Genomic DNA, 57,671 nt, shown 5'->3' with positions numbered 1-57,671 from the left:
AGTAAAATTAGCACTTTTTTGCTCCGCCTCCTCACCTATTCCTAAGATTTATAGTTTTTTAATATTTATATATTTGATTAAAAAATATAAATATTAAAAATAAATAAAAAAACACTTGCATTACTAATCAAATTTTATCTATATTTGCACCGCCTTAACAGGAAAAAAGGACGCGTAGCATAACTGGATAGTGCACCACGTTACGGCCGTGGAGGTTGGGGGTTCGACTCCCTCCGTGTTCACAAAAAACTCATCAAATATTTGGTGAGTTTTTTTTTATGCTTAAATTTTAAAAGATTATTTCCAAAATCATATTCTGGTGGAATTCAAAAATAAACTTCTTCGCTCAATTAAATCCTTTATAAAATATTCCTATTTTTTCGTCAAATTGAATTTTGAGTCGAAATAAAATTCTTACTCAACAATTCTTTTATTAGTTTTTCTGTCAATTCACTTTTAAAAACAAATTCGTACCTGATATCCATTACATAAGCTTTTAAACGCATTTTATAACATAGTTTATCATGCTTAATATCACTTACAAAGATTATTGTTATTGGTTTTGCCAAATAAATAAACTGAGAAAGCTTAGCAACTTCGACAGCAATACTTCTTACCTTTTTTGTATCAATTGTAATTGGCAAATATATTTCGGCAACCACCTGGCAGTTGGTTTCTCCCGAATTTGAGTTTGATATTGGCTGATTCATCAATTCTCCATTGGGAAAAGTCACAACCGAATCGTCGGCAGTATGAATTCTGGTAGATCGTAAGGACATATCGAGCACCTCGCCATAGGTACTTCCAACTTCTATTTTATCTCCAACTTTAAAAGGCCTATCGATTAAAATTACAAAACCTCCAAATATATTTTTCAAAATATCCTGAGCCGCAAAGCCAACAGCTACACCAACTGAAGCTCCCAAAGCAATTAAAGATTCTAACGGAGGACGGAATATTCCTCGAATAACCAAGTAAGCCAAAATGGCCCAGCTTATTATTTTAACTATTGGAACAATGGCTTTTCCCTTCACTCTTCTTTCAGGGCTTTTTTCGGACCACAATTCTATAGTTTTAGTAAAAAAGCGAATAATAAAGTAAGCTATTAAAATAAAAATACTTGCCCAAACCACTTTCGAAAAAGAAATAATATTAGAAACACTTGGTGGTTTTAACTTCTGCTCCAACTTATTCACTGTTTGGTCAATCCCAGATGTAATTGTATCAACAGTACTAGTACTAGTATTAATAGTAGTAGAAAGGGTATCTATTGCCCAAACATTAGCCACTTGCAAAACCAACATAATGGCAAGCAGAATTCCTAATTTATTTACGAGTTTTAAATTATTCATTAGTGAATATAATTTAGCGATGTTAAGTGATTTACTACTTGACGATAAACCAATGGATTTATTGAATATTCTTCATTCTTATTTACCAAAATACCATCGTCTACAAATACCATTAATTGTCTTACACTTTCCTGCTCCGATAGTTCAAAAACCTCACAATGATCTTTCACACTCATTCCTCCATGTAATACCATTGCATATAAGGTAGCAATCTGGCTACTATTAAGCGAGTTAACGAAAAGTAAATTTAAGTTTTTAAATTGCATATTAAAAGTATTATCCTCCACATTTACTACCGACCTCATCCAAAACATAAGAGCCAGAGATAAGTTATTCTGAGCATAGTTAAAAAGCCTTTTAAAATAATCTTCCTGAAGCACTTGCTGCTGTTCATTTAATGATAACTTCTTAAAACTTCGTTTCCCTAAATAGTTTTCGGGTGCAATAAAATTTAAATTGTAACCACTGTACTTGTGTCTGTTAAGTATTGTTTCTTTAATCTGATCTTTACTTAATTTATCTAAAATTGCTACATGAGCATAATAATTACTAATTCCGATCGAATACTCGAAGTAGCTAAATGAATAAAACAAACAAGTTGTTACCCAATATACTTTAGAATTGGTTTGAGAAATCAGTTGGAAAAGACTGTTTAAAAGATCAAAGCCACCCATTTTTCGAATATAAAGTCGGTGAATATTCTCAAGAATAATAATTCTTCGACTTTTACTTGTCAACAATACATCTCTTAAATCAATAAAAGTATTCAATTCATCAGTTTCAGATAATTCGCTAAAAAGATCAATAAATTCTTTTTCTGTTTTTATTCTACTTTTAGGATTTATTCTCACCACCGGATATTGATGCCCAAATTTTTCTACAAATTCGTTAATTAAGGAAGTTAACCCACTACCCGTTTCTCCCACAATACATGTTGGGGCAAATTTTGCAGAAGTCCAATTAGAATAAGCTTTCTCTAATTTTTCCCCCACTTTAGGGCGCACAACTCTAAACTTGGCATTGTTAACTGGAGCTATACTAAACAACTTTTGATACATTAAAGGTAGTTTTCCAATAGCCACCTCAGTTTCTGATAAGTAATTAGATAGTTCGCTATTAATGGATGCCTGAGACGCAGATAAACCCAAAACTTCTTTATAAGAAGAATATTTAGACCTTAGTTCTTTAAGTATGTTAACTGCTTTTAAATAATTCTTGCGTCCAAAAATTTTAATTACATCGAAATAAGAATTTAATTTTCTTTTAAAGTCGAGTATCAATCTTTTTTTAAGCATCTGAATATGCCTAATTTTAAGTTGCTCGGGACTTATTGTAAGCGTAATCTCCTGAATTAGTTTTTTATTAATTAAGTTCAAATTATCCTTTAGCCGATTTGCAAATAATATGCTATTAGAACACCTTTCTTCTGCTTTTTGCTGTGCTCTTTGTATGCCTTGCATAAACTCATCAATATGCTTCTCTTTTTCTTCACCAGAACTCGAAAGAAAATATTCATTAGCATACTCTACAATTCCTGAAAGCTCGTTTAGATAGGCAATTGAACGGGTTTGAAAATCATTAAACAGAACAATCTCTTTCTCAAGTGGTATTTTAATCAACTCGTGTGCCCAACCTTCAATAATTTCGTCAAGCTCTAATTTTTTAAGCTGCTTTTCAGACTTTAAATTCTCAAACTTTGTTTTAAGAGGCAAACGATAGACCTGATTTATAGAAGATAAACCCGAAACTAAGAGCTCTGATAAAGAATTTAATTCGGTTTTAACATCAGCCTTCATAATTTTATCCAAATAATTTGGGACAATTCCTTTAACTAAAGCTTGATTCAAATTTTCTTCTACTAATTCTAATCCCTGATTTTCGGTTTTAAAAGCTTCGGTAGTTTGTTTAAGTAATTCGTTTGCTTTTTTATCGTTTACCTGATAATTTTCGTCCAAATGTTTCATTACATGCTTCACCGTAAAACTAAAACTCTCTACAGATTTGAAACAAACCAAACGAACTTTCCGAATTAAATTCCAGTGTTCAGATATGGAAAATAATCTAATTTTATAAACTTCAAATAATTTATTCAGGCTTAGCTCTAATTTACCATACTGCTGCTCGGTACGTAATTTTGAAATATTAGAAACAGGAAATTCAACTGTATTTGTTAACTGCTCTAGTTTTTCATATTCAGTAGTAAGGAGAGCATACATCTCTGAGAAGTACTGTTCTAAATCAAATTTTAGCAAATTATATCTTTCTTTTAGATCGAGTACAGTAGTCTTAAATTCCTCTGTATTAACAATATCACCAGAAAGAATATCAATAGTAATTTTATGATCGAAATTTTTGATCTCCAAAAATAATTTCTCTCGTTCCAATAGAACAGATTCCAGTTTTACCAGAAATTTACTAAAGAACAAATTTACATACACATATTCGGCCAGTTGCTTTGGATACACAACTTGTTTTTTAGTGGTATATTCCAGAGGTGTTTTTTTTCGTATTCTTCTATAAAGATTACTTGCATTAATTTTAAACCAAAATGTTTTTAGACCAATCTTCTTTATTCTTTTCAGAACTTTTATCTTAAAAGTATCATCCGAGTTAACTGTATATCTTTTTATATCCTGATATTTTTCAAGCTTGTCAGAATAACTTAGCAGATACTCCCTTACCGGCTGCAATAAATTAATCATCTCTTCGGTACTAAGTACACGATTACAATCAAAACTCTTTTCTACTGTATTTTCAAGAGAATTAGTATACTCATAAAATTTCTGGTATGAATCGTTTTCTGCTTCTAAATCTGATACCAGTCCAGTCAAATTCTCAATTATACTTTCAAAAGGTAAAAAAAGAGAAATAATTTTTGATGTGAATTTATTATACATTATTAAAATCTATTGGTCGGTGAACAACATTAAATTACTAAAAACTTTAATAAGTTAAGATATTGTACATCTTTTATTACCAATAATTACTATTAACTATAGTAATACGGATAGATGCAGACAGAAAAATAAAGTGATATTGAAGTCCTATTTTTCAGAAATAAACAATACTAAATACATTAGACGTAAAAACCTACATGACATTTAAAATTTTAAATATCTGATAATAAAAACAAAAGGTTTTTTTGTGTGTTTTTTTTCGAAAACACTTGCATACAACAATCAAAATTCCCTATATTTGCAGCGCCTTAACAGGAAAAAAGGACGCGTAGCATAACTGGATAGTGCACCACGTTACGGCCGTGGAGGTTGGGGGTTCGACTCCCTCCGTGTTCACAAAAAACTCATCAAAAAATTGATGAGTTTTTTTTATGTCTATATTCAATTTTCTGCACAGGAAACTGGAATCTAGATCAAAAGTTGAGTCTAATTTAAAAAAGTATAACCTTTAAAATTAGGTGTAATTTAAATGTTTAAAGAAAAGTACGATTTTAATCAATAAAACACTGCAGGACAATACTTAACGAATATATCAGGTAGATTATTTTAATTCGAGTGACTCCATTTGTAAACCACGCCCAAAACCAATCGCCGAGTATCCTGATATCGCTTTATACGCGATGAAAATTGTATATTTTCCACTTCACTCCACTGATCTTTACTATCAAATAAATTCACTCCCTTTAGCGATATTTTTAATTTTTTGTGAAATAAATTTTGACTTATGGCTAGGTCTAAATTATGCAGATCTCCTTTAAAACCATATTGCATAAGACTAGAAGAATTATAACTATAATTTACGTACAACTGAGTTTCTTTGTCTAATTTTATTTGGCTTGCAATTTTACATGTATAGCTCCATAATTTATTTTTAGGTAAAGAAAAGCCTTCTCCTGAATATTTTTGATAAAAACCTGTTCCACTTCCATTTAATCTGCACCAATTGGTAAGTTTATAAGTATAAGTAAGTTCCAGCCCACTCACAAATTGATCTGCAAGATTATCATAAGTACGAAATAACGTATCTCCATTTGAATAATAGTTTTGCATAACAACATCTTTTACAATTCGTTGAAATACGGCTAATCCACCTTGACACTTTTCTTTATGTACCGAATAATCTAAAGAGAATGAATGTTCCTTTTCCGGCTTAAGATCTGGGTTACCGAAATAAATGTTTAAAGGATTTGCATCGTTTCGATAAGAATTTAACTGTGAAGAACGCGGTAATTTCTGACTCTTTTTATAAGAAAAGCTAATATCACTATGCTCAGAAGTGATTCCTGCATTAAACGTTGGCAAAAATGAAAAATAAGAATTGGCCTGTCTATTTTGTAATTCGTTGTGCAAGTTTCGTGTATTCTGATCGATATATCGAATCCTTGTTCCTCCTGAAACAAAATACTTATTCGTTTTCTTATTTAAAATGGTATAAACTGCCAAAGTACTCTTGTGAAATTTATATTTAAATGTTTTTGATGGATTTACACTCCACTCATTTAAAGAATATTTAAATTTTTTCTGCAGAGAAGTCTGATTTTGACTATCATATCCCATATCTCCACCAGCTTCAAAATTTAAGCTTTCAGTAAATCGTTTCTCATAGTCAATATTCATCTGATATTTTTCCTGATCATATTCTAAATCATCATTTCTAAGAAAAGGATTTGAACTGGTAAGAATACCTTCTGAAGAATAATTATTACTCTCCATTTCTCTATCCTCATCTTGTTCTTGATTACGAAATAAAAACCGCAGCTTTAAAGACTGATTTTTCCATTTGCCAATATACTGTGACCGAAGTAAAATTATATCCCTATCTCTATCATTCACTTGTTTCTGCTCCGATATCCTAAGTAAGTTTGCGTCATTATCTAAATACTCTTTATGAGTATAAAAAGTTGGCACAAACAAATTATTTTGCCACTGTCCATCTATCTTTACAATATTATTTTTAGAAAAATTATGATTTAAACCTCCACGAATTTGCTGTTTTTTAGATTCCTGAGTTTGCGCCCTATCTTGAATAATAAAAGGAGTATTCGTACTCAGGTGATTTTCTCTTTTCATATTAATTTCAGAATCAAACTCATTATAACTATAAGTTCCCTGTAAAAATCCCCCCCAATTCTTATACATTTTATTTGTAAAAATTCCCGACTGATGATTCCCAAAATGATCGAGCGAAGCTTTTAATCGAGTAGATGATTTTGAAATAACAGGTGTTTTTAATAAAATATTAATTACACTACCCTCGGCATCGTACTTAGCCGAAGGATTCTGAATGACTTCAATTTTAGCAATAGAAGAAGAAGATATCTGATTTATTACATCAGGATCATCAGCTTTTACACCATCAATTAAAATGGTAACCTCACGTCCACGCACACTTATCTGCTCATCCATATCAACAGAAACTGCAGGCAAAGTATTTAATAGTTCTATGGTAGAATTACTGCCGCCATCGGGAATTTTATCAGGATACATTACCCAATTTCCATTCTCTTTTCCTACCGGCTTTTTTTCGGCTGTTACATAAACCTCCTGAAGACTTTGTGCCGATGGAGAAATATTAATAATTCCCAAATTGACACTTACCGAATCAACAGCAATTTCTTTTTCGTAAGTTTCATAACCTAAATATTGAATTAAAATTTTATAGGATTGATTTCCTTCTACAGGAAGACTAAAATAGCCAAGACTATCGGTAAGAGTTCCATTCAAACAAACATCCGAAGTGACAGCATACAATGCTACCTGAGTAAATGGCAAAGATTCTTTGTACTTTGTTTCGAATACCTGCCCTTTAATAAAAAAAGTTTGAGCCTGGCTAGTTGAAAATAAAAAAACAACAAAAAATAGGAAAATAATAATTCGCATGTATAAGCAGTTTGTCCTTTAAGCAATAAAATAATATTGCGAATTAATAAATTTCTGATAAAATTATAAAGGAAAAATTACACTTAAAAGGTTCCAAATCTTATTGGTATAGTTTTTATAAAGTATAATAGAGACAAACTTCTTGTATTTACCTATAAGCGACTAATAAAAAACCACTACTTTACACTTACAGATTATTCATTTGAATATTCCAGACTCCTAATATACCAATTGGTTCCTAAAGTTTTTATTTGCTGATTTCTCTATTAGCAGAATATTTATAGTAATTAAGTTCATTGTTTTTATCAGATCAGCAGAGTATCTCAAAATAACTAAATATTCACATTAGCAATTCAACATTTTTCATACAAATACAAACTTTATTTAAACAAAAAACTCGCTTTCCAAATGGGAAGCGAGTTTTATATTGATTGCTAATAATTGAACTTGATGTTCAAGTTTTTTGATGTTTTATTGTAAAATTTAGAAACCGATACCTAAAATAAGGTTTGCAGTTTCGGCTTGTGGGTTAATACCAACTTTAGCCCATGCATTTAAAGAAAAGTTATCGTTAATTTTAATTTCTCTTGTAGCACTTGCTCCAATATTTACAAAACCAAAGCTTTCTCCGTAAACCTGATTTTCGAATGGATTAAGACCTGCAAATAAAGAAACTGTTTCGCCACCAATTTTTACTGGGTAACCAAATTCTACATAAGTAGAGTAATTTTGATCTCCGTCTTCATCTAAATCACGACCATAAAGCATAGTACTCCAACTTACACTTAAAGGAAAGTTATCTGTAAAATAGAAATTGAAACTTGCATCAATTAAGTGGTTGGTAGTACTTTTATCTAAATCAAGATAATTATAATCGTCAATAGAAGCTCTGTCGCGATTTGCAAATAAATCCCAAACAGCTACATTAAAATGATCGCTAAACTTATAGCCTACATGGAAATCGAATTCTGAATATGTATTATCGAATGCATATCCACCCCAGGCTCCAAAAGTAAAGTTGTTATTTGTATAAGCTAAATCCATTTCGAAGTTAGCAGTATTGCTTACCATTATACCTCTCCAGTAGTGACGAGTAGTTACCGATGGACTAACTGATACTTTTCCTTGTGCATCTACATTAAGATTAGATGCAAACAATATTATCATGGTAAATAATACCGATAGTTTTAAAACTGATTTTTTCATTAGATTCTAGTTTATAGGCTGTAGAGATCTAGAAGATTTAGAATCTAAATCTCTACAGTAGGTTTAATAATTTAGTAGCTTAATTAAATAATGTCAATAAGTAACAAGATTGTGAAGATAAATACATGAACAGTAAAGCTGCCACAATTGCCCCTACAACTGGTGCAATAACAGGGATTAAAGAATATCCCCAATCACTTGTACCTTTGTTCTTCATAGGAAGAATAGCATGCATAATTCTAGGACCTAAATCCCTAGCTGGATTAATTGCATATCCGGTAGTTCCACCTAATGAAAGACCAATTGCAACAACCAATAAAGCTACTGGCAATGCACCTAAAGTTCCTAATCCTAGTTTCGCATGTTCAATACCTTGTCCTTCTAATGAAGGTCCAACCATATAAAAAATCACAAATACCAATACAAAAGTTCCAATTATTTCGCTAATTGCATTACTGGCAAAGTTACGAATAGCTGGACCTGTAGAATAACAAGCTAGTTTAGCTTCACCATCTTCGGTAGAATTAAAATGATCGCGATACATTAACCATACAAGAAATGCTCCCATAGCTGCACCTAATATTTGAGCTATAATAAAAAGAGCTACTTTCGACCAGGCAAACAATCCAGCTACAGCTAATCCAATAGTTACTGCTGGATTAATATGAGCACCCGAAACAGGACCTGCAACAGCTACTCCCACAAAAACAGCTAATCCCCAACCAAGAGTGATTACGATCCAACCACCATTATTTCCTTTTGTTTTATTTAATACAACGTTTGCAACAACTCCATTACCTAATAAAATTAGCAACATTGTCCCTAAAAATTCTGCAATAATTTCACACATGATAAAATGATTTAATTTAATAATTGTTAGTAAATGAATGCCGGAATTCAATCTCCATCGTTCCTTCTACAACATATTCCGGCATAGGTTTAATTTATATTAAATGTTGAAAATTAAGCTTCTGTATCCCAATCTTTAGAACGATTAAGGGCTTTGTCCCATCCTTTAATCAATTTATCTGAATCATCTTTAGCCATTTCAGGTTCGAACTTACGATCCATAGCCCACTGGCTCTTAATATCATCAACGCTATCCCAATATCCTACTGCTAAACCTGCAAGATATGCAGCACCAAGAGCTGTTGTTTCTAATGTTTTAGGACGGTAAACAGGAGCATTTAACACATCCGATTGGAATTGCATTAACAAGTTGTTAATTGCAGCACCACCATCAACACGTAGTTCTCTAATTTCAATTCCTGCATCTGCTTCCATTGCCTTAAGAACATCTCTCACCTGGAAAGCAATTCCTTCTAAAGCTGCTCTTGCAATATGAGCTGCTGTAGAACCTCTTGTAAGACCAATAATAGTACCTCTTGCGTACTGATCCCAATGCGGAGCTCCTAAACCTGTAAGGGCAGGAACCATAAATACTCCACCATTATCTTCAACAGAAGCAGCTAATTCTTCAACTTCAGGAGAAGACTTAATAATACCTAATCCGTCGCGTAACCACTGAACAATAGCACCACCCATAAATATACTTCCCTCAAGACAGTATGTAGTTTCGCCATTAATTTGCCAACCAATGGTTGTAAGTAAGTTATTATTTGATTTTACTGGTTTGTTTCCTGTATTACAAAGCATGAAACAACCTGTACCGTAAGTATTTTTAACAGAACCTGGTTCAATACACATCTGACCAAAAGTTGCAGCTTGCTGATCACCGGCAATACCTGCAATAGGTACCTCATGCGCAAACAATGTAGTTACCGTATGTCCGTAAACTTCTGAAGAAGATTTTACCTCTGGTAACATACTTGCTGGAATAGTAAGAAGTTCTAACATTTCTTTATCCCACTGTAAGTCTTTAATATTATAAAGTAAAGTTCTACATGCATTAGTTACATCAGTAACATGAACTTGTCCTTGTGTTAATTTCCAGATTAACCAACTATCGATAGTACCAAAAGCCAATTTACCTGCTTCAGCTTTTTCACGAGCTCCTTCAACATTATCAAGAATCCACTTAACTTTTGTTCCTGAGAAATATGAGTCAATAATCAAACCAGTTTTATCCTGAATCATATCAGCATGTCCCTGAGCTTTTAACTCGTCACAATATTTTGATGTTCTTCTATCCTGCCAAACGATTGCATTATAAATTGGTTCACTAGTTTCTCGATCCCAAACAACAGTAGTCTCTCTCTGATTTGTGATACCAATACTTGCAATACTCTTTCCATTTACACCTGCCTGAACAATAGCTTCTGCCGCTACACCTGCCTGAGTTGACCAAATTTCATTTGCGTCGTGCTCTACCCAACCCGGCTGAGGAAATATTTGAGTAAATTCCTTCTGTGCCGTGCTAATCATTTCTCCTTTTTTATTGAAAACGATTGCTCTGGAACTTGTAGTTCCTTGGTCGAAAGCTAAAATAAACTTGTCATTCATAATTCTAAATATTTGGGTTATTGTGTTAATAAAATTATTTCAATACTAAGCTCGCATAACAACGTAATTGTAAACGATTGCATTTTCAAAATAAAAAAATTTAATCTCGATAGATTAACAAATTTTTTCATTCTTCTTAAAAGTAGGTGATCTTAAAGACCACCAACTTTTTGGGAGTAAAGTGTAGAACGATTGAGTAAAAATTATTTCGTGCCAAAACTAACAAATTGATTAATACTATTGTAACAATTAATAAAATCAGTAGTTGTAAATAACAGACTAAGAACTACCTATCAATAAAAACATTACTCAATTCGTTCTACAAAAAATACTATTTCAATATATATCTTAATGCTAAATCATGGTATTCGTTCACCTGATTTTTTTCCCATTCCTTATCATATCCTAACTCTTTTGCCATTATTTCTGCCACTTTAGGAGCCATCTTTATACTCTCTTCCGCATCTAACAATAATGAACGTGTTCTGCGAGATAAAAAGTCTTCAATAGTTCTGGCCATTTCATATCTGACACTCCAAGCTACCTGAGCATTTATTACATTTAATTTCGAACTTACATGCTCATCCATGCCATCTTCTTCTCTGGCAATATTCAAAATCTTATCTTCATCAGAACCATAGAAATACATTGGATTATTTAGATCCGGATTTTTCTTGTATCCATGAATTTTCAGATTTCTTGTAATTGATTTTTTCTGATCGAGCCCTCCTGTTTTCGCTGCAGCATCCACTACATCTTCGGCCATTTGACGATAAGTTGTCCATTTACCACCAGTAATAGTAACCATTCCCGATTCTGAGACAACTATTTTATGGCCTCTCGAAATTTCTTTTGTTTTTTTGCCTTCACCAGTTGGAGCAGCCAAAGGTCGTAAACCAGCAAAAACACTTCTTACATCTGATCTTTTGGGCGGTTTCGCCAAGAATCTCCCTGCAGTTTCTAATATGAAATCAACCTCTTCTTCCAACGCTCTTGGTTCTAATTCTGCTTTTTCTTTCTGTACATCTGTTGTTCCTACCACAACCTTGTTATGCCAAGGCACAGCAAATAAAACTCGACCATCACTTGTTTTAGGAATCATCACAGCATAATCTCCAGGTACGAATTCCTTATCTAACACCAAATGTACTCCTTGGCTTACCTTTACGATATCTTTTGCTTTGGGTTCGTCCATTTTAATAATCTCATCAACAAAAACTCCTGTTGCATTTAAAATGGCTTTCCCTTCTATTGTATATTTACTTCCACTTTCAAGGTCGATTGCCTTAACAGCAGTTATTTTTCCATCTTTTTTCTCAATACCATCAACCTTCATATAATTAATGGCTACCCCTCCATTTTCAACAAAGGTTTGACACAGATTAATTGCTAATCTTGAATCATCAAACTGTCCATCGTGATATACTACTCCGCCACAAAGATTTTCCTGCTTAAGTGTAGGTATGTGTTTTAACGTTCGTTTTTTAGAGAAAGGCAATGAACGTCCATAGCCTAATTTTCCAGCCATTAAATCATACAATGTTAAACCTAAAGTATAATAAGGCGTTCCCCACCAATTGTAATTCGGAATAATAAAGGATTGATCTTTCACAAGATGTGGAGCATTTTGCTTCATCAACCCTCTCTCTCTTAATGCTTCGAGCACCAATGATATATTTCCCTGTGCTAAATAACGAACACCTCCATGAACAAGTTTTGTACTTCTGCTCGAAGTTCCCTTTGCAAAATCATCTTGCTCTAAAAGCAAAGTTTTATATCCTCTTGTTACCGACTCAACAGCAGCACCCAAACCTGATGCTCCACCACCTACGATAATCACATCCCATTTTTGATTTGCCAGTTCAATCTCTCTTAGCATTTTTTCTCTTTTCATATCTATCTGCTCTTAATGCTATAATTCTTTATCCCAATATTCCCAAATACTTCCGCTAGCCTCATCTTCATTTTGGTTTATTTTGTCTTTTTGTTCAACCAACAATTCCAAAAAAAAGGAATAAAGGCGGTTTCCCATTTGCACATCAAATTTTAAATCTTCCATAATAGTAATAAAAAATAAATCTGAATACATAGTACATTGCTTTACTATGTAGCTTTGTCAAAAAAAACGGAAGTATCTCTTCCTAGAGTTCGGCAACCAGATTAAATCTAATTACCTTGACGAACATTACAAAGCTAAATAAAATACTTAGTATTGCAAGGTGCATAGCAAAAGAATGTCTTATTTTAATTTAATCTAAACTCTAAACTTTAACCAAACCCCTTATATTCATTGGTATTTACACAAATACAAACGTTTTATTTTATTTATTTTAGAATAAAAAAGGCCATTTCTAAGAAGAAATGACCCAATTATTAAAACTTAAATATCTTACTCATCATTTGTATCAATCCAATTTTGAGAACGACTAACTGCTTTTTTCCAATATTTTTTTTGGTAATCCACCACTTCTTTATCCATTTTAAGATTAAACTTTTTATCTGGCTTCCAGTAGTCTTTTATTTCCTCAACACTATTCCAAAATCCAACAGCTAAACCTGCTAAATATGCAGCCCCAAGAGCTGTAATCTCTCTTATTTCAGGACGGACAACTTGTAATCCCAGATAATCAGCCTGATATTGTAATAAAGTATCATTTGCCATTAAACCACCACCTCTTAGCTGCTCAACCTTAATTCCAGCATCGGCCTCCATGGCTTTTAAAACATCCGAAGATCTGTGAGCAATACATTCTAAGGATGCACGTGCAATGTGTCCCACACTTGTTCCCATATTTAAGCCCCAAAACGTTCCTCTGGCATATTGATCCCAATAAGGAGCTCCCATTCCGGTAAATGCAGGTACAATATAAACGCCTCCATTATCTTTTTCTGTTAGTGCTAACTCTTCTATTTCTTCAATCGAATGAATCAGATTTAAACTATCTCTTAGCCATTGTACTACCGCACCACCGATAAAAACACTACCCTCTAATGCATAAGTCACTTTATCACCAATACTCCAGGCTATGGTCGTTATTAAATCATTTTTCGATACAACAGGCTTATCACCGGTATTCATTAAAATAAAACAGCCTGTGTTATAGGTATTTTTAACCATTCCCTTTTCAAAACAAGCTTGTCCAAATAAGGCTGCCTGTTGGTCACCACAAATTCCAGAAATTGGAATTTCATCACCAAACATCGATCTACGTGTATATCCGTGAACGGCACTAGAAGAACATACTTTAGGTAATATTGATTCTGGAATATCTAATAAATCCAGCAGTTCCTTATCCCATTGCAACTCCTTGATATTATAAAGCATTGTGCGACTAGCATTGGAAATATCAGTAATATGAAGTTCACCTTTTGTAAGTTTCCAAATTAACCAGGAATCAACTGTACCAAAAGCTAATTTTCCTTTTTCTGCTTTTTCTCTTGCTCCTTCGATATTATCAAGTAACCATTTTATTTTTGTTGCAGAGAAAAAAGCATCTAAGATAAGACCTGTTTTCTCTTTTATCGTATCTGAATATCCTCTGGCTTTTAAATCGTCACAAATGTGAGATGTTCTTCTATCTTGCCAAACAATTGCATTATTTATTGGTTCTCCAGTTTCTCTATCCCAAATAATTGTGGTTTCTCGCTGATTGGTGATTCCAAGACCTGCAATATTCTTTCCAGTTAATCCTGTTTTACGCAATACATCTTCAGCCACCGAAGCCTGTGAATACCAAATTTCTTTAGCATCCTGTTCAATCCATCCAGGTTTTGGGTAGTACTGTTCGTATTCCTTTTGAACCTGTGCAACTATTTCTCCTTTTTTATTAAAAAGAATTGCTTTCGAAATTGAAGTTCCCTGATCTAAGGATAAAATATAATCTTTCATTCCCTGGTTATTAATAGTTTTTACAGCCTTTACACACTCTCATTTATTCTTTTAATAGATAAATTTAGAGAATCAACATATTCACGCATCACCTCCAAATGAGAAATTCCTTCATTAGTAAGCTTGTAGTATTTTCTTGGAATTCCCGTATCCATTTCAGCCCACTCCGAAGTAACTAACTTCTCTTTTTTAAGTCGGTTTAAGAGTGGATAAATGGTTCCCTCAGCTATTTCCAAAGAAGTAAACTGATTCATCTCACTAATCAACTCATACCCGTAACAAGGCTTTGATCTTAACAATAACAAGATAATATATTCCAGAAGTCCTTTTTTAAATTGGGACTTCCATTTAGTTATAAAATATTCGTTTATTCCATTATTCATAATCTAACAAACTTATAAAAAAACACCTAGTTTTACAAGATACTTTATAAAAACAAATTCTAAGGAGAACAAAATCATTTTCTGATTATCATATTCAAATTATTTTAAGGATACCTCTACTCTATACTTAGGCTTTTTTTGTTGATTTGATAAATTTCTTAAATCAGCTGTTTTTAGTTCAAAATTATCTGTAGGTACCTGTAAACTATCTTTTAAGAAGATAGCCACTTCTTTATTTCTTTCAGTTAAGACAGAATCTAGCAAAGTATTTAACTTTAAATTTCCAAACAAATTATAGAACTTCTCTTTTAATGGTAAGGTGATTTGGAAATCATCTTGCTTATTAAATTCCTTAAAATCATTGTTTCCTTCTGCCCAACTAATAAAATCAGCACCAAATATCTCCAGCTTTTGTTGTTCGCTCGAGTTAAAGTATAGTTTGGAGCATTCTGAAATAACCAAAATATCCTTTTCTGCTTCACTATCTGTTTCCTGAGTAAAAGAAAATTTCAATTCTGGTTTTCGGGCAATTATATCCGCAATAGCTCTAAGTGTTTTTATCTCTTTCTCATTTAATTTAGTTTGAGAATATTTAAATGTCATTTCCTGAATACTCTCTGGATTTGTTCCTGTCAAACTTCCTAAAATACCAAAAGGTTTAGTCGCAGTTTTTAGCAAAAAATTCATTACAGTCTTCCAAATTATTTTTCCCAATTTAAAATCTGGATCCTTTGGGTTTCCTGAAACTGGCAAATCAAAATTAATTTGATCATTCTTATCTTTTAACAAATACAAAGCCAAACGAACAGGTGCTTTAATCGTATTTGGATCCTTAGTTTTATCTCCAAAATCAAATTCAGAAATGTTAATTTTATTTGTATTTACCAGTTGCTTTGGCTGCATAACAATACTACAATCGTAATTAAATTCTCCTTGAGTTATTGGTCTGGCTATATAAAATTCGGTATAGGGAGAAAAACTCATCAACTCAAGTCCCTCAACTTTACCATTAAATTTAAAATCATGAGCATTCTGTAAACTAAAGGTCATTTTCCCTTTAGAATGTCCTCCTCTATTTAAGTCAATAGAATAATTCAAAGGAATTTTATTTGCTTGATCTGTTATTTTACCAATATTTAGCTGGATATCATTAATATCATAAACAAATTTTCGATTTAAAGTATAATCGGAAAACTCTACAAACCCTTTATTTACACTAATACTATCGATAGAATAAAATAATTCACTATCGGAATGCATGCTTGTATCTGTTTCCACATTTACCGAATCAGCTTTTAATACCGGTGCAAATATCGATTCAAAATTATTTGTCTCTTTAAATAGTGCGGCATATACTTCTGGCTTTAGAAGACTTATCTTTCCAATTTCGTAATGCGAAGAATTTAGGTTTATTGAATCCAGTTCGACACTTACCGACTGGCTGGCCAAAAACTTTTTCCCATCTGTATCTTTTAAACTAAAATCATTCATTTCGGTATTCCCTTTCAAGAACACATCCATAAAATTAATCATACTTCCATTAATTTTAATCTGTGTATTCAGCTTACCCTGCACTTCAGAAACAAGCATATAATCTTTTAAATAAGCAACAAAAGGACTAACATCAACCGATTTCACACCTAGATTAACAATATATCTCTGCTTTGCATGGTTTACATTTGCATTTATAGAAACGACTCCTTCTTCGCCCAAAGAAAAATTCACTCCCATTTCTGACTTCTTATTATTCCAGGCTATTAGTGGAAGTTCCAAATTTATCTTATTTAGATCAAGATTATTACTTTTCAACTTGTCGTGATAAGTGATATAACCATTTTTAAATTTAATATCGTAGATTGAAAATTTTAAACTCGAATCTTCTTTATTTGAATCTATACTATCTGTTGCGGTAATATCTGTAGCCAGCAAATCATCAAAATTAAAACCATTTGTGTTCTGTTCTACCGATAGTTTTAAGCCATCGAGGTGAATTTGAGAAATGGAATATTCTCCTGAAATCAATTTCCAGGGTGAAATATTAACATACAATTCATTAAATGACAAAAATTCATTTTTACCATTCTGTTCATATAACTTAAATCCATTAACACGTGCCGACACTTTTGCATAGTTAAAATGCAAATCTGCGATTACTAACTTTCTCCCGATTAATTCCATAGAATTTCTTTCTATGTAACACTTTACTATTGAGGATAGAAAAAAGAAAAACAAAACTAATACTGTAATAAGAGAAAGGAATATTACTTTTTTCCTTGACAAATACTTCATAAATAAAAATTAAAATAACTCAGCAAATCTATATATAATAATTACATTATTTTATTTTTATAATGCGAAAAGCATAAAAAAAGGAGGCTTTCGCCTCCTCTATAATTAACCCCAAATTATTAATGATTATAAATATGAACATCTCTTTGTGGGAAAGGAATCCCGATTTCATTTTTATCAAATTCTTTCTTAACAGTTTCCTGCATATAAAAATATACTTCCCAATAATCAGCTGCATTAACCCAAGCTCTAACTGTAAAATTAACTGAACTATCTGCTAACTCGGAAAGAGCTATAAAATGAGCAGGATCTTTCAATACTTTAGGATGATTTGCCAATAATCCTTCTAATATTCCTTTAGCTTTATCAATATCATCGGTATAACCAATACCAAAGGTCATATCAACCCTACGAGTTGGCTGAGTAGAATAATTAACCATCGAGCTGGTTGATAATCCACCGTTAGGAATTATTATTGTTTTATTATCAAGCGAAAGCATAATTGTATTAAACAACTGAATCTCTTTCACAACTCCAAGAAAACCTTGAGCCTCTAGAACATCACCAACTTTAAAAGGTTTAAAAATTAATATCATTACTCCTCCAGCAAAGTTTTGTAAAGTTCCTGATAATGCCATACCTACAGCTAAACCCGCGGCACCTAATATTGCAATAAAAGATGTCATTTGCACACCAATCATTCCAATAACCGAAATAACCAACATAACTTTAAGTAAAGCCGATAGTAAACTAATAATAAATGGCTTTAAAGTGGCATCCATTTCTTTTTTATCCATCAATTTACCAACTCCTTTGGCAATTAACTTAATAACCCACAATCCAATTATTAACGTAATAATAGCTAACAATAATTTTGGAGCATACTCCATTGCCATAGTCCATAATTGATCGGACTTGCTAAAAATCATATCCATATTCATGTTCTTTATATTTAATAGTTTCTATTTAATAAATAATTCAAACTCAACTCTTCTATTTAATGCTCTACCCTCTGCGGTTTTATTATCGGCAATTGGATTTACCTCTCCAAAGCCTTTTGCAGTGATTTTAGATGCCGAAATTCCTTTTGAAATAAGGTAAGCTTTTGTTGCTTGCGCACGCTTATCACTTAATTTCAAATTCATATCATCTTTACCCTGGCTATCGGTATAACCAGATATTTTTAATGAATAAGCAGGATAATCGTTCATTATCTCAACAACTTCGTCTAATCTTTTTTGAGATCTGGCAGTTAATACATCTCTTCCTGAAGAGAAATTAACATTTTTAGCAGCGAATTCTAATTCTTTTTGTACTTCCGCTTTAACTTCAGGACAGCCATAATTACTAGCCGGTCCAGCTATTTCAGGACACTTATCTTCCTCATTAACAACTCCATCTTTGTCGTTATCTAGAGCACAACCAGAAGCGTCTACTTTATAACCTGCTTTGGTGTTTGGACATTTATCCTTGGCATCAGCTACACCATCACCATCAGAATCAGGACAGCCATTTAAGGATTTCAATCCTTTCACATCAGGACATTCGTCTTCAGAATCCTGTACTCCATCTCCATCGGTATCAGGACAGCCATTAAATTGAACCTCTCCTTTTACATCAGGACACTTATCATTTTTATCAGAAACACCATCCCCATCAGAATCAGGACAACCATTCAGCATAGGATCTCCTGCTAACATTGGGCAATCATCCTTATAATCTGCCACACCATCGCCATCGGAATCTAGTGGACATCCATGCTTATCTACTGCAACTCCGTCTGGAGTATTAGGACAATCATCGCGATTATCGGAAACACCATCGCCATCAGCATCGGCAGATTTACCAAAGTTGTAAATTACACCAATGGTGTTATGCATAAATTTATCATTGTAACTTTCGGCATCTCTTTGTTTATTTTTATATCCATCATACTTATCACTAAGCGGATAAAAAATACCTGTTTCAAGAGCAACACTCCATCTATCATCGATACGGATGTTTAAACCAGCTGCATAGTAAAAATTTAAATTATCGTAATTCTCATCGAAATTTCCACCAAAAATTTTCCCTTCGGTATTGGCATAGGTATAACCAAAACCACCAACTAAAAATGGTGATATACGTGCATCTTCTTTTAAGAAATAACCATTATTAAATTTGTATTTCAGGTTTAGGTTGGTGTTAATTAACCAATCATCGAAATTCCCAAGAGCTCCTTCAGATTCCACATTAAAAACACTCAAACGAAATACTGCATCGAAAGAAGGATTTAAGTAACGGCCCAGTGTAGCGGACCCAATCATAGGTTCTGTATTGCCAAAATCCCAGAAATCATTAGCAATATCACCTTTATAGTCATTAAAATTTAAATAGAGACCTACGCCCCATTTCCGATCTGCATTTTGTGCTTTTACAATATAAGCAGACAGCATTACACACAATACGAGCAATGCGGTTCTCATGTAGATTTTTCTCATAGCATATTTTTTAGGTAAAATGTATTCATAACAAATACCTCTTCAGGCATTCACTAGACTAAATTTAAATAAAAATATGCATATAATAAAACCTATACATCATTAATTATATGTAATTTATAAAAACAAACAACATTCGTATTATTATATATTATAAACAGTATAAATAAAATATCAATTTAACAAGTAAAAAAAAGGAAGCTTACGCTTCCTTTCTTTTTCTGTCATAAAATCTTTTCCCATCGCTTTTTCCTCTGCGATCTTTAGAGGAATCTCTTCGGTATCCGCCTCTATCTCTACGATCACCTCTGTCTCGATCGCCACTTCTGGAACGTCCCTTTCGGTGACTACTTTCTGTTGGTCGGTCGCCCGAAACTTCAATTCGAATTTTTCGGCCCCCAATAACAGCACCTGCAAATCCTTTTATAATTTCATCGGTAAATCCTTTTTCAACATCAAAGAATGAAAAAACACCTTTCAAATCTACTCTACCAATGTTCTTTCCTCTAACACCACATTGTTTGTGAATTAAATTTAAAAGACGAGGTACATCGATACCATCTTTTTTACCAACATTAATGAACATACGGTCTTCACCACTTCCATCATCTCTTTTGGCTCTTCTCTGTGTTGTTGATCTAAGATTTAAATCATCAGCATTTTTATAATAATCCCAAAATCGACTAAATTCCAACGATACAAATCTCTTAATAAGATCTTCTCGACTTAAACTTTCCAATTTCTCGTTAATTCCTTCGATAAATGGAGCAATTTCTTCTTCTTCAACTTCAACTTCATTCACACGGTGCATGAATTTCATCAATTGTCTTTCGCAAACATCTTTTCCCTGAGGAATTTTAACTTGCTCGAAATCGGTCTTTAATCTTCTCGAAAGATCTTTTACTTTACGTTCCTCTCTTGGAGTAACCAAAGCAATAGAGATACCTTTTTTACCAGCTCGGGCAGTACGACCACTTCGATGAGTATAGAATTCTAACTCATCTGGCAACATATAATGAATTACGTGTGATAAATCGTCAACATCGATACCACGAGCAGCTACATCGGTAGCAACCAATAATTGTAATGAACGATTTTTAAAATTACGCATTACTCTGTCGCGCTGAACCTGAGTTAAGTCTCCATGTAAAGCATCGGCATTGTATCCATCCTTCATTAATAATTCGGCAACTTCCTGTGTTTCCTTACGGGTTCTACAAAAAATAATACCAAAAATATCAGGATAAAAATCGACAACCCGTTTCAACACATTGTAACGATCTCGATTATTCAATAAATAATATTGATGCTCAATATTTTTATTGGTAGTATTAGCCTTTCCTACTGTTACTTCGGTAGGATCAGTCATGTAATTTTTAGAGATTCGTCGAACTTCTGGTGGCATAGTTGCAGAAAACAACCAAGTCACTTTTTCTTCGGATGTAGAGGCCAGGATATCATCAATATCCTCCTTAAATCCCATGTTCAACATTTCATCCGCTTCATCAAGAATTAAATATTCTACTGCAGATAAATTAACAGCCCTCCGTCTAATAAGATCAAGAAGACGCCCTGGAGTAGCAACAATTACGTGTGCTCCTCTTTTTAATTTTCGAATTTGCTCGTCAATACTCGCACCCCCGTAAACATTAACAACATTCAAGTTTAAGATATTCTTCGAGAATGTCTTAAGATCGTCTGCAATTTGGATTCCCAATTCCCTTGTAGGGGATAGAATCAAAGCTTGCGGTGTTTTTACCTTTGGATCGATAAGCTCGAGCAATGGTAAACCGTAAGCCGCCGTTTTTCCTGTTCCTGTCTGAGCCAAACCCACAAAATCGGATCTTCCGTCTAGAAGAATCGGGATAGCTTTTTCTTGAATAGGAGTTGGGGTTTCGAAGCCTAATTCGGAAATAGCTTCTAGTATGGCCTTCGACAGGCCAAGATTTTCAAATGAATTCATTCTATAAAATTTATGAGCCGCAAAGGTAGTAATTTAAATAGGAAGTATTGCCTATTTATTTATAGAATGATGCAATTAAAATTACATTTTATAAAAAGCTGATTTTGAATTAGCTAAAAACAAAAAAAACCGTTTCAAAATAAGAAACGGTTTATGTTATATTTACTTTACATCATTAGTGTTTTACCAGCATAAATACCAGTTCGGATTTAATAACCGAAGGCATTTCAATTTTTCGTAGATCCAGACTTTTTATCCAGCCTTCAATTTCTTTCTCTTTTAAACTGTACAACACCTCTCGAAACTCATCAATCTGGTCATCATTATAATCATTTTCTTCGAAGTTTTTATAGGCATCTAAATCTTCATCTTCGTAATAAATAATCTCCTCCGACAATTTATTTAATAAATCGGTTTCGCAGATTTCATGAGCACCACAACATTCCTCCAGTGGCTCTGATGATTCTTCTATATCTTCACTTACCCCTTTTTTTGATCTCAGATACTGACCAATCCATGTTACCAGAAATGCTATTACAGCAATTATTACCAGTGATATCAATAAAACTTTCATGAATACAAAGCTAAAAATTCAGATCTAATAAATCAAAATATACAGATGTAAGTTTTATTATTTACTAACATCATCATTAAAACAACTACGATATTCTTTTATAAAGCACAATGCACTTAAAAAATTACAAAGCACTACTTTTTATGGCCAACAAAACGAATTACCATGGCTTTTCCCTGATGTAATTCTCCTTCATCCAAATCTATTTCTATTTCATGCAGGCAAATAGGCTGAAAATCAGTAAAATCTCTTTCAATCTCAGATATATCATAAAGCATATTCTCATTCTGTGGTCCTCCAGAATTTCTTCCCAATTGTTTTTTAGAAAACACCTCCATAATAAGATAACCATTTTCACGAACTGAATCAGATATAAAACGATGTGACTTCAATCTATCTTTCTTAGTCAAATGCAGATAAAATACGCCTACAGCATCAAAAGTCTCAGTCGAAACTGGAAGATTTAAGATATCGGCCTGAAAATAATTTGCTTTTTGTTTATGTAAATCCAAAAATAATTTGGCATTATCTACTGCTTGCTGGCTATAATCAAAGGCATCAACCTGCCAAGATTGTTTAGCTGCAAATACTGCATTTCTACCTTCGCCTTCACCCGGCAATAATATTCTACCCGGTGTAAGCTTAAGCAATTCCTTTTTAAAAAATTCATTAGGCTTAATTCCATAAATATTTTTCGATTCACAATATCTTTCATCCCATTTCTCTTTCATCGATTGACTGCATTAAATTACAAAACCACAAATCGTAAAATTTGTGGTTCTTATATTATGTTTATTCAGATTTACTTTCCTCCAATAGCCTTCTCGTATTCTTTTTTATATAAATTCAACTGGTTGGTTAATCTTTCGATTTCCTCTTCGTTTTTAGATTTTACCTTACGCAACCAACTAAGCTTGCCATCTTTTTCTTCAATTAGCTTTTTAAGCTTACCAATTTCAACATCCTTTTGTGAAACAATGGCAGCTATTTTCTTTTTCTCAGTTTCCATTTTTTTCTTATCCCACTCCGCTTCAACACCTGCTGATTTTAGGTCTTGTGTAAGTTTCGCCGATTCTGATTTTAGATCTTGAATTTGTGCTGTCATATCAGCAATTAAAGCTTCGTTACTGGTATTCTGATTAATAACATTATTGTATTTTTCAAGAGTTTCGTCTAATCGTGTTTTTAACGCAGTCGTATCCGAAGATAATCCCATTAATTCTGTACTTAGCTCATCGATTTCAGTATTTTTCATGGCATTACTTTCAGCCATGCTATTTTTCATTTCATTAAATTCAGCCAATGTAAGATCCAGCTTTGAATTTAATTCACCAAGTTGTTTCTTCTTTTTCGAATTTTCTTTATCGAGAGCAGCAACTTTGGCATCACTTCTGCGCTTAGCATATTCTAACTCTTCATACTTCTTTTTCGATACAACACATGAGGTAAGCATTAAAGATGCCATAGATAAAACGAACAATTTATTTCTCATAGAATATTTTTTTTAATCAATGTATAAGTTCCAGTTCACAATTAGAACTGAAATACAAGCGAAGATATTTCTTATTCAACAAAAAATAAATAAATCGGCTTAAAATTTAACATTTTTTAAAGCAAAAGCCACTCTATTCACTTTTCTTGGAATGATATTAACATATCTTTGTATAGATTAATGTAAATATAATTATCATTTTTATAAAATTATAGTTTGGCAAACAAATTGATAGTTTGAAAACAACGAATCAAAAATAAACTACATATTATGCGAAAAATATCTCTACTAAGTCTGACTCTGCTACTTTTCACGATTGTGGGATTTGCTCAGGAATCAGAGAATAAGGAAGAAAAAGCAAGTATTATTCGAATTATTGGTAAACTTACTAATATACAAAATCAGGAACCTATTGCTTTTGCCAATGTGGGTGTAGTAGGTTCTTATATTGGTGCTGCTTCGAATTTGGATGGAATTTTCGAATTTAAAATTCCTGAAAAATACAGCGACAAATCAATACAGGCCTCGGCTGTGGGCTATTCTACCTTTACAGCTAAAATTAGCGAATGTATAAATACCGACACCTTATACATTGAATTAACTCCTAAAAACTATAATATTGGTGAAGTAGAAATAATGGCAGAATCGCTGGTTCTACAAAAAAGAATAAAAACAGCAAACGAACGCATTCCTCAAAACTATTTACAAACACCGTTTAACTACGATGTATATTATCGTTCGGAGAAATTAGAAAACAATAAACTAAGTCGATTAAGAGAAGCTGCCGTAAGAATTTATGACAATAAAGGTTACCAAAGAGCAGATGCGTATCAAGTATTTAAAGAACGTGGTTATAAATTTCTTCAGGTTCGTAAAAACTTCGAACCAGCATCCCTAGCCGACGGTTCTACCTACTTAGATGAATTACTAGAAATGGATATTGTTCGCAGCCGTGGTAATGTTCTAAATGGAAATCACATTAGTTTTTACGATTTAAAACTAGATCAGATTACTGAATATGAAAACGATTCTATTTGGGTAATTAGCTATAAAAGTAAACGCCCAATACTAAGTAACACTGGAGATTACTATGCTAAAAGTTATTCTGGCAAAATCTATATTAAAATAAAAGACTATGCTGTTATTAAAAATGAAACACATGTAGTAGCCAGCAATTACTCCCCTCAGGGAAGAAGTTTTTACGTAAACGAAGATCGCCAAAAATGGAAGCCATTAAAAATTGAATACGATTTTAGTGTCACCTATAAACAACACTCCGGCAGATACTATCTAAGTTATGTAACCTATAAGCGTCATCACGAACTAAAAGAAAAGGCCAGTGGCACTATAAAAGCATTGGATATTAATACCGAAATGTTGATTACAAAAATTAACACAACAGCTCCGGAAGCAATAGATAAGAGGTCTTATTATGAAAATATGCCTTACGATAAAAACTTTTGGGAATCGTATAACATCATTTTTGACGGCGAGAAATAGAAGAGGCGAAAGCCTCTTTTTTTATGCTTAATTTTAGTCGTGATAATTTAATTGTTGCAATAAAATTAAGCATAAAAAAACCGCCTGATCAGGCGGCTAAATATTTTGTAGATTTAAAATCTATTTTTCAGTGTTTTCAACTTGTTCTTCCTCTTTATCAAGATTTTCCAATAAATTATTTTCCTGTAATAAATTATACCATTGGAAAACTTTCTTCATATCAGAAACATAAACACGATCTTCGTCATAATTCGGAAGAACTTTGGCCATATAAGCTTTAAGTTCATTCCCAGAAGCTTTGTGACTAATTGCTTTTCCACCGTTTTCTTTTTCTTTAATACTCTTAAAAACCTCAGCTAACTGCACATCACCTTCGTCGGTAAAAATTGCAATATCTTCTAAAGCACTTATTTTTGAAGTAGCGTAAGCTGGCATGCGTTTTTTATCAACCAATGATTCTACGATTAATGCATTTTTAGCATTAGACACCATTTTAAAAAGACCTGCATGTCCTGATATAGCTAATATTCCTTTCAACATATTTTCAATTTTTAATTTGGAAGCACAAATTTATAATTCCATTGGATTTTATAAAACTATTTGGTAAAAAATAGTCAAAATAAAAGGTTTATTATGCAAATCCTCTCTCTTTTTTAATTTGTTCGAAAGCCTCGCTAACTTTTTGAAACTTTTCTTTGGCTGCATTTTGAACATCTTCGCCCAAATAACTCACCTTATCTGGATGATATTTAACAGCCATTTTTTTATAGGCTTTTTTCACTTCATCATTACTTACATCTTTGCTTAGACCCAATATCTTGTAGCTGACATCGGTATCTTGAACAAACATCGATTTTATAGAAGAGAAATCTGCTGATTGAATACCCAGATAATATGATATTTTATCAATAAGATTTTGTTCTGCTGTAGAAATAGAACCATCGGCCTGCGCAATTCCAAATAAGAAATGCATTAATTGCAAACGCGATGAATAATCTAAATTGGCTTGTATTTGTCTACAAACATCATCTACCTGAATATTCTGCTTTAAAATATCTTTCAACATTGTTGTTGCATCTGCAGCTCTACCAGGCCCAAAACTTCGAACCAAATAAGTTTTCACATAATCCAATTCAGAACGAAGAACTTTTCCATCGGCTTTCATAACTGCTGCAACAAGCACCAATAAACTCATTACAAAATCACCCTGACGGGTATTTCCTGCTTTTCTTCCAGTCTCAATCTCTACTGTATCAAAAGCAGAACCTACTAAATATCCTAAAACCCCACCTATTGGACCTAAAAAAGCCCATCCTAAACCACCAGCAATCCATTTTCCGTATTTACCCATATTCTGGTACTATATTTTAATTATTTTTTTGATTTTTTTAATCTTTAAAAGAAGGATAAAGATAATTTAATTTTAAAAAACTTCAGATAAATCGTAGAAAGTTAACAAAGTTTAACAGCTTTTAAAGCCATATAGAATCTTACTTTCGCAAGTATTTATCGATCTTAATTATTTGAGGAATTAGAAATTCTGAATTGTTATAGATAACAAAGTCGGATTTCTGAATTTTATCTTTTTCAGGAATCTGATTCTTCATTCTAGCAGTCACCAAATCGGCACTTACATTATCACGTTTCATGACCCGAGAAATTCTAATATTCTCATCGGCAGTAATGCATATAATTTTATCAAAATTTTTATACAATCCTGTGTCAAATAATATTGCCGACTCTTGAATTACATAAGGAAACTCTGCCTTTTGCTTACACCAATCTACAAAATTACTACGCACCACAGGATGCACAATGGCATTTACTTCCTGCAGAGCTTCAGGTTTATGAAAAATAATATTGGCCAGGTACTTTCTATTTAATGTAGAATCTTTAGTATAAACTTCGGCTCCAAATTTTGCAAGTAACTGTTCTCTGATAATAGAATTAGAATTCATTAATTGCCTGGCCTCTAAATCGGAAACATACACAGGAATCCCCAGCATTTTAAAAAACTTAGCAACAATAGACTTGCCTGTCCCAATCCCTCCTGTTAATCCAACTTTAAGCATGATAATAAATTATTGAATAGACTTACGTTTCTCGATAAGAAAAGAAACACTTTGCGGATAGAATCTCACATTCGAAATAAAATCGGGACTTCTTTTTAACTCTATTTTTAATTTGTTAACCTCTCCTTTTGCAGCGGTTTCGTAGTTAACTCTTAAATCAAAATAATCCTCGGTTATGGTTTCATATTTATTCATCCCTACAAAGTACGACATCTTTACATCTCCCGGAAACAATCGTAAAATCATCGAGTCGGGTAAATTATCAACTTTAATAGGTACTATTTTCTGAGCTTCGGTAAATCGCACTACCGGAACCGTAACCTTTACTTTTGCAGGTAAAACTTCAAGCCCATCTGTTATCAAAATATCAATATTTTGTTGGGTTGTTTTTTTCAAATTGGTAAGCACCATATTCTCTGTTTCGGCAACAAAAACAGAATCTAAAATTGCTCCGGCTCCTTTAACCAATACACTATCGGGTTCTATAAAAATCGATTCTTTTTGCATAAATTGCTGAGCATAATCGATAGAAGAATTTAATTTTACAGGAATTTTTTTCTTTACAATTGGCGAAAAATGAAAATGTATGGTATCGGGACTAATGCTAAGCAGTTGAATTCCCGACGACAGCTCTCTTTCCAAACGTTTTGTTATTCCAGATGTAACTAAAGGGTATGCATTAAGAGAATGATTAATTCTAGATTTAGTATACTTATTAACATCAAAAGGGTTTGATAAAAAAGCCGTGCTTAATTTATATCTCAACAAATCAAAACCATAAGCTTGCACACGCAAATCGAGTTGAGCAGGAAGCTCATCAACTAAAACCTTCTCTTTAGGTAGGTTAATATAATTTACAGGATAATTAATACTTGTAGTATATTCTTTACTAAGAGCATTTAAAAACCAAAAAATTGTAGATAATGCAACAAAGAATAAGTATGCTAACAATTTCTTGTTCGATTTAATTTTCTCTTTATCGAAAAATTCTTTTAGTTTCTGAAAATCAAAATTATCCAAAATTAAAGTATTTAAAAGAAACTGTGCCCCAAAGGACACAGTTAAGTTTTTTATTTTTGAGCTACATCACCCATATCTTTTACAACCGCTGCTTTATCAATTTTCAAACGGTTTTGTCCTTCTACTTCCATAATAATTACGCGCTCCTGAATTTCAAGAACTTTTCCGTAAATACCTCCTGTAGTAACAATTTTGTCTCCTTTTTTTAATTCCTCACGAAATTTTTTCATTTCTTTTTGTTTTTTCATCTGAGGACGAATCATAAAGAAATAAAATACCACGATAATTGCACCAAGCATAATAAAAGATCCATAAGGACTTTGTCCTTCTGCTGGCTGAGCCATCAATAAGATGTTTAACAAATTATTCATTTCAATTCAAAATTTAATGGTCTTATCGACCGATTTATTATATAATTACAAAATCTTTAGTTCATTTTATCTGAGCAGTAATGTAAAGCTTTTTTTCTCTTTTTAATGTATTTGCATACAATGTAATTACTTTATACTGCCTACCACTTCTACCTTCCGAATCAAATTCGATTGTTATTTTCGATTCCGCTCCCGATTTTATGGGGTTTTTCTCCCAATCTACATTGGTACATCCGCAGCTACTTTCAATATTCGAAATAATTAAATCGCGGCCTCCAATATTTTTAAAGTAAAACTCACAAACTCCAATTTCTCCTTCCGAAATCTCTCCAAATTTATGTATTTCTTTAGTAAACTCAAATTTAGGATATACAGAACTATCTGCAATTAAAAAATGCCCCAACTTACTATTTCCTTTTTTACTTTTTAAATCGCCTGAACATTGCAAAGAAAATATCGCAAATAAAAATAAAATTAGGTATGCTGCTATAGATACAATATTATTTCGTTTTTCTTGTCTTTTCATTTAATATTTAATAAAGCTCGAAAATACTAAAATTTGTTATACACGCCACAGTTTATCTCTAAAAACAAAGGGTACGTAAAAGTTTAACTTTACGCACCCTTTGTAAATATTATATGAGTATATCTATTTTTCTCCTACTAATCCTCTACCAACTTTTTTCACACTTCCGTTATCCTTGAGCTCTCTTACCAATTTATCCAATATTCCATTGATAAAATTACTACTATTAGAAGTACTATAAAACTTAGCAATCTCAAGATATTCGTTAAAACTAACTTTTACAGGAACACTTGGAAACTCCTTGATTTCGGTAAGTGCCAATTCCATTATCAGAATATCCATAAAAGCAATTCTTTCCAACTCCCAATTTTTAGTATTCTTTTGTATCAACTCAACATGTTCGGAGTGATTAACTATAGCCTTACGAAACAAGTCTCTCACATAGGTTTCATCTTCTTTATCCTTAAATAAAGACATAATTGAAACATCCTGGTCGTCGCCTTCCTTAAAGGATTTTATCGTTTTTAATACCATGCTAATGATAAACTCAATTTCATCATTCCAATAAATACTTTTTTCTTCCATTAAAGAATAAAAGTCATCATCGGTAGCTAGCAAGTTTATAAAAAATTTCTCTACAAATTTTTTATCTTCCTGATAAGAAATCGTATCAGAATTCATATAATTAATATACAACTCAGAATTAATCAACTTATCAAACAATACCCTAATAAAATCTTCCTGATCATCCCAGGTAATTGTATTTGAACTAGCATAAGCTTTAAGCTGCACATTGTTAGCCAATTGCTTAATTATTACATTGTCAATAAACTTTGTGTTTGGATTTAAATCCTCCTGGGTAGGAATAATTTTCTCTCTAGCAGTCTCTATCTTCCTTTCGGCAACAAATGCCAACTCTACAATCAGCAGAAGCAGGTAATGATACAAATCGTATGCTTTTCCTACACTAAAAAACAATTCTTTTTCAGCCTTTGCAATTGTGCGATCCTGATTTTTATAATAAGCATACAGCAATTGCAGCACTTTCACTCGAAGTAATCTTCTACTAATCATATCCTTAAAGAACTTTACAAATTTATTATTGTGGGTGCAAATTTAGCTTTTTTTTATTTGCTGGCAAGCATTCGGCCGTTTTTAAACAAATAATTCTCGAGTAATGCTTGTTTTGTTTTACATATAACAAAACAATCATATTCAAACACATCCGAATGAAAAGGTTTGCATACTGATTTTAAATAACCAATTCCTGCTCAATAAATCTACAATTCATAACAATTAGTACATATATTTTTTTATTTTTGAAAGCTAGAAAACAGAATAAATAAAAATTTATTTGAAATGGAAGGTTACGATAAAAAGGAAGGATTTGGAAAAAACAACCGCGAAGAAATATTTTCTAATGCGGTAAGGGCTGGGAAAAGAACGTACTTCTTTGATGTAAAAGCAACAAGGAAAAACGATTACTATTTAACAATTACTGAAAGCAAGAAACGCTATGAAAAAGACGGTAGCTTTTCTTTTGAAAAACACAAAGTTTTTTTATACAAAGAAGATTTCGATAAGTTTTCTGATGGCTTATTGGAAGCTTTAGATTTTATCAGATCATCGAATCATGAAATGATAGAATCAGAAGAAACTGATTTTTCTTCAAAAACAAATCATCTTGAAAAATCTGAACTAATTGAAGGACTTGAAACCGAGGCCTTTTCAAACTTAGAATTTGAAGATTTATCAGAATAAAACAAAATCTCATTTCCTAAAAAAAGCTGCTATTTTAGCAGCTTTTTTTGTTTCTATTATTTTCGTGCATAAAATCAGTAAAAACTACTATTTTTGCAGACGGACATATTTTTATTAAGTCTAAAGATAAGAAACAACAATCTACACAATTCATTTCTTAAAAGTACAAAATACCTAAATATGGGGATTGTGTATCATTGAGAATTCATATACGTTTGACTATTATTTTAACAGGTAATCCAGAAGCAAAATGTATCGGTAAAAATGAATTGTTAATGGATGATTTTCAGCTAAACATTTGTTTAGCGAAACGGAAATAGACAACAAATGAAACTTTCTGAATTAACAGATAATCAAGAAGGAATAATTATTAAAGTACTGGGGCACGGTGCTTTTCGAAAACGAATCACAGAAATGGGATTCGTAAAAGGAAAAAAAGTAACCGTTATTAAAAATGCTCCCTTAAAAGATCCTGTCGAATATGAAATAATGGGATATGAAGTATCGCTGCGAAGAAGCGAAGCTGCTTTAATTGAAGTTATCACCCTGAAAGAGGCCAAAAATATAAAAGCACTAGATTTTGAAGGAACCTTTAACGACGAAATACTTAAAACATCTGCAAAAGAAAAAGGCAAAAAAATTAATATTGCTCTAGTAGGTAATCCTAATGCCGGAAAAACAACATTATTTAATTTTGCATCCGGATCTAAAGAACATGTTGGAAATTACAGCGGGGTTACTGTAGATTCCAAACAAGCCAAAGTAGTTCAAAATGGTTATCGCTTTGACATAACAGACCTACCTGGAACTTACTCTTTAACAGCATACTCTCCCGAAGAATTATTTGTACGAAAATATATTTTGGCAGAAAAACCCGATGTTGTGGTTAATGTTATTGATGCATCTAATTTAGAAAGAAATCTATACTTAACTACTCAATTAATCGACATGGATATTAAGGTCGTTATTGCCTTAAACATGTACGACGAACTAGAAAAAAAAGGAGCTCGTTTTAACTATAAAGCCTTATCTAACATGTTGGGAATTCCAATTATTCCAACAGTTAGCTCGAAAGGAAAAGGAATTAAAGAACTTTTTAATAAAATTATTAAAGTTTACGAAGACAAGGATCCTATTGTTCGTCATATTCACATTAATTACGGAGTTCAGGTAGAAAAAGCAATTTCTAAAATTCAGGATAAAATAAAAGAAGACCGAAAAATGTGCGCAAAGGCTTCGCCCCGATTTATTTCAATAAAACTATTGGAAGGTGATGAAAGTGCTCGTTTTGTAATTAAAGAAAGTGAAAAACACTTTGAAATTAAGGATGAAGTTAAACATCAAATATCTAAAATTGAAAACGAATTTGGTGAAGTTTGCGAAACAGTAATTACCGATGCAAAATATGGTTTTATTGATGGTGCACTTAAGGAAACATATAAAGAGAGTCCGGTAAAAAGGAGAAGAAAAACCACGATTATAGATACTTTTCTTACCCACAAACTATTTGGATTCCCTATCTTCTTCCTGTTTATGTTTTTAACATTTTATGCTACATTCAATCTTGGTCAATATCCAATGAATTGGATTGACATGGGAGTTTCTGCATTGGGTAACTTAATAGAAAACTGGATGACTCCTGGCCCATTAAAAGATCTATTGGTAGATGGTATTATTGGTGGCGTTGGTGGTGTTATCGTATTTCTTCCAAATATTTTAATCCTTTTCTTCTTTATATCCTTCATGGAAGATACCGGATACATGGCACGAGCAGCCTTTATAATGGATAAACTAATGCACAAAATTGGCTTACACGGCAAATCGTTTATCCCTCTTATTATGGGATTTGGGTGTAATGTTCCAGCTCTAATGGCTACACGCACTTTAGAAAATAGAAACGACCGCATTCTTACGATGCTAATTACTCCGTTTATGTCGTGCAGTGCACGCTTACCGGTTTATATCCTAATTATCGGAACTTTTTTCCCTAGCAATGCAAGTCTGGTTCTTTTTGGCATTTATATGTTAGGAATTTTCTTAGCAATTATTTTTGCCAAGATATTTAAAGCAAGTTTCTTTAAATCAAAAGAAGCTCCTTTTGTTATGGAATTACCACCTTATAGACTTCCTACCTTAAGAACCACCATTAGACACATGTGGAACAAAGGGTTCCAATATCTAACAAAAATGGGAGGTGTAATACTTATTGCATCAATAATTATTTGGGCATTGGGATATTTTCCAAGAGATATTGAATACTCACAAGATTACACAAAAAAAATAAATGAACTCACATTAGAATACAATCAAAACACCGTTAATTTTAATGAGAATGCCAGCTTAAATTCTTTAAATGAACTTAAAAATGAGAAAATTGAGAGTTTAAAGCATTTAATGATGGAAGAACAACAAGAAAAATCATACATTGGCCAAATTGGACATTTTTTTGCTCCTGCACTCCACCCTCTAGGCTTCGATTGGAAAATGACCGTTAGTATTTTAACCGGAATTGCAGCAAAAGAGGTCGTTGTTAGTACAATGGGCGTTCTCTATCAGGAAGGCGAAGGTGTTGATGAATCAAGCGAAGGATTGAGGAATAAATTAAAAGAGCAAAAATTTACGGGTAAGCATAGAACAGGAGAAAAAGTATTTACCTCCTTATCGGCTTTATCTTTTCTAATTTTTATATTAATATATTTTCCTTGTGTTGCTGTTGTTAGCACTATTACAAAAGAAGCCAACTGGAAATGGGCAAGCTTTGTAGTCTTCTATACTACAGGATTAGCTTGGCTGGTATCATTTCTTATTTTTCAAATAGGTAGTTTAATAATTTAAAAATATGGGCATTCAATTAATTACAACTTACTTAATAGTATTCTCTGCATTTGCTTATGTAATTTATCATTTCATTAAATTATTTCAGAGTAAGGGAAACTCGAAATGCAATGGATGTACTGGCGGATGCAGTTTAAAATACGAGCTTAATAAAAGAGGAATAAAAACTGTTCCTCACAATAAAAATAAGTTTACATATATTAAAAATTAACACAAACCTGTATTTATTATTAATAGAAGAATACAACTATTCATATAAAACATAAGACAAAAAAAAGGACAACTCATAGTTGTCCTTTTTTCTTATTTCTATAAATTAAATCCAAGTTAGGCTCCTAATGTTGCAACCATAACTGCTTTAATTGTATGTAAACGATTTTCAGCTTCATCAAATACGATAGATGCTGAAGATTCGAATACATCTTCGGTAACCTCAACACCGTTCATACCAAATTTCTGATAAACATCTTCACCAACTTTAGTTTCTCTGTTGTGATAAGCAGGCAGACAATGCATAAACTTACAAGCTGCATTATCAGTCATAGCCATAGTTTCTTTATTTACCTGATATGGTTTCAAGATATCAATTCTTTCTTTCCAAACCTCATCTGGCTCTCCCATTGATACCCAAACATCGGTATAAAGAAAATCGCACCCCTTAACACCCGCCTCGGCATTATCGGTAACTGTTACTTTAGCACCAGTTTCTTTGGCGATCTCAAGACATTGAGTCACCAACTCTTCTTCTGGCTGAAGGTTTGTAGGACCAACAATTCTAACATCCATTCCCATTTTTGCAGCACCTACCATTAGTGAATTTGCCATATTATTTCTAGCATCGCCTAAATAAGCAAAAGAAACCTGATTTAAAGGCTTATCTGTATGCTCCATCATGGTTAAAAAGTCTGCCAAAATTTGAGTCGGATGATATTCATCAGTTAATCCGTTCCAAACTGGTACTCCCGCATGCTTCGCTAATTCTTCAACAACGGTTTGTCCAAAGCCACGATACTCTATACCATCGTACATACGACCCAACACTCGAGCTGTATCAGCCATGGACTCCTTAATACCAATTTGCGAACCAGAAGGACCTAAATAAGTTACATGAGCTCCCTGATCGTAAGCCGCAGTTTCGAAAGCACAGCGTGTACGAGTAGAAGATTTCTCAAAAATTAAAGCAATATTCTTCCCTTTCATTGTCTGAACCTCAGTTCCTGCATATTTCGCTCTTTTTAGATCTCTAGCAAGATCTAACATGTACTGAATTTCTTTTGGAGTAAAATCCAATAACTTTAAAAAGTTTCTGTTTCTAAGATTGAAAGCCATTATTTATTCATTTTTATTGATTACAAACACAAAAGTAATTGTTATCCGTTATTTATAATAATATTCCATATAGAATTAATAAACTTTATTAATCCTCGTATTCCATTGTTATTTTTGTTCCGAAAGATTTATCTTCCAATTTTGTAGCCTCTGTAATTACAGATTTACCACCTCCATTTTCAATAAAGCTCAGGCAAGCGCGAATTTTTGGAGCCATACTGCCCTCTGCAAAAGTTCCATCTGCCATTAATTGCATAGTATCAGTATGATTTAGAAACTCTAATTTCTTTTCGTTTGGACCTTTAAAATCCTGATATACAAAAGGAACATCAGTTAATATATAAAATTCATCAGCTTTAACTCTTGCACCGATTAAAGCAGAAGCCAAATCTTTGTCGATTACAGCCTCAACAGGACAAATATTTCCATCCTTATTAATCGAAACAGGAACACCACCACCACCAACAGTAATAACAATATTACCCTGACGAGCCAAATTTTCAATTACTTTTTCGTTCATTACCTGAATTGGCTTTGGTGAAGGAACCACTCTTCTCCATCCTCCATTCGCTTTTACTTCTTCCTTAAAAATCCACGATTTGTCTGCAGTTAGCTTATCGGCCTCTTCTTTAGTATAAATTTTACCGACACGTTTTACTGGATTTTTAAAGGCAGGATCATTCTCATCTACTACAACTTGCGTTACCAATGTTACAACATCCTTTTCGATTCCATTTGCTTTTAATACATTACGCAAATTTCTCTCGATCATATATCCAATTCCTCCCTGAGAATCTGCAACATCGATATCCAAAGGCATTTGAGGAATGTTATATAACTGTTCACCGGCATCGTTTCTCATAAGGATATTACCAACCTGAGGACCATTACCATGAGCAATAATAATATCATATCCTTCGTTAATTAAGAAAATAAGATTTTTTAAGGTATCTGTAGTATTCTTATCTTGCTCTTCTACAGTACCTTTCTGATTACCTCGAAGTAAAGCATTACCTCCTAAGGCTACAACTGCTAACTTATTCATTATTTTTTGCTTTATGTTTGTCATGTTAATTCTGCAAAACTAAAAAAAATTATTTCAAAAAAAACTCTTTTCATATTTTTTAAATTATTTTTCACCCCTTGTTTTTCAGTACATTACAGACTTTGATTTTTTACTGTTTACTACTAAATTTTATAAAACAATGAAATTCAAACTGTCCAAGAGAATATTATTCACTCGTTTGCAATACTCAACTAAACAATGCAATTATGTTTATTTCTAATAAAAAATCAATATTCTGATTAAAATTCATTTTTATTATTCTTTTTTAAACAAAAAATTTATTGCTTCGTAAAATATTTTTAATATTCTAAAAAGATCATGAAAATAAAGCATGTATTGATATCTATTTTTATATTTTTAAGGAGAATATTTCTCTTTACTAATAGTTAGACTTTAGCATTAACAATTACTAACATTATTAAACCATTTTATATGAAGCCTGGCTTTTTTATTCTTCTTTTTATCGTATTATTATATGGCTGTAAAAACAATTTGGTCAATAATAACACTGACGAAGGAGTAATCACTTATGATGTTAGTTATTTCGATTCCGAAAAAGATAATCCTATCATAACTTTACTTCCTAATAAAATAGAATTAAGATTTAAAAACAATAATATTAGTCTTGTATCAGAAGGGTATCTTGGCCTTTTTAGCACAAAATTCATATCAATTTACGAAACAGAAAATAGCAATATTTTGCTAAAGGTACTAAACAATAAATTTAACTATGAATTCCCTAAAGACGAAATTGCTTTTATCTACAACCAACTACCCCCCAACAAAATAGAAGTACTCGACTCTGTAAAAATAATAGCGGGATATGAATGTAAATTGGCAAAATTATCTTTCGAAGATAAAAATTGTCCTTCAATTACTATTTGTTACACAAACGAAATAGGTCTTGCTAAACCAAACAGAAATACACCCTTACACAAACTTAATGGTGTGTTACTAGAATTTGAATCAACAATGAATCAAGTAAATGCAAAATTCACAGCCACAAAGGTAAGCTTAAAACCTGTTGAAGATAAAGAATTTATTATACCTGATGACTACAAAAAATCTGATTTAGCTACTTTGCAAAAATATATAGTGGATTTCAATTGATTAAGATTTCTAAAATAAATTTCTACTTCAACACAATAAAATTTCTGTGGATATAAAAGCCATTTTTATTACTTTTACATAAATTTCACAGCAGGGTGACTTACACAACACACTGAAATTAATTCGAATGGCTAAAAAGAAAACAACTAACACAAAAAAAAGTAAAAAAAACTTCAGTAAACCCGATTTTTTAAAGGACGAAAAATTCATATTTCTAATAAGAATATTTTTCCCACTACTAACTGTATACTTGAGCTTAGCTTTTGTATCTTTTTTCTTTACCGGTGGTGCAGATCAAAGTAAATTAGATATTAAATGGCTTGAATTAATAACAAATTCGGATATTAGGGTTGAAAACTGGACTGGAAAAACTGGTGCCTACATTTCAAATCTTTTTATAAATAAAGGCTTTGGTATTGCTTCGTTCTCCTTCCTATACCTAATGTTTATTCTATCGCTTCGAACCTGTAATATTAAAATTCATTCTCTTAGAAAAACAATTCTATTTACATTATTATTCAGTATTTGGTTATCAATAGGAATGGCCTTTACATTTGTCGACTCTACAAGTGATTCTTACCTTTTTCTAGGAGGTTCGCATGGTTATTATATCAGCAAATGGCTAATATCTACAATAGGAAATGTTGGTACACTGTTTGTTCTTGTTCTTAGCATACTTTGTCTTTTAACCTTTGGATTTCAAAACACGGTTAGCTTCTTTAAGAAAATGATACCAGAGAAAAAAGCAAAAATTACCGAAAATGAAATAGAAGAACCTCAGAACTCTGCAAAAGAAATCATATCTGAATCTCAAGAAAATAAAGACACAGAACTAGAAGATACTCCGGAATTCGAAAATGAAATTATTCTTACAACAGAAACTGAAGAAATACCCGAATTAAAAAATAAAAAAACCACTAAAACTGAACAAAAAGAAGATGTGGAACTTAAAATTGAAACAGTTCGCAAGCAAGAAGAAACTGTATCGATTAATCAAACACCATTAGAAGATTTTGATCCTACTTTAGATTTGTCGAGATATAATTTTCCAACTATAGAGCTATTGGAAGAACACGATTCAAATAATTCTGCAGTTAGTAAAGAAGAACTACAAAGCAATAAAAATAAAATTGTAGAAACACTTCGCCATTATAAAATTGAAATTGTTCAAATTAAAGCAACTATTGGTCCAACAGTAACTCTTTACGAAATTGTTCCTGCTCCAGGAGTTAGAATATCCAAAATTAAAAACCTCGAAGATGATATTGCCTTAAGCTTATCTGCTTTAGGCATTCGTATTATTGCTCCAATTCCAGGAAAAGGAACAATAGGTATTGAGGTTCCTAATCGAACACCCGAAATTGTATCGATGAAAAGCATAATTGCTTCGAAAAAATTTCAAGAATCGAAATTTGCTCTTCCTGTCGCAATGGGACGAACAATTTCTAATGAAACCTATACTTTAGATTTGGCAAAAATGCCTCACCTCCTTGTTGCGGGTGCTACCGGGCAAGGTAAGTCAGTTGGTTTAAATGCAATTATTACTTCCCTACTCTACAAAAAACATCCTTCGCAACTTAAGTTTGTGTTAATCGATCCAAAAAAGGTGGAATTAAGTATTTATTCAACAATAGAAAAACACTTTTTAGCAAAACTACCAAACGAAGAAGAACCTATTATTACCGACATACATAAAGTAATTGCCACACTTAATTCTCTTTGTGTAGAAATGGATAGTCGATATGATCTTCTCAAGAAAGCTCATGCAAGAAATATTAAGGAATACAATGGAAAATTTATTAAACGAAAATTAAATCCGGAAAACGGACATCGGTTTTTACCATATATTGTTGTAATTATAGATGAGTTTGCTGATTTAATTATGACTGCAGGTAAAGAAGTTGAAGCTCCTATTGCCAGAATTGCCCAATTAGCCCGAGCCATTGGTATTCACATGATTATAGCAACACAGCGACCATCTACAAACATTATTACAGGTGTTATTAAAGCTAACTTTCCTGCTCGTATTGCTTTTAAAGTTGCATCGATGATCGACTCGCGAACAATTTTAGATAGTCCGGGAGCAAACCAGTTAATTGGTCGTGGAGATATGTTAATTTCTACCAATAGCGATGTAGTTCGTGTACAATGTGCTTTTGTTGATACTCCCGAAGTAGAAGCAATTACAGAATATATTGAACAGCAACAATCCTATCCGTCGGCCTTACTATTACCCGAATATGTGGGGGAATCATCCGAAACATCGGCCGAGGTAGATCTGCAAAAAAGAGATGTACTATTCGAAGATGCAGCCAGATTAGTTGTGGGGTCACAACAAGGATCAACATCAGGAATTCAGCGCCGATTTTCAATAGGCTATAACCGGGCAGGAAGAATTGTTGATCAATTAGAAGCTGCAGGAATTGTAGGTCCTTTTGAAGGCAGTAAAGCTCGCCAGGTATTAGTATCGGACGAATATTCGCTTGAAAAACTACTTAGCGATATTTAAACACAATGGCACAATAATTGATAAACATATTTGCATAAATTATAAAATTTCATAACATGAAGAACATCTTTTGCTTGATATTAATCGGAATAACCAGTTTGAGCATTTCAGCTCAGGATAATAAGGCAAAATCTATCTTAGATAAAGTATCGGCCAAAAATAAAGAATACAAAAGCATAAAGGCTAATTTTACTTTTTCAATGGATAATGAAGAGGAAGATATTCATGAAATTTCGGAAGGAAATATCATATTAAAAGGCAATAAATACCGTTTAAAATTAATGGGCGTTGATACCTATTTCGATGGTACAACTATGTATTCGCATATTATAGATGCCGAAGAAGTAAACATTACAGAACCAGAAGAAGATGAAGACGAAGCATTAAATCCGGCAAAAATATTTTCAATTTACGAAACAGGCTTTACCTATAAATATGTAAACGAAGAAAAAACAAATACCGAAACTGTTCATGTTATCGATTTATTTCCTATCGACACCGATAGAGGTTTTTCATACATTAGATTAAAAATTAACAGTAAAACCAACCAGATAAGTTCACTTAAATCAGTAGGCGTTGACGGAAATGATGTTAGTATTGTTCTGAAAAATTTAACTCCTAACATTCAATTTTCCGATTCTGATTTCGTTTTTAATACCGAAGAGAATCCAGATATTGAAATTAATGATATGAGATAATCTTTATTAAAAGAAATTTCAATCCTCTGCTCCTTTTTGCAGGGGATTTTTTTATAACCAATAAATAATCCCAAATAGTCGTATTTTCCTTATCTTCGATCAGATAAAAATCCAATTTTATGAAAAGAAATAAATCCTTTCGATACTACATTATATTACTGATTATTACACTTACTTCTTTTTCTAATTCTTTTGCGCGGGAATTATCAGATCAATCGGAAGTTAGCCTGTTAACCTGCTCTCCGGGCGAAGAATTATATTCTTTATTTGGACACTCGGGTTTACGTTTTAAAGATCCAAAAAACAATATGGATATTGTTTTTAATTATGGAACTTTCGACTTTAACACTCCAAACTTTTACGTAAAATTTGCTCGTGGAAAATTAAAATACAAACTCGCTGCAGCTGATTTTGAAAGATATAAAAAAGCATATATTTATGAAAAAAGAGGAATAATTGAACAAAAACTAAATCTCGATTTAGCTAGTAAAAGAAAACTATTCGCAGCTATTCTCGAAAATTACAAACCCGAAAACCGCTTTTATCATTACGATTTTTTATTTGACAACTGCTCCACTCGAATCCGCGATATAATAGAAAAAAATACCAAGGGTAAAATAACATATCCTGAAAATAAGAATACTCCTAAAACTTTCTGGAATTTATTGGATCATTTCATGCAGAAAAGCCGATGGATATATTTAGGAATTCATTTAATTTTGGGTACTCCATGCGATATTGAAGCAACTCCCTATGAGTATATGTTTTTACCAGATAATATGATGCATGCTTTTGCCGACGCAAAAATAATAAATAAAGACTCTGCTGTTCCCTTAGTTTCTTCCACAAACACAATACTAAAAGAAACTTTAATTTTAGAAACTACTGTTTGGTATCAAAGACCCATTTTTATATTTGGTATAATTGCCATTCTCGGACTTATTGCAAGCTTATTCTATTATCGAAAAAAAAAGAACCTATTTGTAATTGATTATCTATTATATGGAGCAAGTGGATTACTTGGGTGGATCATTATTTTTCTTTGGTTCTTCACCGATCATCAGGCTACAGGACCAAATTTAAATATCTTATGGGCAATACCTATACATTTTCCTTTAACATTAATATTTCTTGCCCGGAAAAACATCTACTCTTACTATTATTTTTTAATAATGTCAATTTTACTTTTAATTGTTATAGGATGCTGGTATTTTATTCCTCAGTCATTACCAAATGCAATTTTGCCATTTGTAGTTCTACTGTTAATCAGATTTTTATACATAAGTAAAAAACTAAAATTTAAATTAGCCCAATGAATACTGATATAAATACATCAAAATATACTCAAAACTTTAGAATAGGATCCTTTGATACCGACTTTAGTGGGAAGGTTAAAATGACCTCTATTTGTAACTACCTTCAGGAAATTGCGGGCATGCATGCCGAAGCTTTAAACTGGGGAATTGATGATCTAAGAAAGCAAAACCTTTCATGGGTTTTATCTCGGTTAAAAATAAAAGTATTTAATTACCCAAAATGCAAAGATGTTTTAAAAATAGAAACCTGGCCAACAGGCATAGAGGGGCTATTTGGCAACAGAGAATTTAAAATTTTTAATGAAAAAGGAGAACTAATGATGATTGCCAGTTCGTGCTGGTTAATTATTAACTTTAAAACAAAAAGACCTGTTCGTCCGCACAATATTATTGGCGATAGTTACTTCGAAAATGAAAAACTATTTAAAAATTCACTACAAAAAATAAAAGCCTTAAGTTGTGGTGAATTACAAGAATCCGTAAAAGTACATTATAGCGACATTGATATTAATCAGCACGTTAATAATGTAAAATACCTTAAATGGATTATTGATTCTTGTCCAATTGAATTCCTTCATGAAAAAGAAATTGACGAATTAGAAATTAACTTCCTTCATGAAGTAAAATTCGCTGAAACATTAACAATATTTATGCAATCAAATGCAAATAATGAATTACAATTTGCCATTAAAAAGCAAGATAGTAATATCGAAAATTGCAGAGCTATTCTTAAATGGAAATAATTATAAAACTAATATGAACACATTAATTACAAGTTTAGAATCAGCTTTTTTTCACCTGGTTTCCCTATCCTCTTTTGATCTATTTTTAATTTTGGCACTCTTTGGAATTGTGTTTCAATTAAAAGACTATAAAAGTTATTTATCTCTGCTGCTGGCATTAAGTTTAGGATCAATCGTTGGATTACTTTTGGCAAATATGAATATTACAAATTTTTCGGCATCAACAATAAGACTTGCTCTGGCGATCGCTTTTCTATGTATAGGAATTCATAATATAGTTTCAAAAAATTTATCAGCCAACGCAATACGCTACAATTATTATGCACTATCAGGTCTGGCACTAGGTACAGCTTTAAGTCTGCACTACACAAAAATATACGGATCTGGTTTTAAATTTTTTACCTTTGCAGGATATAGTCTGGGAACATTATCCGCTTATTTAATAATTTCTTTTGTTGCCATATTAATCTCAACGCTTATTGTTGTTCTTTTTAAAACCGACAGGCGAAGTTTTAATTTGGTAATATCCGGAATTGGAATAGGAATAGCATTGGTATTTATTTACCTAAGATGTTAAAAAAAATGCGAATCAAATTGATTCGCATTTTTTTTTTGGAATATCTATTGCGTTTTATACTTTGTGTGTTAATTGATCAACCTTACTAATTTCCATAAAAGAAACTCCTTTCGAAGGACCAAAACTACCCCCTATAATAATCACCATATCATCGGCAGTAAAATAATTTTTCTTCATTAAAGTAAACATCGATTGTTTCACATATTCATCTCTACTAGCTAATAACTTTCTGTAGCCAGCCTCAACTCCATAAGAAAGAGCTAATTCACGCATCACTCTCTTCGAATAGCACAATGCATAAACCGGAGAAGTTCCGCGATAAGCAGACAAATAACGTCCTGTTCTACCTGTTAAAGTATCAGTAACAATCGCTTTTACTGGCAATAATTGCGAAGACTTAACTGCCGAACGAGCCAAAATAGCTGTTAACTCCTGATTACTAGGAACAAAATTCTTTCTAGTATCTGGATATAATTCTTTTTCAACCTCAACAGCAACTTCTTTCATGCAACGAACCGATTCAACTGGATAATCACCATAAGCCGTTTCACCACTAAGCATTATTGCATCTGTCCTATTATAAATAGCATTTGCAACATCACTTACCTCGGCACGTGTTGGTCTTGGGTTACTAATCATAGAATGAAGCATTTGTGTTGCAATAATTACAGGCTTCTTTCTTTCCATACATTTTCTAACAATTCTTCGCTGAATTACAGGAATCTTTTGAGCAGGAATTTCGATGGCTAAATCACCTCTGGCAACCATTACTCCATATACATGATCAAGAATTTCATCGATATTATCAACACCTTCCTGGTTTTCTATTTTAGCAATAATTTTTACTTTCGAATCATACTTATCAAGAATTTTCTGAATCTCAATTACATCTTCTTTATGACGAACAAAAGAATGCGCAATAAAATCAAGATCCTGTTCAATGGCAAAATCAATAAACAATCGATCTTTTTTACTTAAAGAAGGTAACTTTATAGAGACACCAGGAACATTAACACTTTTTCGATTTTTAATGGGTCCTTCATTTTGTGCTTCTACAGTAAGGAATTGATCATTTTTATCAACTACCAGTAACTCTAATTCTCCATCATCAATCAAAATCTTTTTACCAACTTCGATATCTTTCACAAAATCCACATAGCTTACTAACAAGCAATCATCTGCTGCAAGTCCTTCGCTTTTACCTTTAATTTTAATACTTTCCCCTTTTTTAAGGTAAAGTCCATCCTTCACATCCATTGTTCTAATCTCCGGACCTTTTGTGTCTACAAGCAATGCAATTCGGTCTGATACTTCTCTTACATTATCAATTACCTTTTGAGCATCGGCATGTGTTTGATGAGCTGTGTTTAACCTCACAACATTCATACCTTCCTCAAAAAGTTGTGTAAGAAACTCAACATCACACTTCTTGTCAGAGATGGTGGCAATAATCTTTGTGCGCTTCTTCATAGAAATACTCTTTCATTATTAGTTTTGGCTGCACAAAGATAAACAATTTAAGAGAGCTAAGTAAGTATATTTTCTATAGCATAAAAATAAGAATGTAAAAAAAATCCTTTATCCGGTAAAAATCACCTTTCATCCAAACCGAATAGTAATGCTTCTATAGCCAATCGGTATGAATTTAATCCGAATCCTGCAATTGTTCCTAAGCAATCCTTACCTATCATAGTTTTAGATCTAAATGATTCACGCTTATGAACATTAGATATATGAACTTCGATAACTGGTGTATTGACTGCGGCAATAGCATCTGCCAATGCAATTGAAGTATGTGTATAAGCTCCTGCATTTAATACAATACCATCATATTTAAAGCCTACACGATGAATTTCATTAATTAATTCTCCCTCAATATTTGATTGATAATACTCTAGATTAATATTATGATATTGTGCTTTTAAATCTTTAAAGTACGATTCAAAGGAAAGTTCTCCATATATAGATTTTTCACGTACTCCAAGTAAATTTAAATTTGGGCCGTTTATGATCAAAAAATTCATCTTATCAAAAAAATTAAAGGTTAAACATAAAGAGTTCTTCAAAAACTTGTAAGCTTACGTAATATTTTTTTAAATTGCACACAGGAATTATCATAAATATTTTGTATCTTATCTTTTGAAAAGTAAAACTAGTAATAATATAGCAATTACATACAATTAAAATTACATACTAAAAACTGAAGAATATGAATTGGACAACAACAATTGAAAATTTTAAGACCTACTTGACTCTGGAGAAGTCTCTCTCCAAGAATTCTGTAGATGCTTACATTAACGACATCACTAAACTTACTACTTTTTTTAGAGAAAAAAATATTGAAGTTTCTCCTGAAGAAGTGGTACTTCAACATCTAAAAGATTTTGTTGCCTGGATTAATGATGCAGGAACCAGTCCTCGTACACAAGCCCGTGTAATATCAGGAATAAAAGCATTCTTTAAGTATTTATTACTTGAAGAAATTATTGAAAAAAATCCTACAGCTTTACTAGAAGCTCCAAAAATCGGACGTAAACTTCCAGATACTTTAACTACAGATGAAATTGACATCTTAGTTAAGGCTGTAGATATGAATAAATCAGAAGGACAAAGAAACAGAGCTATTCTTGAAACTCTATACTCTTGTGGACTAAGAGTATCTGAATTGATTGATTTACGTGTTTCAAATCTTCATTTTCGCATGGGTTTTATTAAAATTCATGGTAAAGGAAACAAAGAGCGTTTAATTCCAATTGGAAAAAAAGCTAAAAAGGAAATTAAATTATATCTTAAAAACTATCGTGGTAAATTAAATATAGATAAAGACAGTGAAGATATTCTTTTCTTGAACAGAAGAGGAAGAAAATTGTCTCGAGTAATGATTTTTACGATTATTAAGAACCTTTCGAAAAAAGTAGGTTTAAAGAAAAATGTTTCTCCTCACACTTTCCGTCACTCATTTGCTTCTCATCTTGTTGAAGGTGGTGCTGATTTAAGGGCTGTTCAAGAAATGTTAGGTCACGAATCTATTCTTACAACTGAAATTTACACTCATTTGGATAGAGAGTATTTAAAAGAAACTATTAAAAACTTTCATCCAAGATCTAAAGACTAATTAATTTAGCCCCTTACCTGTTTTTTTACAGGAATTTAAAATATTATTATTTTTAAACCTCCAAAACTTTCGTTTTGGAGGTTTTTTTATAACTTCAATGTTGATTTTAGACACAAAATTACCTACTCAAACTTACTTCAAATATTGCATAATATTTGTCCTATTTATATGATCTAACGTTATTGCAAACGTTTGTATTTCAATAGAAAGAAATAATTATCTTAAACAAAAGATATGGGAAAAATTTCTAAAAATCATACAATTCATGGACCCTAGATCAATCTTCCCCATGATAAAGGTAGTAAAACTTCCTGAAAAACAATACATTAAAAAATTAGAAAAAATTTTATTCTGGTAGGATTTATTCATACAGTATCATACTTTTGATCCTCCAAACCAAAATTATATGCCAAATGAACGTTATTGAAACAAGTATGATTGAAAAGTTAAAAAAATCATTAAAAAAACATTCTAACATTCAAGAGAATCTTCCAAGGGAAATTCTCATTTCTCGGGCTGTAGAAAATAAAGATGCAATATTAACCCCAAATGGAACATTAGCAACATGGACTCCGGCTTGCTCAACAGGAAGAAGCCCTAAGGATACATATATTGTGAAAAACCCTGAAAGTGATTTTAATATCGATTGGTCATCCCCAAATAATATCGGTATGAATGAACATACCTTTACAATGATTTTTGAGGATGCACTTGAAGTTATTGCAAACAAAGAAACCATTTACGTTACCGATAGGGTAATTGGGGCAGATTCTAAGTTCGCATTACCAGTAAAAACAATTTGCGACAATACCTTGAGTCAGGTTTTTGTTGACAACATGTTTAGACCTATACCTTCGGATATTAAAAATTCGGTTTTTGCTGATGATGAATTTCATTTAATAGCTTTACCAAAAAATAAACTCAATAAAGACCGCTATAAAGGTTTAGTTCGCAATTTACCCAATGGAGATACTTCAGATATCTGCGTAGTAGTTGATTTCGACAAAAAAATTGGAATCGTATTTGGTTCTGCCTATATGGGTTCAATTAAAAAACTCATGTTTACCGTTATGAATTATTATTTACCATTTAAAGGTGTTTTACCTTTACATTGTTCGGCAAACGAAGGTAAAAATGGCGATTCTGCTCTTTTATTAGGCTTATCGGGAACAGGAAAAACAACACTATCTGCAGATCCACACAGAGCCTTATTGGGCGACGATGAGCATGGCTGGAGTGATAATGGCATATTTAACTTTGAAAACGGCTGCTATGCTAAAATGATAGATATTAAGCCTGAAAACGAACCTGAAATTTACGATGCTGTAATGCACAACGCAGAATACACTAAACATGGTGCTATTCTAGAAAATGCAATGATGTATCCAAATGGAGAAATTGATTTCTTTGACGATAGATATACTCCAAACTCGAGAGCAAGTTACCCGCTTACATTTTTAAAAAACATAAAAGAAAGTTCTACTTCTGGTAATCCAACTACAATTTTATTCCTTACTGCCGATGCATACGGAGTATTGCCTCCAATCTCAAAATTGAGCAAAGAACAAGCTATGCTTTGGTTCCTTATGGGATATACATCAAAATTAGCAGGTACAGAAACTGGAGTTACCGAACCACAAGCTACATTCTCTCGTTTCTTTGGGCAACCATTTATGCCTTGTAATCCTAGTATTTATGCCGAAATGCTAGGCGATAAAATGGATAAGCATAATACAAATGTATTCCTTATTAATACCGGATGGAGCGGTGGATCTTATGGAACCGGATCAAGAATTAAACTTAAATACACCAGAGCAATGGTTGAGGCTGCTCTTAATGGAAATTTAAACGGAGGTGAGTTTATTAAAGATGATTTATTTCATTTAGACATTCCAAAAGCTTGTGAAAATGTGCCCAGCGAAATGTTAAACCCAATAAACACATGGGAAGATGCTAAAAAGTACAAAAAAACTGCATTAAAATTAGCTAAACAATTCTCTGATAATTTTGATAAAGCTTACGGAGAACAAAACATAAAAGCCGAGATTATAATGCAATGTCCTGGTAAATAATAGAATTTAGAGAATAAACAAGAGCTTAAAAAAAAGCTCTTGTTTACTTTAAAGCAACTTCTACTTTTTTATCTTCTAAAAGATTTTCATAATACATTGCTAATTTTTTATCCGATTTTCGGATTTGTGTTATACTAAGTGTTTGCACTTTATTTTCACTATTTATTAACGTCGTATTCAACAAATCATCAATTCCCATATTTTTATGAAAGTTTAATACTGATTCCTGCGAAAAATCACTTCCTGCAAGCCAATTCCTAAACTTGATTCGCCTCAAATTCTGATTTTCATCATCAAATAATACACAGGAAGCCCATAGTGCAGGTTTTTGAGAATCTAAATTCCTGTAATGGAAATTAGAGCCATCCCAACGCAATTCTTCTAGCATAAGTTCCCTATCCGATCGGATAATTACAATTGTGAATGGCTCAACACCATCAAAATTGTAATTCAATATAAAATCTAAAGTTGAATTATAATTTAAAAATTCCAACATTACTTTTCCCCGACTTATTTTATAGGGCGGATTACTTTCATGTTTATTAAAAGCACCATTTAAAAGGCACATAGAAAAAGTAACCGTACACAAAATCCAGGTTCCTTTTTCTTTTTTATCTTCCGGATATAAAACTCTCGCACCATTTACTAAATTATTTACAGGCAAACCAGCCTCCCGAGCAGGCATTTCGTCTCTATTGGTTGTAAATAAATAGTTATGCTTGTCTAATGGTATAAAAGTTAAAGTACACATAAAATAAACAACTTGTTTTAATATATCAAATCTTAAAAGATATATACAAAGTATCAAATTATCAATATATATCATAGTATTTTACATGCTCTCCTACTACTTATAAATCATTAATAAATCACAATTCACTTTAAAAATTAAATAAATACAAAATATAGCAAATCTTAATTTTGATTACAACAATGATTTAAGTACATTAAGAATGAATATAAATAAGAGCTTAAATTAAGTACAGATGAATAAATTAATAATAATATTTTGCCTGTTTTTTTCTGGATTTACTAGTTCAACAAATAAAGAAAATCATGATATGAATAAAAAAGAAACGACTAATATAAATACAGCAACATTTGGAGCTGGATGCTTTTGGTGCGTTGAAGCATTGTTTCAGGAATTAAAGGGAGTTGAAAAGGTGGTATCAGGATATATGGGAGGAGAAACACAAAACCCAAGTTATAAAGAAATTTGTAGTGGCGAAACGGGACATGCCGAAGTTTGTCAAATCAGTTACGATTCCACTATTATTAGTTACGATGAACTGCTTGAGGTATTCTGGCAAACACATAATCCAACAACTTTAAATCGTCAGGGTGCAGACAGAGGAACGCAATACAGGTCTGTTATCTTTTACCATTCTGATCGACAAAAGCAACTCGCCGAAGTCTATAAAAAAGAACTGGATAAATCTGGTGCCTGGGATAATCCAATTGTTACTGAAATTACAGAGCAATCTCAATTCTATCCTGCCGAAAACTACCACCAGGATTATTTTCAAAACAACTCAAATCAAGCATATTGTAGATTTGTAATTCAACCGAAAATGGAAAAATTTAAACAAGTATTTAAAAATAAATTAAAATAAGATAATAAGTCAAAACAGACATTTTTTTGCTTTCTAAGGTATACACTCGTTTGCGGAACAGTAAATAGATTTCCTAATCAAAACAAATACCATTAACGCTAACTGGATTCAATTAATATGTATTTTCACCTTCTATTAACCAAAAAATTTACTTTATGACTAAGATTATACTATTCCTATCTTTCTTTTTCTTTTTTACACCTATAAATCAAGGCTTTAGTGCAGATAAAGCAATTCACAAATTGCAATATCCAACTTATGGTATTTTGCAATACTTTGTTCCAACGCACTTATCTAAAACCTCGGTTAATTCACCTATCTGTTATCTTAATCAAAATTTTAAATCAGGTAAAATTATCACCAAAACCAAGGGAACAATTACGCCCGAAGGAATTCGATATAATATTTCTGAAGAAGTAATAGAATGTAAAATTAATAAGCAATATGGAAGGATCTCTTTTCCCAGGAAACTTTCAGAAGTTGAGATTGACGGAAATTTATTTGTATTTAAAAAGTACCTTTTAAAGGGTGATTCCTTAAATGGTTATCTTCAAAAGATACATGCAGGAAATAAAAATTTATACATTAAATATTCTATTAAAAAGTCCAGTTCTGAAACATCAGGATGGAATATCAAAAATGTATTTTTTGTTGAAGCAGACGGAAATTTTCCTAAAAAAGTAAATTCTTTAAAATCTGAAATTATTAATATTTACAAAGGAAAAGAAGCTTTCGCAAATTCGTTTATGAAAAAAAACAATTATAGTTGGAAAGAATCGAAAGCTTTAGTGCAATTGGTTACTTATCTTGAAAGCTTAGATGTCAGTAAAGTTACTTCACGCTGAATTTTTCCTGTTAATGTTCTTTTGAACTTTGGAACATAAAATATTTCCCGAGCCTGTTCGAATTTATCGAACAGGCTTTTTATTTGCCTGATCAATTCTTCTTTTTTCCTGGCTTCAGCTGTAGGACTCTCTATTAGCAAAATTAATTTTTCGCCTAAATGATTATCGGGTATACCTGCAAGAAAAAAAGGTTCTTCTATTAAATCCTGCAGTTTTGCCTCAATTTGCTCGGGAAATAATTTTATTCCTCCCGAATTAATTACATTATCGAAACGTCCCAACCACTTAAATTCTTTCTTACTAATAAGTTCAACCATATCGTTGGTAAGCAATTTTTGTTCTACTATTAATGGTGAACTTATACACAAACAACCACGATTATCAGTTGAAAATTCGGCATTACCCATTGCATAATATGAAGCAGATTTATTAGGTCCATTCAAACTTCGGAGAGCTACATGCGAAACCGTTTCAGTCATACCATATCCCACAAAACAGTGAGTTTTTAAAAGCTGTAAACTATCTTCAAGATGATTATCAACAGCTCCGCCACCAATTAACAGGTTTTTTATATGCTCTAATCCTGAGTTTTCGGATAAGGAATTTTTCACCTGTAAAGGAATCATAGCTGCAAAATCGATATTTCGACTCACATATTTTAGCGGATGGCCATTAGGTTCAACAGGGATAAGATTCAACTGCCATTCGAAAGCTCGCACCAGCATCATTTTTCCGGCAATAAAATTTGTCGATAAACAGAGTAATGCAGTTTGTCTTTTAGAAAATTCAAAAAATTCGCCCGTTAAACGAGCCGAATTTATCATTTTTTGTTTGGAAAGGATTATTTGTTTTGGAACACCTGTGGACCCAGATGTTTTAGCATGAACAAAATCTGAATTATTCATCCACTCCTGAATAAACCTGCAATAATCACATTCCCATTCATTAAGGGAATTAGAAATTATATTGTCACAATAGATACTCAGTTCTTCCTTGTTGTAATGTATCCCATTAATTGTAAGTTCGCTGTTCATCTCAGATTTTCTCCCACTTTAAACTTTTATCGTAAGCTAAAAAGCCTTTATCCATAAACAAAGGAGATGTAATATTGTTGGTATATATTTGTCCTGTTCCCAAACCTTGAGGCATTTTATTTTTAAGCGTATACGTCCATTGAGCAATCGCATTTAAACCAATATTTGACTCCAGTGCCGATGTAATCCACCAGGGAATTTTTCTTTCCTCGGCCAAATCAATCCACTCCTTGCTTCCTTTTATTCCGCCCAGTAAACTAGGTTTTAAAATAATATACTGAGGCTTTATTTGATCTAACAAATTCGCCTTATCCTGAAAATTATATATGCCTATTAACTCCTCATCTAAAGCAATTGGCAAAGGAGTTTTTGCACACAATGCAGCCATTTCTTTAATTTGTCCTTGCTTTATGGGTTGCTCAATCGAATGCAAATCAAATTGCGCCAGTGCATTTAATTTTTCCATTGCCAATTCTGGAGCAAAAGCCCCATTGGCATCAACACGCAATTCAACTTTATCGGCACCAAAATCATTACGAATAATTTCCAGAAGTTGCAGTTCTTCCTCAAAATTAATTGCCCCAATTTTCATTTTAATACAATCAAAACCAATTTCCAGCTTAGCCTGAATTTGTTCTTTCATAAATAATGAATCACCCATCCAAACCAAACCATTTATTGGAATTTGTGCTTTACCATTGGTAAAATCAGATGGAAATAATATTTTGCTTCCCGCCGATTTAAAATCGAGAAATGCGGTTTCCAAAGCAAAATATATGGAAGGCCATTCCTTCAATCCTTCTTCCAGATAATACCAAAAATCATCAATCTGATCACATACCTCTTTAATTTTCTCAACATACCCCTCACGATTATCAGGGCTTAAACCTTTAATAATAGAGCATTCCCCCACTCCTTTGATCTCAGGATTTCTATCATCCCAAATTCGAATAAACCAGGAATCTTTTTCTGTTAAAATTCCCCGCGAAGTTCCACTTGCTTGCTTAAATTTTAGTGGATAATAACTATAATCTGCTTTAAGCATTTTTATTTAGATATGAAGTTAAATATGAGACAATAAATCTTTTTTATGTTTATAAAATAAGTCCTATACCAAAACTTAAACTAAACAACAAAGCAGAGAAAGCTAATTTTTTTAGTTCAGGATCTAATTTTTGAGCTTCGGTATTTTTTAAAACAACCCTTATGTTTTGAATTAAAGGAGGAAAGCTAATTAGAAACAGAAATTGAAATGAATTAGTCCAATGCAATAAAACATAAATGCAAGCTGCACTCATTGCAATTACAATTAAAAAAAGATGATAAATTCTAGCTTTAGCTGATCCTATTTTAACGACTAAAGTTCGTTTTCCGTGCTTGGTATCATTTTCTACATCGCGCATATTATTTAAATTTAATACGCCAACACTTAACAATCCAAGCGAAGTAGCCGGCAAAAGCAAAGTCCAGTTTAAAGTTCCGGTATGCAAAAAATATGTACCTAAAACACCTGCCAATCCAAAAAACAAAAAAACCAGTAAATCTCCAAAACCATTATAACCATAAGGATTTTTTCCTACTGTGTAATTAATTGCTGCGCCAATTGCTAAAACACCTAAGCCAAGCATAAGAAAAGCCTGAGTATAATTTAACAATTGTAATGCCTCCCATAGCAAATACAAACCCGTTACAAAACTTAAGAAAACAAAAACAATTACCATACGAATCATTTCCTTCTTACTAATAATTCCACTTTGCACTGCACGTTCCGGACCAACTCTATTCTCATTATCAGCACCCGAAATAGAGTCTCCCAAATCGTTGGCCAAATTTGATAAAACTTGCAAAAAAAGAGTGGTTAGCATTGCTAAAACAAATATTTTAATACCAAAAACCCCATCGGATGCAGCCAGAAGGCTACCTAAAAATATATTAGAAAGTGCTAAAGGTAAAGTCCTCAATCTAAATGCATGTATCCATGCCTTTGTTTTGTTCATAGTTATATTCGATAATATTTAGTGCTTAAAGTTAGCAAAAATAGACTTGCCAACAGAAGCTAAAAAACAGGATCAGTTTCAGGCTTATATCATAAGTCTGTCTTTCAAAATAGTAATTCGTAAAATAATTCTGCACTAAAAAAACTCAAACAAAAAAAAGCGATGCTATGCATCGCCCTAATTGTTGACTAAATAATTGATTTAAAGATTTATGATTCTAGTTCTGGAGTAATAGTATTGGCAAGTTTCTTAGATAATGCAATGTATTTATCTTTAAAATCATCATGCTGTATGTATTCTTTAATTTTACTTTGCCAGGATTGCGCCTCATCCGAAAGCTCCATAATTCGTTTTTTATTTTCGATATTTACTGCACTTTTCTTTTCCTCTTCAACCACTTCTATATACTGATCAACCCACTTTTCGTATTGAAAAAGAAAAGCATCACGCTCTTCACGACTCGAAGTCTGATTTAAACTAATATCAGCCAAAGCCTCTGTTTCAATAAAAGCTGCAGCACCAATAGTCAAACCTAATCTTGCAAAAAAACCTCGTCTTGTAGTACTATGTTTCTTCATAACATTAATTTCAGATCTTTAATTCTTAAATCTACTATTTAAATTTGGTTTAAAAAAGAATTAGCTAGAGATATCCTGCTTATATAACTTACAATATCAATAAGCGTATAGTGTAAATAACCCAAAATTTAAAGTAATGCATAAACTCAAAAGCAATTTTCCCCTATTACTTTTCTGCTTATTACTAACTTTAACTAGCTATTTTTCTTCTTCTGCAAAAGATATCGTTACTAAAGAATATGATGTACTAATATTGCAAAGCTATCATCAGGGACTTGAGTGGACAGATAGTATTTCCAGTGGCATATTAAATGTGATGAATCAAAACCATCATATTAATTTGGTTTTTGAGTATTTAGATATTAAACGCAATGATAACGACGCCTATCAACTTGCACTTCAGAATATTTATAAAACAAAAGCAAAAGACATCCCCTTTAAAGCAATTATTGTTGCCGATAATGCTGCTTTCGACTTTATGTGTAAACATGGAAATCAATTTTACCCGAACATACCCGTAATTTACTGTGGAGTAAATAATTTAAATCCTGAAATCCTTCATAAATATCCTAATTTTCACGGATTTGGAGAAAAAGCAGATCATTATGGAACCCTATCTTCAATAAAAAAAATATTTCCACAAAGAAAAAACATACTGATAATTAACGATAATACCATAACTGGCAAAGCGATTACTAATGAACTTCGAAAAGTATTGCCTTTTTTTAAAAATGAGTTAAACTTCGAAGTCTTTTCCGATTTTTCCATTGAAAGTTTGCAAGAAAAAGTATCCAAATTAAGCGATTCTTGCGCAATTTATTTATTGGTACTTAATCGTGATAAGAACAATAAATTTATCTCTTACCGTAATGGCATTAATACCATTAAAAAAGTATCTAATGTACCGATTTTTGGTTCGTGGGACTTTTATTTAAACAAGGGAATTTTTGGAGGAAAAATTACCAGTGGATACCAACAGGGAAAAAATGCAGCCCTGCTAGCTCTTAAAATAATCGAATCGGGCAGCCAATCGATTCCTCAATATACCGAGCTGGAAAATACTTATATTTTTGACCATAACGAAATGATTAATTTTGACATAAAAGCTGCCCAATTACCTAAAGGAAGTCAAACAATTAATCAGCCAGAGACTAGTGATTTTCTTCTTAAAATAAGTTTGGCTTGTGTAATTATTTTAATTGTAATTATTTTTACTCTTCTAATTTGGTTAAAAAGCAAACAAAAAAGAGCCGAGCATTTAAAAGTTCTTGTCTCTGAAAAAACATCCGAATTAAATAAAACCAACTCGGAATTACAGCAAGCAATTACTGATAAAAATAAATTCTTTTCTATTCTGGCCCACGATCTTAGAGGTTCTATTGGTGTTATACTAGGTATTTCGGGCCTTTTAAATGATGAAGATTTTAAATTAAATCCTCCGGAAGGTGAAAATCTGGAAAAAGATTTGCTACATGTGGCCACTCAAACCAATGCTTTACTTGATGATCTTTTTTACTGGGGAATCAATCAATCGAAAGAAGGTCCAACCATAGAAATATCTCAATTCGATGTAAACGAAATCATACTTGATACTTGTAAAACATTTCAAATTAACCTTGGAAATATAAATTTTGAAACCAAACTACAAGAAAACCTAGTGCTGAATACCGACAAAAATATCTGCAAATTTATTATTCGTAATATCGTTCAAAATGCCATGAAATTTAGCCATAAAAATGGTAGCGTAATCATTAGCAGTTATAGCAAAAATAATTGTGTTTATGTAGAGATAAAAGACAATGGTATTGGAATGCCTCCGCATGTTGTTGAAAGTATTTACAAAAAATCACCAATCAGAAAAGAAGGTTTATCGGGACAAAGAACAACCGGATTAGGTTTATGTACTGTACTCGATTATCTGGAAATTATTAATGGCGAAATGCAAATTAATAGTCAGATAGATGCAGGTTCAACTTTTACGGTTATTTTTAAAGAAAATTAGAAATTAAACAGATGAGTAAAATTCCTACACGCCAAGAAGCATATAATTTACTAACTACTTACACCGAAAATCCAAGCCTACTAATTCATGCCAAAGCTGTTGAAGCCTGCATGCGATATTATGCCCGAAAACATGGAGAAAATGAAGAAAAATGGGGCGTTATAGGTCTGGTTCACGATTTAGATTGGGATAAATTCCCTGAACAACACTGTAAAAAAACACGAGAAATTCTAGAATCAGAAAATTGGCCCGACGAATATATTCGTGCTGTTGAAAGTCATGCTTATCTTACCTGTACCAAAGTAGTTCCCAAAACTACTCTCGAAAAAACTTTATATGCAGTTGATGAACTAACGGGATTAATAAGGACTACAGCCCTAATCCGCCCATCGAAATCGGTGTTGGATATGAAAGTAAAATCGGTGAAACGCAACTGGAAAAACAAACGCTTTGCTGCCGGAGTAGACAGAACAGTTATTGAGCGTGGGGCCGAAATGTTAAACATCGAGATTCCTGATTTAATTCACGATTGCATTGAGGCCATGAAAGAGGTAGCAGAGGAATTGGAATTAAAAGGAAATTTGTAGGAATAACCACGAAGTTCGCAATACAGGGGCGTAGCATGCTAGGTCTTTACTCAATACAGAATAAATTTAACCGAAATCAGTCAGATTCTCAATAAACAATTTGCATAGTGATTTTTCCAATCTGAATTTCCTACTTTATGCCCTTCGATAATATTTTACCGCTTGGATTTGACTAACTCTGATCGTCGAGAGCATTTTGCCATGTGGATTTTAACAACTCCACCTATCGAGAGCATTTTGCCACGTGGATTTTAACAACTCCATCTATCGAGAGCATTTTGCCACGTGGATTTTAACAACTCCACCTATCGAGAGCATTTTGCCACGTGGATTTTAACAACTCCACCTATCGAGAGCATTTTGCCACATGGATTTTAACAACTCCATCTATCGAGAGCATTTTGCCACGTGGATTTTAACAACTCCACCTATCGAGAGCATTTTGCCACGTGGATTTTAACAACTCC

Annotated in this window: 49 protein-coding genes and 2 tRNA genes; 18 read left to right on the top strand and 33 right to left on the bottom strand. The window is 32.4% G+C overall.

Annotated elements, in window-relative coordinates; genetic code table 11:
• The first annotated feature begins 168 nt into the window (after window positions 1–168).
• Window positions 169–242, top strand: a tRNA-Arg gene (locus ACT3CE_RS08935).
• Between the two features lie 141 nt (window positions 243–383).
• On the opposite strand, the gene ACT3CE_RS08930 is transcribed toward ACT3CE_RS08935, so the two are convergent.
• A complete protein-coding gene (locus ACT3CE_RS08930; protein ID WP_444709423.1) occupies window positions 384–1,352 on the bottom strand; it encodes a mechanosensitive ion channel family protein in 969 nt (322 codons plus the stop codon).
• A complete protein-coding gene (locus tag ACT3CE_RS08925) occupies window positions 1,352–4,249 on the bottom strand; it encodes an ATP-binding protein (protein ID WP_444709422.1) in 2,898 nt (965 codons plus the stop codon). The genes ACT3CE_RS08930 and ACT3CE_RS08925 overlap by 1 nt, the downstream gene beginning before the upstream one ends.
• A 322-nt stretch (window positions 4,250–4,571) precedes the next feature.
• Here ACT3CE_RS08925 and ACT3CE_RS08920 point away from each other — a divergent pair.
• Window positions 4,572–4,645 (top strand) — tRNA-Arg (locus ACT3CE_RS08920).
• A 210-nt stretch (window positions 4,646–4,855) separates the two neighbouring features.
• On the opposite strand, the gene ACT3CE_RS08915 is transcribed toward ACT3CE_RS08920, so the two are convergent.
• From ACT3CE_RS08915 to ACT3CE_RS08845, 15 genes are all read right to left on the bottom strand, one after another.
• On the bottom strand, window positions 4,856–7,189 hold the full coding sequence (locus ACT3CE_RS08915; protein ID WP_444709421.1) for a TonB-dependent receptor domain-containing protein: 2,334 nt from the start codon (window positions 7,187–7,189) through the stop codon (window positions 4,856–4,858).
• 483 nt (window positions 7,190–7,672) lie between these two features.
• Window positions 7,673–8,395 carry a hypothetical protein gene (locus tag ACT3CE_RS08910; RefSeq protein WP_444709420.1) on the bottom strand — a complete coding sequence of 241 codons (723 nt, stop codon included), beginning with the start codon at window positions 8,393–8,395 and terminating at the stop codon, window positions 7,673–7,675.
• A gap of 79 nt (window positions 8,396–8,474) precedes the next feature.
• Complete coding sequence (locus tag ACT3CE_RS08905; RefSeq protein WP_444709419.1) at window positions 8,475–9,245, bottom strand: MIP/aquaporin family protein; 771 nt, start codon at window positions 9,243–9,245, stop codon at window positions 8,475–8,477.
• A gap of 113 nt (window positions 9,246–9,358) precedes the next feature.
• Window positions 9,359–10,858 carry a glycerol kinase GlpK gene (gene glpK, locus ACT3CE_RS08900; RefSeq protein ID WP_444709418.1) on the bottom strand — a complete coding sequence of 500 codons (1,500 nt, stop codon included), beginning with the start codon at window positions 10,856–10,858 and terminating at the stop codon, window positions 9,359–9,361.
• Between the two features lie 331 nt (window positions 10,859–11,189).
• A complete protein-coding gene (locus ACT3CE_RS08895; protein ID WP_444709417.1) occupies window positions 11,190–12,752 on the bottom strand; it encodes a glycerol-3-phosphate dehydrogenase/oxidase in 1,563 nt (520 codons plus the stop codon).
• A gap of 18 nt (window positions 12,753–12,770) precedes the next feature.
• Entirely contained in the window at window positions 12,771–12,947 is a 177-nt protein-coding gene (locus ACT3CE_RS08890) for a hypothetical protein (RefSeq protein WP_444709416.1), read from the bottom strand.
• Between the two features lie 300 nt (window positions 12,948–13,247).
• Window positions 13,248–14,747, bottom strand: a complete 1,500-nt coding sequence (gene glpK, locus ACT3CE_RS08885; RefSeq protein WP_444709415.1) for a glycerol kinase GlpK — start codon at window positions 14,745–14,747, stop codon at window positions 13,248–13,250.
• A 29-nt stretch (window positions 14,748–14,776) separates the two neighbouring features.
• The gene (locus ACT3CE_RS08880; RefSeq protein WP_444709414.1) at window positions 14,777–15,130 is read right to left on the bottom strand and encodes a PadR family transcriptional regulator; all 354 of its coding nucleotides are present in this window, start codon (window positions 15,128–15,130) and stop codon (window positions 14,777–14,779) included.
• A gap of 99 nt (window positions 15,131–15,229) precedes the next feature.
• Window positions 15,230–17,419 (bottom strand): DUF748 domain-containing protein, encoded by a 2,190-nt coding sequence (locus ACT3CE_RS08875; RefSeq protein WP_444709413.1) that lies wholly within the window; start codon window positions 17,417–17,419, stop codon window positions 15,230–15,232.
• A gap of 119 nt (window positions 17,420–17,538) precedes the next feature.
• A complete protein-coding gene (locus tag ACT3CE_RS08870) occupies window positions 17,539–18,360 on the bottom strand; it encodes a mechanosensitive ion channel family protein (protein WP_444709412.1) in 822 nt (273 codons plus the stop codon).
• Between the two features lie 21 nt (window positions 18,361–18,381).
• Window positions 18,382–19,899 (bottom strand): OmpA family protein, encoded by a 1,518-nt coding sequence (locus tag ACT3CE_RS08865; protein WP_444709411.1) that lies wholly within the window; start codon window positions 19,897–19,899, stop codon window positions 18,382–18,384.
• 202 nt (window positions 19,900–20,101) lie between these two features.
• Window positions 20,102–21,862 carry a DEAD/DEAH box helicase gene (locus ACT3CE_RS08860; RefSeq protein ID WP_444709410.1) on the bottom strand — a complete coding sequence of 587 codons (1,761 nt, stop codon included), beginning with the start codon at window positions 21,860–21,862 and terminating at the stop codon, window positions 20,102–20,104.
• Window positions 21,863–22,037: 175 nt separating this feature from the next.
• Window positions 22,038–22,436: a hypothetical protein gene (locus ACT3CE_RS08855; protein WP_444709409.1), complete on the bottom strand. Its 399-nt coding sequence runs from the start codon at window positions 22,434–22,436 to the stop codon at window positions 22,038–22,040.
• Window positions 22,437–22,570: 134 nt separating this feature from the next.
• Window positions 22,571–23,167, bottom strand: coding sequence for a class I SAM-dependent methyltransferase (locus ACT3CE_RS08850; protein WP_444709408.1), 597 nt, complete (start codon window positions 23,165–23,167; stop codon window positions 22,571–22,573).
• Between the two features lie 71 nt (window positions 23,168–23,238).
• Window positions 23,239–23,928, bottom strand: a complete 690-nt coding sequence (locus ACT3CE_RS08845; RefSeq protein ID WP_444709407.1) for a hypothetical protein — start codon at window positions 23,926–23,928, stop codon at window positions 23,239–23,241.
• Window positions 23,929–24,198: 270 nt separating this feature from the next.
• Here ACT3CE_RS08845 and ACT3CE_RS08840 point away from each other — a divergent pair, with 270 nt between their 5' ends.
• A complete protein-coding gene (locus tag ACT3CE_RS08840; protein WP_444709406.1) occupies window positions 24,199–25,428 on the top strand; it encodes a carboxypeptidase-like regulatory domain-containing protein in 1,230 nt (409 codons plus the stop codon).
• Window positions 25,429–25,548: 120 nt separating this feature from the next.
• On the opposite strand, the gene ACT3CE_RS08835 is transcribed toward ACT3CE_RS08840, so the two are convergent.
• From ACT3CE_RS08835 to nusB, 7 genes are all read right to left on the bottom strand, one after another.
• Complete coding sequence (locus ACT3CE_RS08835) at window positions 25,549–25,968, bottom strand: DUF5606 family protein (protein ID WP_444709405.1); 420 nt, start codon at window positions 25,966–25,968, stop codon at window positions 25,549–25,551.
• A gap of 91 nt (window positions 25,969–26,059) precedes the next feature.
• A complete protein-coding gene (locus ACT3CE_RS08830) occupies window positions 26,060–26,779 on the bottom strand; it encodes a TerB family tellurite resistance protein (protein ID WP_444709404.1) in 720 nt (239 codons plus the stop codon).
• Window positions 26,780–26,918: 139 nt separating this feature from the next.
• Entirely contained in the window at window positions 26,919–27,500 is a 582-nt protein-coding gene (gene coaE, locus ACT3CE_RS08825; RefSeq protein WP_444709403.1) for a dephospho-CoA kinase, read from the bottom strand.
• Window positions 27,501–27,509: 9 nt separating this feature from the next.
• The gene (locus tag ACT3CE_RS08820; protein WP_444709402.1) at window positions 27,510–28,520 is read right to left on the bottom strand and encodes a CdaR family protein; all 1,011 of its coding nucleotides are present in this window, start codon (window positions 28,518–28,520) and stop codon (window positions 27,510–27,512) included.
• Between the two features lie 50 nt (window positions 28,521–28,570).
• Window positions 28,571–28,891, bottom strand: coding sequence for a preprotein translocase subunit YajC (gene yajC, locus ACT3CE_RS08815; RefSeq protein WP_444709401.1), 321 nt, complete (start codon window positions 28,889–28,891; stop codon window positions 28,571–28,573).
• A 61-nt stretch (window positions 28,892–28,952) separates the two neighbouring features.
• Window positions 28,953–29,417, bottom strand: coding sequence for a DUF1573 domain-containing protein (locus tag ACT3CE_RS08810; protein ID WP_444709400.1), 465 nt, complete (start codon window positions 29,415–29,417; stop codon window positions 28,953–28,955).
• 123 nt (window positions 29,418–29,540) lie between these two features.
• Window positions 29,541–30,491 carry a transcription antitermination factor NusB gene (gene nusB, locus ACT3CE_RS08805; RefSeq protein WP_444709399.1) on the bottom strand — a complete coding sequence of 317 codons (951 nt, stop codon included), beginning with the start codon at window positions 30,489–30,491 and terminating at the stop codon, window positions 29,541–29,543.
• 285 nt (window positions 30,492–30,776) lie between these two features.
• Between nusB and ACT3CE_RS08800 the strand changes: the two genes are divergently transcribed.
• The 3 genes from ACT3CE_RS08800 to ACT3CE_RS08790 all read left to right on the top strand — a co-directional run bounded on the left by ACT3CE_RS08800 (window position 30,777) and on the right by ACT3CE_RS08790 (window position 34,224).
• Window positions 30,777–31,178 (top strand): DUF3276 family protein, encoded by a 402-nt coding sequence (locus tag ACT3CE_RS08800; protein ID WP_444709398.1) that lies wholly within the window; start codon window positions 30,777–30,779, stop codon window positions 31,176–31,178.
• 327 nt (window positions 31,179–31,505) lie between these two features.
• Window positions 31,506–34,013 (top strand): ferrous iron transport protein B, encoded by a 2,508-nt coding sequence (feoB, locus tag ACT3CE_RS08795; RefSeq protein ID WP_444709397.1) that lies wholly within the window; start codon window positions 31,506–31,508, stop codon window positions 34,011–34,013.
• Between the two features lie 4 nt (window positions 34,014–34,017).
• Window positions 34,018–34,224, top strand: coding sequence for a hypothetical protein (locus ACT3CE_RS08790; protein WP_444709396.1), 207 nt, complete (start codon window positions 34,018–34,020; stop codon window positions 34,222–34,224).
• A gap of 116 nt (window positions 34,225–34,340) precedes the next feature.
• On the opposite strand, the gene ACT3CE_RS08785 is transcribed toward ACT3CE_RS08790, so the two are convergent.
• Window positions 34,341–35,342 carry an ornithine carbamoyltransferase gene (locus tag ACT3CE_RS08785; protein ID WP_444709395.1) on the bottom strand — a complete coding sequence of 334 codons (1,002 nt, stop codon included), beginning with the start codon at window positions 35,340–35,342 and terminating at the stop codon, window positions 34,341–34,343.
• A gap of 88 nt (window positions 35,343–35,430) precedes the next feature.
• Window positions 35,431–36,387 (bottom strand): carbamate kinase, encoded by a 957-nt coding sequence (locus ACT3CE_RS08780; protein WP_444709394.1) that lies wholly within the window; start codon window positions 36,385–36,387, stop codon window positions 35,431–35,433.
• A 453-nt stretch (window positions 36,388–36,840) separates the two neighbouring features.
• Here ACT3CE_RS08780 and ACT3CE_RS08775 point away from each other — a divergent pair, with 453 nt between their 5' ends.
• From ACT3CE_RS08775 to ACT3CE_RS08750, 6 genes are all read left to right on the top strand, one after another.
• Window positions 36,841–37,518 carry a hypothetical protein gene (locus tag ACT3CE_RS08775; protein ID WP_444709393.1) on the top strand — a complete coding sequence of 226 codons (678 nt, stop codon included), beginning with the start codon at window positions 36,841–36,843 and terminating at the stop codon, window positions 37,516–37,518.
• A gap of 127 nt (window positions 37,519–37,645) precedes the next feature.
• Window positions 37,646–40,027 (top strand): DNA translocase FtsK 4TM domain-containing protein, encoded by a 2,382-nt coding sequence (locus tag ACT3CE_RS08770; RefSeq protein ID WP_444709392.1) that lies wholly within the window; start codon window positions 37,646–37,648, stop codon window positions 40,025–40,027.
• Window positions 40,028–40,083: 56 nt separating this feature from the next.
• Window positions 40,084–40,725 carry a LolA family protein gene (locus tag ACT3CE_RS08765; RefSeq protein WP_444709391.1) on the top strand — a complete coding sequence of 214 codons (642 nt, stop codon included), beginning with the start codon at window positions 40,084–40,086 and terminating at the stop codon, window positions 40,723–40,725.
• A gap of 119 nt (window positions 40,726–40,844) precedes the next feature.
• Entirely contained in the window at window positions 40,845–42,041 is a 1,197-nt protein-coding gene (locus tag ACT3CE_RS08760; protein ID WP_444709390.1) for a lipoprotein N-acyltransferase Lnb domain-containing protein, read from the top strand.
• A complete protein-coding gene (locus ACT3CE_RS08755; protein ID WP_444709389.1) occupies window positions 42,038–42,784 on the top strand; it encodes an acyl-[acyl-carrier-protein] thioesterase in 747 nt (248 codons plus the stop codon). Before ACT3CE_RS08760 ends, ACT3CE_RS08755 begins: the two co-directional genes overlap by 4 nt.
• 13 nt (window positions 42,785–42,797) lie before the next feature.
• Window positions 42,798–43,361, top strand: coding sequence for a hypothetical protein (locus tag ACT3CE_RS08750; protein ID WP_444709388.1), 564 nt, complete (start codon window positions 42,798–42,800; stop codon window positions 43,359–43,361).
• Window positions 43,362–43,415: 54 nt separating this feature from the next.
• Here the strand turns inward: ACT3CE_RS08750 and pyk are convergent, their stop codons facing one another.
• Complete coding sequence (gene pyk / locus ACT3CE_RS08745; RefSeq protein ID WP_444709387.1) at window positions 43,416–44,831, bottom strand: pyruvate kinase; 1,416 nt, start codon at window positions 44,829–44,831, stop codon at window positions 43,416–43,418.
• Between the two features lie 122 nt (window positions 44,832–44,953).
• On the bottom strand, window positions 44,954–45,385 hold the full coding sequence (gene aroQ / locus ACT3CE_RS08740) for a type II 3-dehydroquinate dehydratase (protein WP_444709386.1): 432 nt from the start codon (window positions 45,383–45,385) through the stop codon (window positions 44,954–44,956).
• A 185-nt stretch (window positions 45,386–45,570) separates the two neighbouring features.
• Between aroQ and xerD the strand changes: the two genes are divergently transcribed.
• On the top strand, window positions 45,571–46,476 hold the full coding sequence (xerD, locus tag ACT3CE_RS08735; protein WP_444709385.1) for a site-specific tyrosine recombinase XerD: 906 nt from the start codon (window positions 45,571–45,573) through the stop codon (window positions 46,474–46,476).
• A 413-nt stretch (window positions 46,477–46,889) separates the two neighbouring features.
• Window positions 46,890–48,548, top strand: coding sequence for a phosphoenolpyruvate carboxykinase (ATP) (locus tag ACT3CE_RS08730; protein WP_444709384.1), 1,659 nt, complete (start codon window positions 46,890–46,892; stop codon window positions 48,546–48,548).
• A gap of 43 nt (window positions 48,549–48,591) precedes the next feature.
• On the opposite strand, the gene ACT3CE_RS08725 is transcribed toward ACT3CE_RS08730, so the two are convergent.
• Complete coding sequence (locus ACT3CE_RS08725; RefSeq protein WP_444709383.1) at window positions 48,592–49,299, bottom strand: NRDE family protein; 708 nt, start codon at window positions 49,297–49,299, stop codon at window positions 48,592–48,594.
• Window positions 49,300–49,534: 235 nt separating this feature from the next.
• Between ACT3CE_RS08725 and msrA the strand changes: the two genes are divergently transcribed.
• Together msrA and ACT3CE_RS08715 are read left to right on the top strand one after the other, a co-directional pair.
• Complete coding sequence (msrA, locus tag ACT3CE_RS08720; protein WP_444709382.1) at window positions 49,535–50,161, top strand: peptide-methionine (S)-S-oxide reductase MsrA; 627 nt, start codon at window positions 49,535–49,537, stop codon at window positions 50,159–50,161.
• Window positions 50,162–50,316: 155 nt separating this feature from the next.
• Entirely contained in the window at window positions 50,317–51,006 is a 690-nt protein-coding gene (locus tag ACT3CE_RS08715; RefSeq protein ID WP_444709381.1) for a hypothetical protein, read from the top strand.
• Here the strand turns inward: ACT3CE_RS08715 and ACT3CE_RS08710 are convergent.
• The 4 genes from ACT3CE_RS08710 to ACT3CE_RS08695 all read right to left on the bottom strand — a co-directional run bounded on the left by ACT3CE_RS08710 (window position 50,964) and on the right by ACT3CE_RS08695 (window position 54,615).
• Window positions 50,964–52,040 carry an AMP-binding protein gene (locus ACT3CE_RS08710; protein WP_444709380.1) on the bottom strand — a complete coding sequence of 359 codons (1,077 nt, stop codon included), beginning with the start codon at window positions 52,038–52,040 and terminating at the stop codon, window positions 50,964–50,966. The two genes, ACT3CE_RS08715 and ACT3CE_RS08710, sit on opposite strands and share 43 nt — an antisense overlap.
• A gap of 1 nt (window position 52,041) precedes the next feature.
• Window positions 52,042–53,085 (bottom strand): o-succinylbenzoate synthase, encoded by a 1,044-nt coding sequence (locus ACT3CE_RS08705; protein WP_444709379.1) that lies wholly within the window; start codon window positions 53,083–53,085, stop codon window positions 52,042–52,044.
• A gap of 49 nt (window positions 53,086–53,134) precedes the next feature.
• Window positions 53,135–54,037 carry a 1,4-dihydroxy-2-naphthoate polyprenyltransferase gene (locus ACT3CE_RS08700; protein ID WP_444709378.1) on the bottom strand — a complete coding sequence of 301 codons (903 nt, stop codon included), beginning with the start codon at window positions 54,035–54,037 and terminating at the stop codon, window positions 53,135–53,137.
• A 209-nt stretch (window positions 54,038–54,246) separates the two neighbouring features.
• Complete coding sequence (locus tag ACT3CE_RS08695) at window positions 54,247–54,615, bottom strand: hypothetical protein (RefSeq protein WP_444709377.1); 369 nt, start codon at window positions 54,613–54,615, stop codon at window positions 54,247–54,249.
• A 136-nt stretch (window positions 54,616–54,751) separates the two neighbouring features.
• On the opposite strand from ACT3CE_RS08695, the gene ACT3CE_RS08690 reads away from it, so the two are divergent.
• The gene (locus ACT3CE_RS08690; protein ID WP_444709376.1) at window positions 54,752–56,617 is read left to right on the top strand and encodes a sensor histidine kinase; all 1,866 of its coding nucleotides are present in this window, start codon (window positions 54,752–54,754) and stop codon (window positions 56,615–56,617) included.
• 11 nt (window positions 56,618–56,628) lie between these two features.
• Window positions 56,629–57,204, top strand: a complete 576-nt coding sequence (locus tag ACT3CE_RS08685) for an HD domain-containing protein (protein ID WP_444709375.1) — start codon at window positions 56,629–56,631, stop codon at window positions 57,202–57,204.
• Window positions 57,205–57,671: the final 467 nt, after the last annotated feature.

Source organism: Marinifilum sp. RC60d5, from assembly GCF_052400665.1.
Classification (GTDB): Bacteria; Bacteroidota; Bacteroidia; order Bacteroidales; family Marinifilaceae; genus JBQTGK01.
The sequence above is the reverse complement of the archived record's forward strand: the minus strand, read 5'-3'. Positions and strand labels throughout refer to the sequence as shown.

Bases quoted from the DNA above. Each gene is read 5' to 3' on its own strand.
- ACT3CE_RS08930 (WP_444709423.1), bottom strand. From the start codon at position 1,352: ATGAATAATTTAAAACTCGTAAATAAATTAGGAATTCTGCTTGCCATT.
- ACT3CE_RS08925 (WP_444709422.1), bottom strand. From the start codon at position 4,249: ATGTATAATAAATTCACATCAAAAATTATTTCTCTTTTTTTACCTTTT.
- ACT3CE_RS08915 (WP_444709421.1), bottom strand. From the start codon at position 7,189: ATGCGAATTATTATTTTCCTATTTTTTGTTGTTTTTTTATTTTCAACT.
- ACT3CE_RS08910 (WP_444709420.1), bottom strand. From the start codon at position 8,395: ATGAAAAAATCAGTTTTAAAACTATCGGTATTATTTACCATGATAATA.
- ACT3CE_RS08905 (WP_444709419.1), bottom strand. From the start codon at position 9,245: ATGTGTGAAATTATTGCAGAATTTTTAGGGACAATGTTGCTAATTTTA.
- glpK (WP_444709418.1), bottom strand. From the start codon at position 10,858: ATGAATGACAAGTTTATTTTAGCTTTCGACCAAGGAACTACAAGTTCC.
- ACT3CE_RS08895 (WP_444709417.1), bottom strand. From the start codon at position 12,752: ATGAAAAGAGAAAAAATGCTAAGAGAGATTGAACTGGCAAATCAAAAA.
- ACT3CE_RS08890 (WP_444709416.1), bottom strand. From the start codon at position 12,947: ATGTATTCAGATTTATTTTTTATTACTATTATGGAAGATTTAAAATTT.
- glpK (WP_444709415.1), bottom strand. From the start codon at position 14,747: ATGAAAGATTATATTTTATCCTTAGATCAGGGAACTTCAATTTCGAAA.
- ACT3CE_RS08880 (WP_444709414.1), bottom strand. From the start codon at position 15,130: ATGAATAATGGAATAAACGAATATTTTATAACTAAATGGAAGTCCCAA.
- ACT3CE_RS08875 (WP_444709413.1), bottom strand. From the start codon at position 17,419: ATGAAGTATTTGTCAAGGAAAAAAGTAATATTCCTTTCTCTTATTACA.
- ACT3CE_RS08870 (WP_444709412.1), bottom strand. From the start codon at position 18,360: ATGAATATGGATATGATTTTTAGCAAGTCCGATCAATTATGGACTATG.
- ACT3CE_RS08865 (WP_444709411.1), bottom strand. From the start codon at position 19,899: ATGAGAAAAATCTACATGAGAACCGCATTGCTCGTATTGTGTGTAATG.
- ACT3CE_RS08860 (WP_444709410.1), bottom strand. From the start codon at position 21,862: ATGAATTCATTTGAAAATCTTGGCCTGTCGAAGGCCATACTAGAAGCT.
- ACT3CE_RS08855 (WP_444709409.1), bottom strand. From the start codon at position 22,436: ATGAAAGTTTTATTGATATCACTGGTAATAATTGCTGTAATAGCATTT.
- ACT3CE_RS08850 (WP_444709408.1), bottom strand. From the start codon at position 23,167: ATGAAAGAGAAATGGGATGAAAGATATTGTGAATCGAAAAATATTTAT.
- ACT3CE_RS08845 (WP_444709407.1), bottom strand. From the start codon at position 23,928: ATGAGAAATAAATTGTTCGTTTTATCTATGGCATCTTTAATGCTTACC.
- ACT3CE_RS08840 (WP_444709406.1), top strand. From the start codon at position 24,199: ATGCGAAAAATATCTCTACTAAGTCTGACTCTGCTACTTTTCACGATT.
- ACT3CE_RS08835 (WP_444709405.1), bottom strand. From the start codon at position 25,968: ATGTTGAAAGGAATATTAGCTATATCAGGACATGCAGGTCTTTTTAAA.
- ACT3CE_RS08830 (WP_444709404.1), bottom strand. From the start codon at position 26,779: ATGGGTAAATACGGAAAATGGATTGCTGGTGGTTTAGGATGGGCTTTT.
- coaE (WP_444709403.1), bottom strand. From the start codon at position 27,500: ATGCTTAAAGTTGGATTAACAGGAGGGATTGGGACAGGCAAGTCTATT.
- yajC (WP_444709401.1), bottom strand. From the start codon at position 28,891: ATGAATAATTTGTTAAACATCTTATTGATGGCTCAGCCAGCAGAAGGA.
- ACT3CE_RS08810 (WP_444709400.1), bottom strand. From the start codon at position 29,417: ATGAAAAGACAAGAAAAACGAAATAATATTGTATCTATAGCAGCATAC.
- nusB (WP_444709399.1), bottom strand. From the start codon at position 30,491: ATGATTAGTAGAAGATTACTTCGAGTGAAAGTGCTGCAATTGCTGTAT.
- ACT3CE_RS08800 (WP_444709398.1), top strand. From the start codon at position 30,777: ATGGAAGGTTACGATAAAAAGGAAGGATTTGGAAAAAACAACCGCGAA.
- feoB (WP_444709397.1), top strand. From the start codon at position 31,506: ATGAAACTTTCTGAATTAACAGATAATCAAGAAGGAATAATTATTAAA.
- ACT3CE_RS08790 (WP_444709396.1), top strand. From the start codon at position 34,018: ATGGGCATTCAATTAATTACAACTTACTTAATAGTATTCTCTGCATTT.
- ACT3CE_RS08785 (WP_444709395.1), bottom strand. From the start codon at position 35,342: ATGGCTTTCAATCTTAGAAACAGAAACTTTTTAAAGTTATTGGATTTT.
- ACT3CE_RS08780 (WP_444709394.1), bottom strand. From the start codon at position 36,387: ATGAATAAGTTAGCAGTTGTAGCCTTAGGAGGTAATGCTTTACTTCGA.
- ACT3CE_RS08775 (WP_444709393.1), top strand. From the start codon at position 36,841: ATGAAGCCTGGCTTTTTTATTCTTCTTTTTATCGTATTATTATATGGC.
- ACT3CE_RS08770 (WP_444709392.1), top strand. From the start codon at position 37,646: ATGGCTAAAAAGAAAACAACTAACACAAAAAAAAGTAAAAAAAACTTC.
- ACT3CE_RS08765 (WP_444709391.1), top strand. From the start codon at position 40,084: ATGAAGAACATCTTTTGCTTGATATTAATCGGAATAACCAGTTTGAGC.
- ACT3CE_RS08760 (WP_444709390.1), top strand. From the start codon at position 40,845: ATGAAAAGAAATAAATCCTTTCGATACTACATTATATTACTGATTATT.
- ACT3CE_RS08755 (WP_444709389.1), top strand. From the start codon at position 42,038: ATGAATACTGATATAAATACATCAAAATATACTCAAAACTTTAGAATA.
- ACT3CE_RS08750 (WP_444709388.1), top strand. From the start codon at position 42,798: ATGAACACATTAATTACAAGTTTAGAATCAGCTTTTTTTCACCTGGTT.
- pyk (WP_444709387.1), bottom strand. From the start codon at position 44,831: ATGAAGAAGCGCACAAAGATTATTGCCACCATCTCTGACAAGAAGTGT.
- aroQ (WP_444709386.1), bottom strand. From the start codon at position 45,385: ATGAATTTTTTGATCATAAACGGCCCAAATTTAAATTTACTTGGAGTA.
- xerD (WP_444709385.1), top strand. From the start codon at position 45,571: ATGAATTGGACAACAACAATTGAAAATTTTAAGACCTACTTGACTCTG.
- ACT3CE_RS08730 (WP_444709384.1), top strand. From the start codon at position 46,890: ATGAACGTTATTGAAACAAGTATGATTGAAAAGTTAAAAAAATCATTA.
- ACT3CE_RS08725 (WP_444709383.1), bottom strand. From the start codon at position 49,299: ATGTGTACTTTAACTTTTATACCATTAGACAAGCATAACTATTTATTT.
- msrA (WP_444709382.1), top strand. From the start codon at position 49,535: ATGAATAAATTAATAATAATATTTTGCCTGTTTTTTTCTGGATTTACT.
- ACT3CE_RS08715 (WP_444709381.1), top strand. From the start codon at position 50,317: ATGACTAAGATTATACTATTCCTATCTTTCTTTTTCTTTTTTACACCT.
- ACT3CE_RS08710 (WP_444709380.1), bottom strand. From the start codon at position 52,040: ATGAACAGCGAACTTACAATTAATGGGATACATTACAACAAGGAAGAA.
- ACT3CE_RS08705 (WP_444709379.1), bottom strand. From the start codon at position 53,085: ATGCTTAAAGCAGATTATAGTTATTATCCACTAAAATTTAAGCAAGCA.
- ACT3CE_RS08700 (WP_444709378.1), bottom strand. From the start codon at position 54,037: ATGAACAAAACAAAGGCATGGATACATGCATTTAGATTGAGGACTTTA.
- ACT3CE_RS08695 (WP_444709377.1), bottom strand. From the start codon at position 54,615: ATGAAGAAACATAGTACTACAAGACGAGGTTTTTTTGCAAGATTAGGT.
- ACT3CE_RS08690 (WP_444709376.1), top strand. From the start codon at position 54,752: ATGCATAAACTCAAAAGCAATTTTCCCCTATTACTTTTCTGCTTATTA.
- ACT3CE_RS08685 (WP_444709375.1), top strand. From the start codon at position 56,629: ATGAGTAAAATTCCTACACGCCAAGAAGCATATAATTTACTAACTACT.